Source organism: Promicromonospora umidemergens (genome assembly GCF_024171995.1).
Classification (GTDB): domain Bacteria; phylum Actinomycetota; class Actinomycetes; order Actinomycetales; family Cellulomonadaceae; genus Promicromonospora; species Promicromonospora umidemergens.
Map to the genome: position 1 here is coordinate 1 of NZ_JAMTCT010000032.1, position 51,138 is coordinate 51,138.

Consider the following 51,138-nt stretch of genomic DNA (forward strand, 5'->3'; position numbering starts at 1 on the left):
CCGGTCCGGAGGTGTTGGACGGGTGGGATGCGCCGTCCGTCGCCCGCTTGGTCGAGGCGCACACCCGGGCCCGTCGGTTGACGGGCCGGTTGGACGGGGTGCGGTACATCCTGTTGCCGCGGATCGAGGCTGAGGGTTCGTGGCGGTCGGGTGGTACGGCGCGCACGTTCACGTCGTGGTTGCGGGTGCGTGAGGGCATCTCGGCGGCGGCGGCGGGCAAGGACATGACGATGGCGCGTCGCCTGGCCACGGCGTTGCCGGTGACGCGGGAGCGCCTGGTCGCGGGGACCCTGGGTGCGGATCACGCGCGGGTGATGACCGAGGTCGCCCCGACGAGCGAGACGCGCACGGACGCGTTGGCCTGGCTCATCGATACCCGCACGGGGGAGACGACCACCCCGGAGCAGTTCGTGCAGACCGTGTCCGTGGACTTCCCGGATCCGGTGGACGACCCGGACGGGATTCGCACCCGTGAACAGGTCACCGCGGTGCTGGAGGGCGCGATCGCTGACGGGACGCTGGTGACCGGGGAGGGCCTGGTGTTGCGCGAGGCGGATGTGCTCAACGCGGACCAGTTCCGTGTGGTGGCGCGCCGGTTCGCGACGGTCACCGATCCGGACACTGATGATGTGGAGGACGACAAGGCCGCGCAGGGCGAGTTCCTGGACCTGTCCAAGACTTTTGGTGGGTATCACGTGGCGGGGTTCCTGACCGACGAGCACGGCCTGCTGGTCTCGACCGCGATCACCGCGGTGACGGGCGTGCCCGCGGCCGAGGACTCCCGGACGCCCGCGCAGCGTCGGGCGCAAGGCCTGGCGGACGTGGCCCGCGTGGTGCTGGACACCAACCAGGCCTCCCCGGGGGCCGCGATCGCGCCGCACCTGAACGTCACCGTGTCCTGGACGGAGCTGGTCACCCAGGTCACCCGCACCCGCGACGGCCTGTGCCTCACCTGCGGACAGGCCACGCCCGCACGCGGGAGCCGGGCACGCACAGCTGGTGGCCCGGCAGGTTCGGGTGTGGCGGGTGCGGCGTCGGTGTCCGGGTTGCTGTCAGCGGGTGGTCCCGTGTTCACCGAGACCGGCGGTCGTGCACCACGAGCACTGTTGCGTCGGTTGGCGTGTGACAGTGCGGTCACTCGGATCGTGTTCGGACCCGACGGTGCGGCACTGGACGTGGGTCGCGCGCAGCGGACCGTGACCGGGCAGATGCGTCGCGCGGTCATCGCCCGGGATGAGCATTGTGTCTATCCGGCGTGTGACCAGCCGCCCTCACGATGCGAGGTCCACCACGCGGTGACCCACTGGGCCGACGGCGGAGAGACGTCGGTCGCGAACAGTGCGTTGCTGTGCTGGTTCCACCATCAGCTCGTCGACGCGCGTGGCATCGTCATGCACTGGACCGGCAAGCCCGCACAGGGCACTGGCGCCGTCGGCGTGCTGGTCGAGACGGGGTGGGCGTTCACCGACGCCCGCGGGCATCGCATCCACCTGCCCCAAGCCCTCGAAGCCCTGCCCCCGCCGGGCACGGACCCGTCCGCGGAGCCGACCGCGGAGCCTCCGTCGGCCGCCGAAGCCGCCTGACCGGCAGGCCCGGCAGCCGGACCAGCACAATAGGTGCTCGACACCCGACTGCCGAGCCGGACCCCGCCGGAGGACCACGAGGAAACCCGGTCTGGCCTGGTGGACCGGCTGATGCAGCGCTGCACCACCGAGATCAGGACCAAGAGAGTCCGTCGGCTCGGGCTTGCCCGAGATCTCAGCGGTACTGCTTAGGCAGGGGCTGACCGAACTTCGCGCAGAGCGCGGTGACATCATGGACATCGTCCGCGTCGTGGTCGTAGCCGGTGTGAAAATCGATCAGGGTCAAGGCTTCGATGCAGCGCACCTCTCGACCGGCGATCGCGCCACGCCCGGTGAACGCCTTGGCGGGAAAGACCGGCCCGAGGCCGTCGTAGAGGCCGTTGCCGTCGGCGTCGAAGTCGACCAGGTGAAAGTCGATCCGACGGCCGTCCGGATGAGCCATCACGAAGTTGCAGGGTCGCTGGTCCGCCGTCCACACGTCCGCGAAACCGTCTGCCTCGACGGCCTGCCGGAGCGCTGGCTCGTCGACGGTCCGCAGGACGATGTCGATGTCGCCGTGTTCGCGAGTCTGGTGGCCCAGGTGAGCGTCGACGGCCCAGCCGCCGTCCAGCCAGACGTCGACACCCAGCGCGTCGGTCAGCTCGAGGAAACTCAGCACCTGCGCGGCGAAAAACCTGGTACTTGTCGAACCGTCACCTTCGGACAGCGTCACGAAAGCAGCCAGGACGCCGACCGGCGCAGCAGCTCCCGGTGCCCCTCAGCGGCGAACGAGCGGGCGTCGTGCCCGAGCGCCGAGTACACGCTCCGACCGCCGTGCGCTTCGTTGACCCACAGGACGGGCTGCTCGGCGCCGTCGTCGTCCAGGGTGGTGCCGAGGACCCGCGCACCCGGGGCGACCCGGAGGTGGCAGTAGCGCTCGTCGAAGGCTTCGACGGTGCCCAGCCCGTCCGTGACCGGGTGCCCGTCGACGAGCTCGAACCGCGCCTGGCCGATCGGGGGATGCATCGACTCACCGGGCACCCACCGCCCACCGAGCACGGCCGACCAGTCGGGCGCGTCGTAGAACGTGTTCGCCGCCTGGTGCAGGCCGAGCACGGCGCCCCCGGCCCGGGCCCAGCCCGCCAGCCGGGTGTGGAAGCCGAGCCAGTCGTCGTCGGCCCCGTCGAAGTCCGCGTCGCGGCGGCCCGATCCCCCGTTCACGACCAGCAGGTCCACGGAGTCGAGTTCGTCCAGCGCGTCCCGGAAGAGCCCGCGCACCTCGACCGCACCGAGGTCACCGAGCACCCCGGCGACCAGGTGCGACGTCGCCGCGTGGTCGTGCCAGGGGTCCTCGTAACGTCCGCGGCCGGCCAGGATGAGGATGCGCTTCGTCGTCACGATGCGATCCTGCCACGACAGCCCCGGGCTACGGCACGACCAGCACCTTGCCCCGCGCCTGACCGGACTCGAGCCGGCGGAACGCCTCGACCGCCTCGTCGAGGCCGTACCGCCGGTCGATCCGCGGCACGACGTCACCCGCGACCAGCAGCCCGGCCAGCTCGTCCAGGTCGGACGCCTGGTTCGGACGCCAGGGGAAGACGCCGATCCGGGTGCCGGTCAGCCGGCCGACCACCGGGCCGAGCAGCGCCTTCTCCGCGAACGAGCCGAGCCGCCGGGCGATCAGCGCATACCGCCCGCCCGGGGCCAGGGCACGGCGGAGCGCCGCGACGGACCGGGTGTCGGCGATGTCGAGGACGACGTCGAACTGCCGGTCGCCCCGCGTGAAGTCCTCGCGCGTGTAGTCGATCACCTCGTCCGCGCCGAGCTCCCGGAGAAGGTCGAGCTTGTCGCCGTGGTCGACGGCGGTGACCACGGCTCCCCGGGCCTTCGCGATCTGCACCGCGAACGGCCCCACGCAGCCGCCCGCCCCGTTGACCAGCACCCGCTCGCCCGGCCGGATCGGCCCGGCAGCGCGCAACCCCTGCAGCGCGAGCGACCCCGAGTGCGGCACGGTTGCGGCGACGTCGAACGGCACCGTGTCCGGCAGCGGCGTGAGGGCCGACGCCGGGGCGGTCACCAGGTCGGCCAGCGCACCGTGCCCGACCTCGAACAGGTCGGCCCAGACGCGGTCGCCCGGCCGGAGACCGGTCACGTCCGGCCCGGTCTCCTCGACGGTCCCCGCCACGTCGACCCCCACCCGGGAGTGGCTCGGCCGGAAGAGCCCGGTACCGATGCGCGCGAGGCGCGGGCGGCCGAGCACATGATCGAGGTCGCCCATGTTCAGCGAGGCGGCACCGACCTGGACCACCACCTCGCCCGGCCCGGGGACCGGCCGGGCGAGCGCGGCCACCCGCAGGACGTCGACCGGACCGTACTCGTCCCGCACCACGGCCCTCACGCGGTGCCGCCCGAGGCGACCGGAGCCCGCTCCAGCACGAGGAAGTCGGTGACGCCGAAGAGGCGTGCGACGCGACGGTCCGCCGCCGACAGATGGGGCAGCGCCTCAGCCGGCTCGACGACCCGCGGCGCCACCACGCGCGTGCGCCCCTCGGCCCGCAGCTCCGCGGAGCCCGCGGCGAGGACGTTCCGCAGCCAGTCCACCTCTGGCCCGTACGGGAGATAGACGATGAAGTCGTCGCCCATCGGGTACACACCGATGGGCGTCGCATACGGCGTGCCCGAGCGTCGTCCGACGTGCCGGATCACCGCGGCCGACGCCCCGGGCTCCCCCGCGGTTCGCATCTCGATGGGACGACCGAACCGCCGGCCGAACCTGCGGACGAGCAGGAGGCCGCGCCTGTTCTTGGTACGCATGGTCACCACGAGCGCGAAGAACGCGCAGAGCCCCACCGCCAGCAGCCCAACGACCACCCAGAGGATCCAGACCCACATGACGTCACCTTCCCGAGGAGGCTTACGGTGTAAGCCTTACGACGTAAGGTAGGCCAGGAGGTACGGCCCGTCAAGGGTTCGGCCGACGTAGGATCGCGACACCATGACTTCACCCCGGGCGGCAGGCACAGCACCACGGAGTGCCCTGACCCGCGCCCGGGTGCTCGAGTCAGCGGTCACCCTGGCCGACCGCGACGGCCTCGGGGCGCTGACGATGCGCAGCCTGGCCCGTGAGCTCGGGATCGAGGCGATGTCGCTCTACCATCACGTCGCCAACAAGGAAGACCTGCTCGACGGCGTGGTCGACGTCGTCGCGGCGGAGATCCAGGACGCCGTCGGCCGGCTGGAAGCCCTCCCCGACGACGCCCCGGAGTCCTCGTGGAAGCCCGCGCTGCGCCGGCAGATCCTCGCGGCGCGCACCGTGCTGCTCCGCCACCCCTGGGCGTCGACCGTCCTGGAGAGCCGCAAGTCGTTCAGCCTGCACGTCGTGCGGTACTACGACTCGCTCATCGGGCTGATGCGGCGCGGCGGCTTCTCCTACGACCTGGTCCACCACGCGATGCACGCTCTGGGCAGCCGTGCGCTCGGGTTCTCGCAAGAGCTCTTCGAGCCGGACGGCGCCACGGCGGGCTCTGCGGGCGACGGCAGCGCCGAGGAGGGCGCCGCCGACGCCGCCACCGCGCTGCTCCTGCAGATGGCCGACGAGCTGCCCCACATGGTCGAGATGCTGGCAGAGGTGGGGCACCAGGACACCGGCTCCACGCTCGGCTGGTGTGACGACCAGACCGAGTTCGAGTTCGGCCTGGACCTCATCCTCGACGGGCTCGAGCGGCTGGCCGAGCGCGAGAAGCCCTGACCTGCCGCTACCGCGGCGGACGACCGCGGAGGGCTACCTGAGCGGGTCGAACGGCCGGATCTCCTCCGGCGTCTGCCCGGTCGTGATCATCTCCGCCAGGGCCCGCCCCGTCGCCGGGCCGAGCACTATGCCCCACATGCCGTGGCCGCCGGCCACGTAGACGCCGGACGCCGCGGTCCGGCCCACGAGCGGCAGCCCGTCGGGCGTCACCGGCCGGGAGCCCACCCACTCGTCCTCCCGGGAGTCCAGGTCGACGCCCTCGAAGAGCCCACGGACCGAGTTCACCATCGCCCGGACCCGGCCCTCCTGGAAGGGCTCGTCGGGTCCCCGGAACTCCATGGTCCCGGCGACCCGCAGCCGCCCCTGGTACGGGGTGCAGGCCACTCGCCGGGCCGGGAAGTAGACCGGGTGGTCGATCGGCGGGCCCTCCACCGGCACGCTGAACGAGTAACCGCGCCCGGCCTGCACCTTGGTCCGCACGCCGAACTGCTGTGCCAGCCCGGGGAGCCATGCGCCCGTGGCGATCACCACCGAGTCGGACGTCGTCCGGCCGTGGCCGTGCACCGCGATCTCGACGCCACCGGGCACCGGACGGATGTCGTCGACGTGGGCGTCCGTCAGCACCTTCGCGCCGCGGGCGCTGACCGACGTCGCGAGCGCCTGCACGTACGGACCGGGCTCGATGTACCGCTGCCCCTCCAGCGTCCAGGTCGACTGGACGGCCCGGGAGAGGTGGGGCACCCGGACGCCGTCGGGCACCCTCGCGAGCCGGATCTCCTGGCCGGCCTTCGCCACGCCGCGCAGCTCGTGCACGAACGGGCGCGACTCCCGCTCCCGCTCGAACCCGACCACCCAGCGGCTCGGGTGCGACGTCGCGTGCACGCCGCCGGCCTCGAGCTCGTCGAACGCCTCGAGCGCGAGCCGGTCGATCGGGGTGAGGGCGGCCATCGCGCGCTGCCACTCGCCGGGAGTCGCGTGCGAGATGAACCGCGCGAGGAAGCTCCAGAGGGCACGGTCGAACCGGAAGGGGACACTGAGGGCGGCATCGGGGTCGAGCATCGCCTTCGGGCCGTAGGCCCAGAGCGCCGGGTCGGCCAGCGGCATCGCCATGCCCGGGGTGAGCCAGCCGGCGTTGCCCCAGGAGGCTCCGGACGCAACGCCGCGCCGGTCGAGGACTGTCACCTCCACGCCACGTTCTTGCAGGTGCCAGGCGGTCGCGAGGCCGACCATGCCGGCGCCCACGACTGTAGCGGTCTTCGTTTCGGGCACGCTCGTGCTCCTTCATTTCAGGGCAGTACCTTGCAGGGCCCCTCCCCGTCGAGCGGCGGATCCCTCCATGGTCCGCCCCGCGGATCGATTCAGCGCGACAACTCGGTGAAGTGCGGTGAAACGGGTGGTGTGGATCCGTCGCACGACGGCGGACCGGGGCATCTGCGTTCCGGTCGCGGGCTCAGCCGATCTGCTGCGCCAGGGGCTCGATCACCCCGATCTCGTCGTCGGTCAGGGGTCCGGCCTCGAGCGCGGCGACGTTGTCCTCGAGCTGTGCCACCGACGACGCGCCGATCAGCGCCGAGGTCACGCGCGTGTCCCGCAGCACCCAGGCGAGCGCGAGCTGGGCGAGCGTCTGCCCCCGGCCGACGGCTATGTCGTTGAGCGCCCTGGCGCGGCTCAGGTAGTCCTCGGTGAGGGCACCGGACGAGAGGAAGGGTGAGTCGGAGCGGGCCGCCCTGGATCCCTCGGGCGCGGCGCCGGCGAGGTACTTGCTGGTCAGCAGACCCTGCTGCAGCGGCGAGAAGACGATGGTCCCGACACCGAGCTCGCCGACGACGTCGAGCAGGGACTCGCTCTGCCTGCCGTCGTACGCGTCCTCGTGGGCGGGGTTCTCGATGTGCCGGTTGAGCATCGAGTACGACGGCTGGTGGATGAGCAGCGGGACACCCAGGTCGCCGAGGATCCGTGCTGCCTCGCGCGTGCGCTCCGGCGAATAGTTGGAGACGCCCACGTACAGCGCCTTGCCCTGCTGCACCGCTGAGGCGAGCGCGCCCATGGTCTCCTCGAGCGGCGTCGAGGGGTCCGGCCGGTGGTGGTAGAAGACGTCGACGTAGTCGACGCCCATCCGGGTGAGCGACTGGTTCAGCGAGGCGATGAGGTACTTGCGGGACCCGTGGTCCCCGTACGGGCCGGGCCACATGTCGTAGCCGGCCTTCGTGGAGAGGATCAGCTCGTCGCGGTACGGCTTGAGGTCGGCGGCGAAGTGCCGCCCGAAGTTCTCCTCCGCCGATCCGTACGGCGGCCCGTAGTTGTTCGCCAGGTCGAAGTGCGTGACGCCCAGGTCGAACGCCCGGCGCAAGATGGCGCGCTGGGTGTCGAACGGGCTGGTGTCGCCGAAGTTGTGCCAGAGGCCCAGCGACAGCGCGGGGAGGTCCAGGCCAGAACGGCCGGTGCGGCGGTAGGACATGGTGGCGTAGCGGTCGTCGGCGGCGAGATACCGGGGTGCGAGGGGCATGCGGCAATCGTGGCACGGGCCCCGCGCACTCAGGCCCGCTGACGCTCGACGGGCTAACATCAACCAAACTACTCGTTTCGTTGATGTAGGCGGCACCGCGATCAAGTTGTATTGATCCCAGCGCGCGCTCACATCGACCTAGTCACCTAGGCTTCTCTGCCATGGAACTCGCCCGATTCTCCGACAGCCCCCTCGGATACTTGGTGCCCATCACAGGCCACGACGCGCGACATAGCCGGGCGTTCAGCCATCACGCCTTCGTGGCCAATCCCCTGGGTCGTGCGCCCGACCTGGACACCGAGACATGGCGTGTCGCCGCGCGGGCCGGGCGGGCGCTCGCCCGGCTCGACCAGGCGTCGCGACAGATCCCGAACCCCGGATTGCTCCGGCAACCAACTCTGCGCCGTGAGGCTCAGAGCACGTCCGCTCTTGAGGGTACGTATGCCCCGATCGAGGATGTCCTTGCGGCGGAAAGCGCTTCTGCGAGCCCCATGGGCTCGGACCTGCAGGAGGTGATGAACTACGTCGCCGCGGCCGACGCCGCGTTCAGCTGGGTGCAGCGGTACGGGCGCGTTGCTGTGCCTCTCCTCGAAGACGCACAGCGGACCCTCGTCAGCGGCACAGCTGCAGACACATCTGATGCGGGGAAAGTCCGAACCACACAGGTGGTGATCGGAAGTCCGAGCGGCCGGGTCGAGGACGCGCGGTTCATACCGATGCCTCCTGAGCACGGCATACAGCCAGCCCTGCGCGACCTCACAGATTGGATCAACGCGACTGAAGACCATGACCCGGTCGTCGCAGCTGCAATGGCGCACTACCAGTTCGAGACCATCCACCCGTTCAATGACGGGAACGGCCGGGTCGGTCGCATGCTGATCGTGTTGCACCTTCTGGTCGCAGGTGTGTTGAGCGAGCCACTGCTCACTGTCTCACCATGGTTCGAGGCGCGGCGCTCCGAATACCAAGAGCATCTCGCCCGTGTTTCCGCGACAGGCGAATGGGGACCGTGGATCAGATTCTTCAGCACGGGGCTTGAGGCCTCCGCGATCGACACTGCCGACCGTGTCGACCGCATGCTGAAGATTCGCGATGGCTATATCGGCCGACTCCAGAATGCGAATGTTCGCAGCGCCCTCGCCCGTGACATCGTCGACGTCCTCGTCGAAACCCCTATTGTCACCGCTCCGGGACTTGCACGGCGTTTCGACAGATCACTCCAGGGCGTGCACAACGCTCTGGAGAAGCTGGTCGGTCTGGAGGTTCTACAGCGCCCTGCAGGGATGCAGAAGCTGCGGTTCGTCTCGAGTGACTTGCTGGCCACGATCACCGATGCGTGAACTCCACCCCGCACGGTCACCTGGCACCGACGACAGCGGTGGAGAGCCTGTCGCAAGTCTTACTCGCCCGTAGTGCGCGCGGAGTGAACGTGCCGGTGCCCACGCCACGCGCACTACGGGTAGTTGCATCAGCAGTAGAGGTTGCCGCCCGGGTCCACGCCAAGTGCGCTGGTGAAGCGCAGGTAGGTGTCGATGCGGCTCTGCACCTGTGCGGGGTTGCCACCGTTGCACTCGATGCTGCCGTTGATGCTGCGGATCGTCTCGCCGAAGCCGCGGTTGTTCACGATCGCCGCGTGCGGGGTCATGGTGCCCGGGCCGTTCTGGGTGTTCCAGTACCAGAGCCCGGTCTTCCAGGCGATCGCCGAGTCGGTCTGCACCAGGCGCGGGTTGTTCAGCAGGTCGATGCCTAGGGCGTCGCCCGCCGCCTTGTAGTTGTAGTTCCAGCTCAGCTGGATGGGGCCCTTGCCGTAGTACTGGTCGTGGCCCGCCGGGCAGCCGTAGGGCTGGGACAGGTCGCAGTAGTGCGGGTAGTTCGCCGTGTTCTGCTCGACGATGTGCACCAGGCCACCGGTCTCGTGGGAGACGTTGGCGAGGAACGCGGCAGCCTCGCGCTTCTGGACGGTCTCGCTGCCGGTGTTGGCGAACCCCGGGTAGGCGCTGAGCGCTTCGACGAGCCCGGAGTAGGTGTAGAAGGAGTTCCGGTTGGGGAAGAACTGGTTGAACTGCGCCTGGCTGACCGGGAAGTCCTCGGTGCCCGGCGGGTCGGTCGGATCCTCACCGCCGCCGCAGGCACCGACGCGCTCCCAGACGCCCCACTCGCCGGTCGTACCGGGCGTCTCGCCCTGGGTCCACCACTTGGCGCGCCACGCGACCCCGGCATGGGTGACCTGGTTGCCACCAACGTAGACCGCGCTGCTGCTCCAGGCCGCAGAGCTGCAGTCGGCTACGGCAGCCTGAGCCGCCGGGACGGTGACCGCTGCCGCCCCTGTCGTCAGGAGCGCAGCGACGAGAGCTGTGATCAGTAGCGGTGCGCGACGAGATCTCACGGGAACCACCTCGCTTCCGGTTCTGGGCCGTCGTCGTCGACGACCGATTTGTTCAGGAACCTAGCAAGATGGCTGGCGAGCAGTCGTGAGGGATTCCCACACGAGCGACCCGTACCTCACGCCGAGTCGCGGACCACCAGGACCGGCTCGAAGATCGCCGACCGCACGGCCGGCTCGTCGGCGTCGATCTGCTCCAGCAGCATCCGCGCCATCTCCTCCGCCATCTTCTCGACGGGCTGGCGCACCGTCGTGAGCCGGGGGCGGGTCTGCACGGCCACGGGGCTGTCGTCGAACCCGACGATCGCGACGTCGTCCGGCACGCGCCGCCCGTTCGTCTGCAGCACGTGGATGGCGCCCTGCGCCATGAGGTCGTTCGAGACGAAGACCCCGTCCAGGTCCGGGTTCGCCGCGAGGAGCTCCGCCATCGCGGTCTCTCCGCTCTCGAACGTGAAGGACCCCTCGGCGCTCGGGACGAACGCGTGCCCGCGCCGCGCCGCCGCGTCCCGGAAACCGTCGAGCCGGTCCCGGGCGGCCGGCACGTCGACCGGCCCGGAGATCACGCCGAGCTTGCGGCAGCCCCGGTCGAGCAGGTGGTTGGCCGCGAGGCGGGCGCCGTCGGCGTTGGCGAGGTCTACGTAGCTCGCCGGGATCGCATGGCCCGGCCGGGCGAAGAGCACTATCGGGCTCCCCGTACCCAGCAGGCCCGCGGGCAGCGGGTCGTCGGCGTAGGTGGACACGAGCAGCGCCCCGTCGGCATTACCGAACCGCAGGTAGGAGACCACCTGGTCCCGCGTCTGGCCGTTGTCGGCGAACATCAGGACCGGGTGCACGTCGTGCGGCCGAAGCGTCCGCACGAGGGACCCGACCACCCGGCCGAAGAACGGGTCGGAGAAGACGCCCGACAGGTCCAGCTCGATGTCGGGGTCGGCGTCAGCACCCGAGATGACGACGGCGACCGTGCCCGTACGGCGCGTTACCAGGGACCGTGCCGCCCGGTTGGGCACATAGCCGGTCTCCGCCACGGCCTCGAGCACCACCTCCTGCACCGCTGGCGCGACCTTGCGCTTGCCGTTGATCACGCGGGACACGGTCGCGCGGGAGACGCCGGCGACCTTCGCCACGTCCTCCAGGGTCGGCGCCGGACGCCGCAGATCCTTGGTCACAAGGCTGACGTTAACAGAGTAAGAGCGCTCTCCCATGGAGCCTGAGCGGGTGAGGTGGTGCATGAACGAGCACCACCGACGTCGCTCAGAACGCCGACCATCTGGCCTTAAGAGAGGTGTAGCAGCCCGAAAATACAGGACAGCCAGTACCGCAGAAGCCTTGACGCCTCCTCAAGAGCGGGTCAAAGATTGGCGGGGTAAGAGCGCTCTCCCAACTCGCGGCGCACCGGAGCGACGCGAAGGCAGGCTCAACGACGAACCGCGCCACCGGCCATCGCACCGGCCGGCGAGCGGACGGAGAGGAAGACCATGATCACCACCGGATCACCCGGCGCGCTGGCGGGGCGGTTCAAGCGCCGCCTCCGCGCACGAGCCGCTGTCCTGGCGACCGGCCTGCTGACCGCGACGGCTCTCGTCGTGCCGGCAGCCTCGGCACACGCCGAACCGGCCCTGCTGTCGCAGGACCGGCCCGCCACCGCCTCCTCCGAGGAGAACCCCGACTACACGCCCGCGAGCGCCGCCGTCGACGGCGATCTCGGCACCCGCTGGGCCAGCGAGTTCAGCGACCCGCAGTGGATCCAGGTCGATCTCGGCACGTCGGCCGGTCTCGACCGGGTCGAGCTGGTCTGGGAGTCGGCCTACTCGACCACCTATGAGTTCCAGGTCTCGGCTGACGCGTCCTCGTGGTCCACGGTGTACTCGACCGACTCGGGCGACGGCGGCACTGACGCCTTCGACGTCGAGGGCACCGCCCGCTACGTGCGGCTGCTGTCCACGGCGCGGTCGGGCGGCTACGGCAACTCCCTGTGGGAGCTGCGGGTCTTCGGCGAGGCGGGCGGCTCGAACCCGGGCGACCCCGGAGACCCCGGAGATCCCGGAGACCCCGACTACGTCGATCCCGGCCATCCCGGCGTCCCGGTACCGGACTCGGGGCCGAGCACCGTCGACGTCGTGGGCGGCGACGGATCCTGGGACCTGGAGGTCGACGGCCAGCCGTACACCGTGCGCGGCTTCACCTGGGGCCCGGCGTTCAGCGCGGCGGACCACTACATGCCGCCGCTCGTCGAGATGGGCGCCAACACCATCCGGACCTGGGGCACCGGCGCGGACACCCGGCAGCTGCTGGACTCCGCCGCGGCGCACGACATCCGCGTGGTGATGGGGTTCTGGCTCCTGCCCGGCGGCGGACCGGGTTCGGGCGGCTGCATCGACTACCGCACCGACACGAGCTACAAGTCGGAGACCAAGGCCGACATCCTCAGCTGGGTCGAGACCTACAAGAACCACCCCGGCGTGCTCATGTGGAACATCGGCAACGAGGCGATCCTCGGCCTGCAGAACTGCTACTCGGGCACCGAGCTGGAGGAGATCCGGCACGCGTACGCGGCCTTCGTCAACGAGGTGAGCGTCGCCGTGCACCAGGCCGACCCGAACCACCCGACCACGAGCACGGACGCCTGGGCAGGCGCCTGGCCCTACATCGAGGAGAACGCTCCTGACCTCGACCTGCTGTCGATCAACGCCTACGGCGACGTGTGCAACATCGAGGAGGCCTGGGAGACGGGCGGCTACGACCGCCCCTACCTCCTGACCGAGGGCGGCGCGGCCGGCGAGTGGGAGGTGCCCGACGACGCCAACGGCGTCCCCGAGGAGCCCACCGACCTCGAGAAGGGTGCCGCCTACGTCGACTCCTGGCGCTGCCTGCGGGAGCACGAGGGCGTCGCGCTGGGCGCCACGTTCTTCCACTACGGCATCGAGGGCGACTTCGGCGGCGTGTGGTTCAACATCCTGCCCGGCGACAACAAGCGCCTCGGCTACTACTCGATCGCACGGGCCTGGGGCGTCGACATCTCCGGGATGAACACCCCGCCGCGCATCTCCGCGATGGACGTCCCCGCTGCGACGGCGGTGGAGGCCGGCGCGGAGTTCACGGTCACCGTGGACGTCACCGACCCCGACGGCGACCCGATCACGTCAAACGTCATGCTGAACAGCAAGTACATCAACGACGCCGGCGGCATCGCCCAGGCCGAGTTCGACGAGACGGCCCCGGGCACGTTCCGGGTCACGGCGCCGGAGATGCTCGGCGTCTGGAAGGTGTACGTGTTCGCCGAGGACGGCAACGGCAACGTGGGCGTGGAGACCAGGTCGTTCCGTGTCGTCGCGCCCGAGGTCGAGGGGACCAACATCGCGCTCGACAAGACGGCTACGGCGTCGAGCTTCGACCCGTGGAACGGCGACTGGACCCCCGGCCAGGCCGTCGACGGCGATGCCTCGACCCGCTGGGCGAGCGAATGGGGGCCCACCGGCTGGTACCAGGTGGACCTGGGGTCGGAGCAGTCGTTCGACCACCTGCAGCTCGTCTGGGAGACGGCCTACGGCAAGTCCTACGAGGTGCAGACCTCGGACGACGGCAGCTCCTGGACCACCGTCGAGACGGTCACGGGCGGCAACGGCGGCGTCGACAGCATCGACGTCTCCGGCTCCGGCCGGTACGTGCGCCTCAACCTCACCGAGCGCGGCACCGAATGGGGCTACTCCCTGTACGAGGTCGGCATCTACCAGCGGTGACACGGCAGCGACGTCAGCAGCAGTGACGTCAGCAGCCCAGAGCAGCACTGAAACCACCAGCAGTGAAGGAGGAACCATGCGCACAGCACTCCGCACACCCAGCGGCCTCAGATCTCGCGTCCTGGCCGGCGCACTCGCCACGGTACTGCTCGCCTCGACCTTGAGCGCGGCCGCGACCCTCGGCGCCACCACCGCCGTCGCCGAACCGAACACGCTCCTCTCGCAGGGCGCGCTCACCGCGGCGTCCAGCTCCGAGTCGGGCGGTCTGGGGCCGCGCTTCGCGGTCGACGGCGACCGCGGCACCCGCTGGGCCAGCGCCCCGACGGACGACGAGTGGATCCGGGTCGATCTCGGCCGGTCCTACGCCCTCGACCACATCGCCCTGGAGTGGGAGGCCGCGTACGGCGCGGCGTTCACGCTCCAGGTCTCGGCCGACGGCGACGCCTGGACCACGGTCGTCACCGAGGCAGCCGGCACCGGCGGGACCGAGGTGTACGACGTCGTCGCCACTGGCCGCTACGTCCAGCTCGTCGGCACGGCCCGCGGTACCGGGTACGGCTACTCGCTCCTCGAGCTCCAGGTATTCGGCGACGGCGAGGTCGGCGGGCCGGAGGACCCGCCGCCGTTCCCGGACGACGAGGTCACGCACCACGAGTTCCAGGCGAACTGCACGTTCTCGCACTTCCTGCCGGACGACTCGATCGTGTACCCAGGGCAGCCAGGCCGGTCGCACCTGCACACGTTCATCGGCAACCGCTCGACGGACGCCTTCACCACGCCCGCCAGCCTGCTCGCGAGCCCGGAGAGCACGTGCACGGTGCCCCAGGACCAGTCGGCCTACTGGTTCCCCACCCTCACGGAGGGCGGGGTCCCTGTCGAGCCGAACATCCCGATGACGGTCTACTACAAGTCGGGGATCGACGACTACGCCGACGTCGTGCCGTTCCCGGAGGGACTCCAGTTCGTGGCCGGCGACATGATGGCCACCGTCGACGAGTTCCGCACGGCGCCCGGCGCCGTCGAGGGCTGGGAGTGCGGCGACATCTCCAAGAGCTGGGAGATCCCGGCGAGCTGCCCCGAGGGCACGCAGCTGAACATCCGCTACCAGGCCCCGAGCTGCTGGGACGGGATGCACCTGACGCCGGAGGAGTCCGCCCACATGGGCCACGGCACGCACATGGCGTACCCGGTAGCGGGCCAGTGCCCGCTCAGCCATCCCGTGGCGGTCCCGATGCTCGAGTTCAAGATCGCCTGGCCGGTCAGCGGCGACATGTCCGACGTCGCACTCGTCAGCGGGTCCGACCAGTCCTGGCACTACGACTTCGTCAACGCCTGGGACCCCGAGGTGCTCCGCCGCCTCGTGGAGCAGTGCATCAACGGCGGGCTGCAGTGCAACCCCCGCGGCTACGACCTGTACAAGCCCCACCGTGGCACCGTGCTCGACGAGAACTACGAGCTCGTGCCGGAGCCGGCCGCACGCCAGGAGGCAGCATCATGACGGTCCGCAGCACATTCGACGAAGCACTGCCCGCAGAGCGGCAACGGGCACCGCGGCTCGGACGGCGGGCTTGGCTGGCCGTCGCCGTCGCGGCGACCTGCGTGGCCGCACCGCTCACGGCGGGCGCGACGCCGTCGTCGGGCACCGCGGACGCTCCGGGGCCGGTGAACGCCGCTGCGCGGGCCGCCGCTCCGGCGGCCGCGTGCACCACGAACGCCGCGCTCGGGAGGCCTGCCACGGCGTCGTCCACGGAGGGCCCGTTCGGCCCCGCCATGGCGGTCGACGGCGACCCGGGCACCCGCTGGAGCAGCGAGCCCGCCGACCCGCAGTGGATCCGGGTCGACCTCGGCTCCGTCCAGGACCTGTGCCGCGTCGAGCTCTCCTGGGAGACGGCGTACGGCAAGGACTTCCGGATCGAGGCGTCCGACGACGGCACCACGTGGCGGACGCTCAAGACCGTCACGGACGGGACCGGAGGCTCACAGGGCTTCGACGTGGCGGGGGCCGGCCGGTACGTGCGGATCACCGGCACGGAGCGGGGCACCGGTTACGGCTACTCCCTGTGGGAGCTCAAGGTGCTCACGGACGACGGCGGCAGCACGCCCGGCGACCCGATCCCCGGCGGCGGTGACCTCGGGCCGAACGTGCACGTCTTCGGCCCGGACACGCCCGTCAACCAGGTCCAGGCGGCGGTGGACGAGGTCTACGACCAGCAGGAGTCCGACCAGTTCGGCGACGGGCGGCACCAGTTCCTGTTCGAGCCCGGCACCTATCCGGTGCACGTGAACGCCGGGTTCCACACCTCGATCGCCGGTCTGGGCGCCGACCCGGACGACGTGAACATCACGGGCGGTGTCTGGGCCGACGCCGAGTGGTTCGAGGGGAACGCCACGCAGAACTTCTGGCGCTCCGTCGAGAACCTCGCCGTCACGCCAACGGGTGGGGACATGCGGTGGGCCGTGTCGCAGGCGGCGCCCATGCGGCGGGTCCACGTCAAGGGCAACCTGATGCTGCACTCGTCGCGGTACGGCTGGGCGTCGGGCGGCTACATCGCCGACTCCGTGATCGACGGCGAGGTCCGCGCCTGGACGCAGCAGCAGTGGTACACCCGCGACTCGACGCTCACGGGCGGCTGGGCGGGCACGCTGTGGAACATGACGTTCTCCGGCGTCGAGAACGCACCGCCGACGTCGTTCCCCGAGCCTGCCGTGACCACCCTCGACACGACGGGGACGATCCGCGAGAAGCCGTACCTGTACCTCGACGGCGAGGACTACGCGGTGTTCGTACCGTCCGCCCGCGAGGGGACGAGGGGTGCGACCTGGGACGGCGGGACGACGTCGGGCACCTCCGTGCCGCTGGACGACTTCTACGTGGCCCGCCCGGGAGACTCCGCCGAGCGGATCAACCAGGCCCTGGACCAGGGCCTGCACCTGCTGCTCACGCCCGGGATCTACGAGACGGACCAGACGATCGAGGTGGACCGTGCCGGCACCGTCGTGCTCGGGCTCGGGTACGCCACGATCGTGCCGACGGCCGGGCAGACGGCGATGCGGGTGGGCGACGTGGACGGCGTCCGCGTCGCCGGGGTGCTCTTCGACGCGGGAGCTGCCGAGTCGCCGTCGATGCTCACCGTCGGTACGGAGGGGTCCACGGCGGACCACGCCGACGACCCGGTCTCGCTGCACGACGTGTTCGTCCGGGTCGGCGGGGCGCACGTCGGGCGGGTGGACCAGGCGATCGTCGTGAACGCCGACGACACGATCATCGACCACATCTGGTCCTGGCGGGGTGACCACGGCGAGGGCATCGGCTGGGACGTGAACACCGCGCGCAACGGCCTGGTGGTGAACGGTGACGACGTCTCCGGGTACGGGCTCTTCGTGGAGCACTACCAGGAGTACAACACCCTGTGGAACGGGGAGCGCGGCCGCACGATCTTCTACCAGAACGAGCTGCCGTACGACCCGCCGAACCAGGCGGCGTGGAACCACGACGGCGTGCGGGGCTGGGCGGCGTACAAGGTCGCTGACCACGTCACGCAGCACGAGGCCTGGGGGCTCGGGTCGTACTGCGTGTTCACCTCGGACGCCTCGATCACCTCGGACAACGGGTTCGAGGTGCCGCGGACGCCGGGTGTGCGGATGCACTCGCTGCTCACCGTGTCGCTCGGTGGGGTGGGCACGTACGAGCACGTCATCAACGGCGTCGGCCCCCGCGCGGAAGGAACGGAAACAATCCCGGCCAAGGTGGTGAGCTACCCCTAGCGGAAGCGCCCTCGGGACGACCATGCACCTGCTGCCAGGATCAGGACTCGCCTGGCAGCAGGTGCATGGTCATGTCAGGGACGCCGAGCCGTCAGGTGACGGCGCCCATGTGCCAGGGGATGAACTCCTCGGCACCTATCCCGAGCTCCTCGCTGACCGTCTGCTCCCCGGACGCGACGGCGAGGATCCGGTCGAAGATCTGCCGCCCCACCTCCGCCACGGTGGCGGTGCCGTCCACGACGACGCCCGCGTTGATGTCCATGTCCTCGGACATCACCGAGTACATCGGGGTGTTGGTCGCCACCTTGATGGACGGCGTCGGGCGGCAGCCGAAGACCGAACCGCGGCCCGTGGTGAACACGACCACGTTGGCGCCGCCCGCTACCAGGCCCGTGACCGAGACGGGGTCGTAGCCAGGGGTGTCCATGAAAGCGAACCCGCGCTCGGTGATCGGCTCGGCGTACTCGTAGACGGCGCCGAGGTCGGCCTGGCCGCCCTTGGCGACCGCGCCGAGCGACTTCTCCAGGATCGTCGTGAGGCCGCCCGCCTTGTTGCCCGGCGACGGGTTGTTGTCGAGCGTGCCACCACCCGCCGCGACGTAGTCCCGCCACCAGTCGATGCGGTGGAGCAGCTTTTTCGCGACACCGGGCGACGTCGCCCGGGCGGTCAGCAGGTGCTCGGCCCCGTACACCTCGGGGGTCTCGGCCAGCACGGACGTCGCCCCGTAGGCGACCAGCCGGTCCGAGGCCCAGCCCAGCGCCGGGTTGGCCGTTATGCCGGAGTAGCCGTCGGACCCGCCGCAGTTCAGCGCGAGCACCAGCTCCGACACGTCGCACTCGACGCGTTCGCGCGCGTTGACCAGCGGCAGCATCTCGCGGACCGCGGCGACTCCCGCGCGTACCGAGGCGCGCACACCGCCGGCCTCCTGGATGGTCAGCGAGCGAACCACCGTGTCGTCGGAGATCGAGGCCAGCAGCCCCTGCTTCGCGTCGTCGGGCGGACCGACCGTCGGCATCCCCAGGTCGGCGACCTGCCCCGACCGGGCCGACAGCGCGGCCCCCGGCACCATCTCGCAGCCCAGCCCCAGCACCAGCAGGCCTGCGACGTTCGGGTGAGCCGCGTACCCGCGCAGGGTGCGCAGCAGGATCTGCCCGCCCTCGGAGTCCGGGACCAGGCCGCAGCCCGACGTGTGGGTCAGCGCGATGACGCCGTCGACGTGTCCGAACTCGTCCAGGGCCGCGCCGCTGAACTGGTCCGCGATCATCTTGGCCGTCGAGGCCGAGCAGTTCACGCTGGTCAGGATCGCCACGAAGTTGCGGGTCCCGACCCGGCCGTCGGCCCGGCGGAAACCGCGGAAGGTGGGGCGGGCGCCGTCGGGCAGCGGGAGGTCGGTGTGCGTGCCGCCCAGCGGCGCCTCGCGCGAGCCCTCCTCGAACCCGAGGTTGTGCGAGTGCACGTGGTCGCCGGGGGCGATGTCGGCGGTCGCTACCCCGATGACCTGCCCGTACTTGTGCACCTCGGCGCCGGCCGGCACGGCGCGCAGCGCGATCTTGTGACCGCGCGGCACCGGCTGCCCGACGGCGACCGGACCGGTCCCGGGGGCGAGGGCTTCGTCGCCCGGCCCCAGATCTCGCGTCGTGACCGCGACGTCGTCGCCCTCGCGGAGAATCAGGAGATCGACCTCTGGCACCTGTGACACCCCTCTGTGTGAACCGTTTCATCCTACCGGCGTTGCCGTTCGCACCTCGCGAGCTCACCCGCTGGTCGAGCCCCCGGTCGGCAGAACGTCAGGTGATCGGCACCTCGGGTTACCGATCACCTGACGTTCTACCGACCGGGCTCTGTCAGCTGGCTCTGTCAGCCGGCTATCGCCGCCGTGACCTCTTCCATGAACTGGGTGGCCGCCTCTTCCGGGGTGATGCGCTCGAAGAGGACGTCGGTGTTGACGCGCTCCATGATGTCGGCGAGCTCGGCGGAGCCGTGCGGCGGCACCGGCGGGGTGTCGACGATCTCGTCCTCGATGTCCGCCATGAAGTCGGCCATCTTCTGGTCGGTGGGGGACAGGTCGCCGAGGATCCCCTCGCGCACCTCGGTGTTCGCCGGGAGGCCACGGTCGGTGAGCATGATGTCGGCCGCCTCCTGCGAGTTCAGCAGGAAGTCGACGAACTTCGCGGAGGACTCCGGGTACTCGGTGTCCGCGGAGACGGAGTAGAACATCGCCGGCTTGTAGTACATGCCGGTGCGCTCGCCCTGGGTCTCACCGGGCAGCCGGAGCAGCTCGAGCTCGTGACCCGACGAGTCCGTCAGCGCGCCCAGCTGGTTGGTCCACCACACGCCCATGGCGCCCTGGTTGGTACCGAGCAGGCTGCCCTCGGGGCCGGCCGCCTGGTACTCGACGGTGCGGGCGGCGTCAGGCTGCCCGCCACCCTCCATCAGGTCGAGCGAGACCTGGAAGAAATCCGCGACGGTCTGCTCGGAGACACCGAGCTCGCCCTCCGGCGTGAACAGCGTCTCGCCGCGCTGGCGCGCCATCACGTTGAGGCCCGCCTCGTTGAAGCCGTAGTCCTGCGTGCCCCACACACCCTCACCAGCACCCTTCGAGACGGCGTTCGCCGTGGTGACGTAGTCCTCCCACGTCCAGGTGGTGTCGTCGGGCAGCTCGACGCCCGCGTCGGCGAAGATCTCCGGGTCGGCGACGAACGCGTAGGCGTTGATGCCGGTAGGGATGCCGTACTGCGCACCATCGATCTGGCCGCCGGCCAGGACGCTGTCGTCCACCTTGGACGTGTCGATGTCGAGCTGGCTCAGGTCCGCGAGCACGTTCTTGGTGGAGTAGTCGGAGATGTAGCGCTCCTCCTGGGTGATGACGTCGGGGGTGTCGCCGGCCGCCACCGAGGTGGCGAGCTTGTCCCAGTAGCCGTCCCAGTCGGTGAAGTCGGGGACCACGGTGATGTCGGGGTTCTCCGCCTCGAAGGCCTCGATGATCTGCTCCGTGGACTCGTGGCGGGTGTCGGAGCCCCACCACGCGAACCGGATCTCGCAGGGGCACTCCTCGGCCGCGGCGGGCTCGTCGCCGCCGCTGCCGCCCATGCCCGAGTCCCCGCCGCCGCACCCCGCGAGGGTCAGGGCCACTGCCGCGATACCCGCGGCCGAGGCAGCGAGGCGCTTGCCGCGCCTCGTTCGTAGTCCGTTGCCGGTGTTGCTCATGTGTGTTTCTCCTTCGGTGACGTTGACGTCGTTGTCGCGGAGCGGTGGAGCTATTTGATCCCGGTGGTCGCGATGCCCTTGACCAGGTATTTCTGCCCGAACAGGAAGGCGATGAAGACGGGGATCAGGGACACGATCGACATGGCGAACAGCGAGCCCCACGAGCTCTCGCCCGTGGAGTCGACGAACGTGCGCAGGGCGATCGGCACGGTGTACATCTCCGGCCGGGTCAGGAAGATCAGCTGGCTGAAGAAGTCGTTCCACGTCCAGATGAACGTGAAGATCGCGGTGGTGGCCAGGGCAGGCATCGACAGCGGCAGCATGATCTGCAGGTAGATGCGCAGGTGGTTGGCACCGTCGAGGGTCGCAGCCTCGTCCAGCTCCCGCGGGATCCCGCGGAAGAACTGGACCATGAGGAAGATGAAGAACGCGTCGGTGGCAAGGAGCTTCGGCACGATCAACGGCAGGAACGTGTTGATCCACTCGAGCTGGGAGAACAGCACGTACTGGGGCACGATCACGACGTGGATCGGCAGCATGATCGACATGAGCATGATCGCGAACCACAGCTTCTTGCCCCGGAACTCCAGCCGCGCGAACGCGTAGGCCGCCAACGAGCACGAGAGCAGGTTCCCGAGCACCGAACCGATCACCACGATCGCCGAGTTGATCAGGTAGTGGCTGAACGGGTGCAGCAGCGCGTTCCACCCGTCCGTGTAGTTGGACAGGTCGATGTCGGTGGGGATGAGGCCCGGCTCGCGGAAGATCAGCGCGTTCGGCTTGAACGAGCTGGCCAGCATCCAGAGCAGCGGGTACAGCATCACGAACCCGAAGGCGATCAGGCTCACGTGCTTGATGACGCTGGCCACCCTGGCGCGCAGCTGCCGGCCGCGGGGGCGGATGGTCGGACGGCGGTCCTCGGTACCGGAGGACCTGCCGCCGTCGGACGGCGGCCGCACGGCCGTCGCCGTAGCGGTCTGTGTGGGCGTGGAGGCGTCAGTCATCGTAGAACACCCAGTACTTGGAGGCGAGGAAGTTGACTGCGGTCATGCCGCCGATGATCAGCAGCAGGAACCAGGCCATCGCGGACGCGTAGCCCATGTCGAGGGAACCGAACCCCTTGAGGTAGAGGTACAGCGTGTAGAGCAGCGTCGAGTCGGACGGGCCGCCGTTGCCGCCACTCACCACGAACGCCCTGGTGAAGGACTGGAACGCCTCGATGAGCTGCAGCACAAGGTTGAAGAAGATGATCGGCGTCAGCAGCGGCAGCGTGACCGAACGGAACTGGCGGAACTTGCTCGCTCCGTCGATCGAGGCCGCCTCGTAGTACATCTGGGGGATCTGCCGCAGGCCGGCCAGGAAGATCACCATGGGAGCGCCGAAGGTCCAGACGTTCAGCGCCATGAGGGTGCCGAGCGCGTAGTCCGGGTGCGACACCCAGCCCTGCCCCTGCACGCCGAACATCGCCAGCACCTGGTTGACCAGGCCGTCCGCGCCGAAGATCTGGCGCCACAGGATCGCGATGGCCACCGAACCGCCGAGCAGGGAGGGCAGGTAGTACACGGAGCGGTACAGGGCGAGCCCGCGCATGCCCCGGTCGAGCAGCAGCGCCAGGCCGAGGGCCGCGGCGAGCTGCAGCGGCACCGAAACGAACACGTACATGAACGTGACGCCGAGGGAGCCCCGGAACCGCGGGTCCGCGAACATCCGCGTGAAGTTCTCGACGCCCACCCACTGCGGCGGCGAGAGCAGGTCGTAGTCCGTGAAGGACAGGTACAGCGAGGCCCCCATGGGCCCGGCGGTGATGAGCACGAGCCCGACGAACCAGGGCGCGAGGAAGAGCAGCGCCCAGCGTCCGTCGCCCTTTTTCCGTGGGCTGACGCTCTGCTTGCTGCGGGAAAGCTCCTGGATCACTGACATGGGCTCACCCCTGCACGGGCTGGCGGGGGCTCGGACCGCCAAGGTCCGGGCTCGCGGTTCGGGTGGCGCATCGCGTTTTGTCCTCCGGATCGTCGTCGATCCCCGGTCGCATCGGTGAGAAACCGGTCTCTGGTGGAGGAACGTACCACACGAGCAACCGGTTTCCCATGGTGTACCGTCACATCGGGAAACCGGCAGCGAGGGGCCGCGCCAAAGATGGCTCGGAGCCCCCTGCGCGCCGGTCGGACGACGGTGGACGGACGGAGAGCACATGGTCAGCGGCAACGCTCGAGGCGCGGGTCAGCGCCGCGTCACGGCCACGATCGGGGACGTAGCGCTGGTGGCCGGCGTATCGCGGGCGACGGTCTCGCGCGTCATGAACGGACGCAGCACCGTCGACGCGACCATCGCGGAACGTGTGCGGGAGGCCGCGGCGGGGCTGAGCTACCGGCCCAGCAACGCGGCGCGCAGCCTGGCGCTCGGCCGTACCCAGACCGTCGCACTGGTGGTCCCGGACCTCGGCAACCCCGTGTTCCAGCAGATCCTGCGCGGTGTCATGGACGGTGCGGCCGAGGACGGCTACCGCGTGCTCGTCGCGGACACGGTGGAGGACGACCAGCAGGAAGGCGCGATCGCGCTCGAGGCGCGGATGCGCTGTGACGCCCTCGTGCTCGTCTCGCCCCGCATCGGGGACGCCGAGCTCAGCGCGCTCATCGCCGACGTCGAGCCGGTGGTCCTGGTCAACCGGGAGACCGGTGGCGCGGCACCGAGCCTGGTCGTGGACTACGAGGACGCCGCGCTCCAGGTGGTCGAGCACCTCGTGTCGCTCGGCCACCGCCGCATGGTCTACCTCGGTGGCCCCGTGCGGAGCGCATCCGACGAGCTGCGCCGCGCAGGCCTCGACCGCGCCCGGAAGCGGCACGCCGACCTCGAGATCCTCGACCTGCCCGCCGGGCCGGACATCCAGGCCGGTCACGCCGCCGCGCCCGCCGTGCTCGCCACCCGCGCCACCGCAGCCGTCGCCTTCAACGACCTGGTCGCGTTCGGCCTGCTCGCCGGTCTGAACGAGGCCGGGGTGGCCGTACCTGCCGACATCTCGGTGGCCGGCTTCGACGACATCGAGCTGTCCCGTTACGCAACACCCGCGCTGACGACGGTCGCGGTACCGCAGGCCGAGCTCGGCCGCCACGCCTGGAGGGAGCTGCACGCTGTGATCGACGACGACGCCCACCCCGCAAGCTCTGCTCGATTCACGCCGAGCCTGGAGGTGCGCGGCAGTACCGGGCCCGTACCCCAGGGCACGGAGCGCGTGCACGTCACGGACGACGACGGCGTCGGCGTCCGTGACGTGCAGCGCGAGGAGATCCCGACCGTGCCGCCCACGGCAGCCCCCACGTGGTCCGTACCTGCGGGTCCTGATGCCGACACCGTCGTACTGACCTGCGGTGACGGGCTGGAGCTGGTGCGCCGCGACGCGGGCGACCGGATGCCGAAGGTCCACGCACGGCGTCCGTACCTGCACCCGGTGCACACCCTGGCGGGCGTACCGCTCACCGACGTGAGCCCCGTCGACCACCGCCACCACTACGGCGTCGGCATAGCGGTTCCCGATGTGAACGGCACCAGCCACTGGGGTGGCCGCACCTTCATCGAGGACGTCGGGCCGACGCTGCTGAAGAACCACGGCCGCCAGACGTCGGAGGGCGTTCGCGTCGAGGCCGCGCCCACCTCGCGCCCGGCCGGTGCGGGGGCCGAGGCAGGCGAGGTCCTGGTCGAGGAGGTGCTGTGGTCCGACGAGCACGGCGACCCGCAGCTTCGCGAGGAGCGTCGGGTGACGGCGCGCCTGCTCCCCCAGACCCCCGGATCGGCCGCAGCACCCGGCTGGGTGCTCGACTGGCGCTCCACGCTGCACGCCGACCACGGACCGCTGGAGATCCGCTCGCCCGCCACCAACGGCCGGCCGGGCGCCGGCTACGGCGGCCTGTTCTGGCGCCTGCCGCTCGCCGAGAGCACCAGGGTCCTGTCGGCGTCGGGCACCGGCGAGAACCAGGCGCACGGCAGCACGTCGCCGTGGGTGGCGTTCGTGCAGCAGCAGGGGGGCCGGTCCACGACGCTCCTGCTCGTCCAGCCGAGCCAGGTCCGCCCGTGGTTCCTGCGTTCTGCCGAGTACCCCGGCGCCTGCCCGGCGCTCGCGTGGGACTCGCCGCTGCTCGTGCCGGAGGGCGGCTCCGTGCAGCTCGACCTCGTCGCCGTGCTGCTCGACTCCGCGCTCACGAGCTCGGCCGCCGCGGCACTGGCCGCCGACCTCACCGACGGCGGCCGGCGGTGAGCCTGCCGAAGGTCGCGGTCGTCGGCGTCCACGGCCACGGCGGCTCGCACCTGCGGACGGTCGCGGACCTCGAGGCCAGGGGGCTGGCGCGGCTGAGCGCCGTCGTCGACCCGCGGGAGCCCGACGACGCCCCCGCGCCGTGGTTCGCGAGCCTGGGTGACCTGCTGTCGGCGGACACCGGCACGCTGCCCGACGTCGTGGTGCTCTCCACGCCCATCCACACCCACCTGCCGCTCGCGCGCGCCGCGATGGAGGCGGGCATCGACGTGCTGCTCGAGAAGCCGACCACCGCCTCCCTCGCCGAGCACGCCGAGCTCGTCGCCGTCGCGGAACGGACCGGGCGCCTGTGCCAGGTCGGGTTCCAGACCTTCGGCTCCCACGCGCTGCCCGCCGTCGTCGACATGATCGCGCGCGGCGAGGTGGGGCAGGTGACCGGGATCGGCGCCGTCGGGACCTGGGTGCGGACCGCCGCGTACTGGGCGCGCTCGCCGTGGGCGGGGCGGCGGCGCATGGGCGACCGCGCCGTCGTGGACGGCGCGGTGACCAACCCCCTCGCGCACGCCGTGGCGACCGCACTGTGGGTCGGCGGCGCCAGGACCAGCACCGACCTCGCCTACGTGAACACCGACCTGTGGCGCGCCAACCCGATCGAGGCCGACGACACCTCGTCCCTGCGGACCGTCGGCACGGACGGGACGCGGTACGGGTTCGGGCTCACGCTGTGCGCGGCGATACGCACCCCGGCGCGGGTCATCGTGCAGGGCACCGCCGGCGAGATCGAGCTCGAGTACGAGCACGACCTGGTCCGGCTGCGCACCGGACGGGTCGTCGCGGAGAAGCAGTACGGGCGGACAGGCCTGCTGGAGAACCTGCTCCGGGCCCGCACCGGCGAACGGCTCCTGTGCGACGCGCGCGACACCGGCGCGTTCATGCAGGTGCTCGAGGCCGTGCGCACCGCCGCCGACCCGACACCGATCGGGGACGAGTTCGTGGACTGGGCGGACGGTGTCGACACGGGTCCCGGCGGTGGCCCGCGCGGGAAGATCGCCGGCACGCAGGGCAACCCGGAGGGCGACGCCCGGCATCCGGTGGTGCGCGACGTCGCCGAGTGGTGCGAGCGGGCTGCCCGCGAGCAGCGCACGTTCACGGAGCTGGGCGCCCCATGGACGGTCGAGAAGTAGCGCCACCGACCGTGGGAGGGTGCTCGGGTGCTGTCCGTACTCACTGCCATCGGGTCGATGGCCTGCATCGTCGCGCTCGGCTGGGTGATCCAGCGGCGCGGTCTGCTCGCCGGTAGCACCCTCCCGCGCGGGGCGGCACGGGGCGGTGCCGACGACCGGTCGGAGAGCGGCGCCTCCGAGAGCGGCGCCGGAGCCCGCCAGATCCTCGCCACGCTCTCCTTCACGATCTGCGCGCCGGCCCTGATGTTCAGCACCCTGGCGGCGACCGACCTCGCGCACGTGGTGTCTCGGGGCGCTGCGGTCACCTGGGTCACCACCGCGGCGCTCGCCCTGGTCAGCGCGGCGGTGGCACGGTGGGTGCTGCGGCTGTCCGCGGGTCCGGTCGCCGTGACGACGCTCGCCGCCGTCTACGTCAACGGCGGCAACATCGGGATCCCGCTCGCCGTCTACCTGTTCGACGACGCCCTCGCCGTGGTGCCGACCCTCCTCTTCCAGCTGCTCGTGCTGGCACCGCTGGCGCTCGCGGTGCTCGACCGGTCCGCTCCAGCGAACGGGGCTCCCCGGACGGCCACCCGGTCGAGCTGGACGTCGGTGGCCCGCGTCCCGCTCGCCGCCGTCCGCAACCCGATCACGGTCGGCACGCTCGCCGGCCTGCTGGTCGCCGTGATCGGTGAGCTGACCGGCCTGCGGCTGCCCGACGTCGCCCTGCTGCCCTTCGACCTGATCGGCGCCGCCGCCCCGCCGCTCGGCCTGCTGACCTTCGGGATGACCCTCGCGGTGCCGATGCCCGCGCTCAGCCCTCCTGCGGCGCAGGGCGGGGTGCGCCACGGCGCCGCGTCGGGTCCAGCCCCGGCGTCGGCCCCGTGGTGGACGGGCCGTGACCGCGTGCTCGTACGGGCGGTGGTCGCGCTCGCGGTGCTGGTGCGCAACGTGCTGCACCCGCTGGCCGCGTGGGCCGTCGGTACCGCGATGGGGCTCGACACGCCGGCGCTGGCCGTCGTCGTCACGATGGCCGCGCTGCCCACGGCGGTGAACGTCACCACGTACGCGACGCGGTACGGCGTGTTCGACGGCGTCACGGCGCGCGCGACCGTCTGGACGACGGCGCTCTGCGTGCCCGTCCTGGTGGTCGTCGGCGTCCTTCTGGGCTGAAGCCCGCCCGGGTGTGCCAGGGTCTTGTGGTGGAGCGGCCGGACTGGCATCGTTGCGAGAAACCGGTTTCCCGTCGTTGGGACGGCCGGTCTCATGGACAAGGGAGTCACATGCGAACACCACCGGTCCTCCGCCCGCGCCGAGTCGTCGGCCCGACGCCGGGGAACGCGCCAGCGCTGCCCGTCACCCGCCCGCTCGTCCGTTCCCTGGCGCTGCCCCTGGCGCTGGCCGTGGGGATGGCCGGCGTGCTGGTCGCCGTCGGGCCGCCGGCCGCGGCGCACCCGGCCGAAGGTGCGGGGGCCGCCGTCGGGTACGCGTCGGGCGGGCACGCGCAGGGCGGGCACTCGCAGGGCGGGCACTCGCAGGGCGGGCACTCTTCGGGCGGGCACTCGCAGGGCGGACACCGCGGCGACCTCGGCCGCGAGACCATCTCGACCGACGACGGCTGGGCCGCCTGGTCCGGCCCCACGTTCCCGGAGGGTGTGGAGCGACAGGCCCGGCCCACGACGGGTGGAGCCGCGGCCACGCGGGCCGAGGTCTACGAGGTCGACACCTGGCAGGAGCTGCGCGACGCGCTCGCCGGCCGCGAGGGCGGCAGCCAGAACGACGCCCGGTACAACGAGACCCCGCGGATCGTGTACGTCACGGGTGCGATCGATGCGTTCACCGCTCCGGACGCAACCCGGCTGACCTGCGAGGACCTCGCCTCTCAGGTGACGGTGGAGGGTACCGGCGAGCCGTTCTCGATGGACGACTACATCGCGCAGTACGACCCGTCCGGCCCGTGGGGTCGGGCCGATCCGGAGGGGCCGCTGGAGCAGGCGCGTGATGCGGCGGCGAGCCTGCAGGCGGCGCAGACCCAGCAGCACGTCGGCTCGAACGTGACGATCGTGGGGGTCGGCGACGACGCCCAGATCTCCGGCGCGAACCTCCGCGTGCGGGACGCGCACAACGTCATCCTCCGGAACCTGCGGTTCTCGGACGGCTATGACTGCTTCCCGCAGTGGGACCCCGGTGACGGCGAGGCCGGGAACTGGAACTCCGCCTACGACAACGTCTCGCTGTGGACGTCCACCAGTGTGTGGGTGGACCACTCCACGTTCGACGACGGAGCGCACCCCGCCGGCTCGCTCCCCGTCGTCTACGGGCGGCCGTTCGAGGTGCACGACGGTCTGCTCGACATAACGCACGGCTCGGACCTGGTCACCGTGTCGTACAACGAGTTCCTCAGCCACGACAAGACGATGCTGATCGGCTCGTCGGACTCCCGCACCCAGGACCGTGGGCAGCACCGCGTGACGCTGCACCACAACTACTGGGAGGACATCGGCCAGCGCGCACCGCGCGTCCGGTACGGCGACGTGCATGCCTACAACAACTACTACCGGCAGACCCGCCGACAGGCCGAGGCGGGCTCGTTCCAGTACTACTGGGGCTCCGGCAGGGAGTCGAGCCTCGTGGTGGAGAACAACGCGGTCCGGCTGGCCCGCGGGTCCGACCCCGCGAAGGTGGTCGGCGCGTACGGCGGCACGATGCTCAGCGAGTCGGGCACCACGCTGAACGGCCGGCGGACAGACCTCCTGGCGGCCTACAACGCGACGGCGTCGACGCCGCTGGCCGACGAGGCGCGCTGGGCGCCGTCGGACGCGTACCGGTACCGGCTGCTGCCGACGGTCGCGGTCCCGTGGGTGGTCCTGGCCCGTGCGGGAGCGGGCGAGCTGCGCTCGACCTCCCCGAGGTAGCCGGTCCTTGGTTGTGAGCGTGATCGTTGCGGCCATGTGCCCGCTCTAGGCGCGACGATCACGCTCACAACCAGCTCAGACGCCCAGGTTCAGGTCCTCGATGCGGACCGGGTCGCCCGTCTCCAGCGAGCGGTTGCCCGCGTAGCCGACCGACGAGGCGCGGACGCCGTCGACATAGCCGGCCGCTCGCCCGAGCGGGTCCTGCTCGCCCGTTGGCGCGAACACGCTGGCCAGCAGCAGCGCGTCGCCGCCGCCGTGCCCGCCACCGCCGCGCACGATGGGCCGCTCCTCGGCACGCTCCCAGTGCCGCTGCACCACCAGCCGCTCGCCGATGGGCCGCACGTCGTCGCCGGCGAACACCTCGGTGGCGCTCGGGTCGAGGACCGCCGCGCCGTCCTCGCCGAACTCGACGGAGCCGCGCTCGGTGACCTCCAGCTCCGCGCGGCCGCGTGTGCCGTTCACGACCACGCGGTAGCCCTCCCAGGGCGCGTGCGCGGTGAGCGAGTAGGTCAGCAGGGCGCCGCCCTCGTACTCGACGACGAGCCCAAGGGTGTCCTCCGTGGTGATTCCCTCGTCGAACACCGACCGGTTGCGCACGTAGCCGTCCACGGCCTGCGCCTCGGGCCCGTACAGCGCGGACAGCCACTTGTTCTTCTCGACGGAGAGCTGCCACGGGTCGACGCCGCGCTCGTTCAGCGCGCGCTCGGCCTCGGTGGGCTCGTAGCCGGTCTCGTGCGCGCCGTCGTCGCCGTAGAAGCGCCGGCCGCCCGTGGCGAAGACGCGCTGCGGCACGCCGTCGATCCACCAGTTGACGAGGTCGAAGTGGTGGCTCGACTTGTGCACCAGCAGACCGCCGTTGTTCACCTTCTCGCGGTGCCAGCGGCGGAAGTAGTCGCCCCCGTGCACGGTGTCGAGGGCCCAGTCGAAGTGGACCGACAGCACGCGGCCGATCTCGCCGCTCGCGACCACCTCGCGCAGCGCGCTGTTGCGGGGCGAGTAGCGGTAGTTGAACGTCGTGACCAGGTCCCGGCCGGTCTCCGCGACCGCGGCCACGATCTCCCGGGCCTGGTCGGCGTGCGCGGCGATGGGCTTCTCCACGACGACGTCGGCGCCGGCCCGCAGCGCACGAGCGACCAGGTCGCCGTGGGTGCGGTCGACCGAGGTGACGATCACGCGGTCCACGGACTGCTCCGCGATCGCCTTCTCCAGGTCGTCGGGCTCGTACACAGGGCGGATGCCGCCGAGCGCGGCCGCCACCCGCGCCTCGTACGCTGCCGCGCGGACCGGGTTGGGCTCGACCCACGCGACGATCTCGCCGTCCGGCGCGTGCGTGCCGATCAGAGCGTTGATGTACATGGACGCGCGGTGTCCCGTGCCGACCACCGCGTAGCGGCGGCGCCCCTCGGGCAGCGGGCCCGACGGCGGCGCGGGCTCTTGTGTCGGACCGGTGATCGGCTCTGTGGTCGGCTCGGTGGTCGGCTCGGTGGTCGGCTCTGGCATCGGTGGAGAGCTCCTTGCGTCATCGTCGACGTCGGGCGGGTGGGACTGAAACGATACGGCGCTTGGAAAGCGCTGTCCATGACGGGTGTGCAAGAGGGCGGTGTCTCAGCCCGGCGGCACCGGTCCGAGATCGCCGCCCTCTCAGCTCACCGCTCGGGTGTGATGACCACCTGTCCGGCCCAGGCGAACCCGCCACCGAACCCGAACAGGAGCGCCGGCACGCCCGCCGGGATCTTGCCGGCGTGCCACCACTTGGCCAGGCCCATGGGGATCGATGCCGCCGACGTGTTGCCCGACTCCGTGATGTCCGTGACCACCACCTTGCCCTCCAGCCCGAGGGCCTTGGCGAGCGGCTCGATGATCCGCAGGTTCGCCTGGTGCGCGACGAGCACCTCGATGTCGTCGATGCTCAGCCCGGCCCGCGCCACGACGTCGCGCGCCCTGTCGGCGGCCCGCGTGATCGCCCACTTGAACACCGCCCGGCCGTCCTGCTGGAACTTCACCTCGGGTACCTCGATCCGCACGGCGGGCGTGAGCTCCGGCTCCGTGCCCCACACGACCGGCCCGACGGCGGGGACGTCCGCGGCCTGCAGCACCGCCGCACCCGCACCGTCGGCCGTCAGGATGCAGGTCGAGCGGTCGCTCCAGTCGGTGTACGCGGTGAGCTTCTCCGCGCCGATCACCAGGGCCGTGCGCGCCGACCCCGCGCGGATCGCCTGGTCGGCCAGTCCTACCGCGTGCGCGAACCCCGAGCACGCCACGTTGAGGTCCATCGCCGCTGGACCCACCACGTTGCGCAGGTCCGGTACCTCTTCGCCCTCAGGCGTCGAGGCGCCGGGCTGGACGCCGGTGCGCAGCGCGTACGCGACCCGCCCGGCCGTGTTCGGCGAGCGGTCGTCGTTGGTGGCGGTCGCGACGATCACCAGGTCGACGGCGTCCGCGGCCACACGGGCGTCGGCGAGCGCGTGCTCGGCCGCCGCGGTCGCCATGTCGGCCACCGTGACGTCGTCAGCCGCTACGTGGCGGGTGACGATGCCCGTGCGGGACCGGATCCACTCGTCGTTGGTCTCGACGAGCTCTGCGACGTCCTCGTTGGTGAGAATCTTCGGTGGCTGGTGGTGTCCCAGGCCGATGATGCGGGAGCCGGGAGCGCCGGGCGGGAGTACGAGTGCGGGCGACGTAGCCATGGGTTCAACGTAGCGCGCTCAGGTCGAACGGCTCGACGCTCAGGCCGGGCACCCGTTCCCTGGCCGCCCGCACCACGCGCTCCTCGGCGCCCGGCCCGGTGTCCGGCACCTCGCCCACCTCACGGAGCGCTCCGCGCAGCTGGGCGTCGTACCGCTCCCCCATCGCCGCGTTGCGGCCCTTGTACGTCCACGCGACGAGGTTGGCCAGGGCGAACCGCGGTCCGCACGAACGGCAGGACATGATGCCCGGCGGCCGCCGGAACCGTGTGGTCCGGTGGCCCGCCGAGCAGGTCCCGACCCACGGCCCGTCGATCGACGGCGCCGACGGGTCCACGCACCGCCGGCCCGAGCACCCGATCCGCACCGCCACCTCGCGCCACGCCGGACCGTGCTTGGCCCTCGGTCCGGCGAGCGCGTGCGCCACCTCGTGCAGGATCGTGTCCCGCACCTCGCGCTCTTCATGGATCCGGGTGAGCGGCGCGGACAGGCTGATCCGGCTCTTGCCGTAGCTGCACATCCCGGCGCGCCGGACGGCGTCGTCGAACTCGAACGTCCAGGCCTTCAGGCCGTGCTGGTCCATCAGCTCGCGCGCCAGGCGCGAGGCGGCGACAAGGTTCATGCGTACCCCTGCGGTGATCGTGGTGATTGCGTCCGGCCGTTCCGGACGCTGTCGAACCTACGGGGCTCCACTGACACCCGGGCAAGGTTATCCACAGCCCGGCGCACCGGACCATGCTCCGATCGAGCGTGTATGGAACGTCCCGAATGGATCAACAACTCAACGAGGCACGGAAACAGGCTTGCCCATTCAGCCATAGCTTCACCCCGCCGAAGCGCCCCTCGGCGGGGGTTCGAGCCCACCTCCAGCCGAATCGGACTGCTGAGCCTCCAACGCCTCCCGGACCAATCCAATGCGCCGCAGGTGTTCCTCACGGGTTAGGAACGGTTCCCCTCCACGACGGATCACCCTGCCCGTCCGCGGATCGACTTGATCTAGGTCCGGCCTCTCATTCATCACCGTGACGTATCCCGCGCGAGCTTCCCGGCGTTTCCTGACCTGGACTGAGATTGCAACCCAGATCAGGAACCCCGCATCCAGCAAAATCGCCACCATCACACCGGTCAAGAGCGGCGACCCACTGTATCCGGATCCACGGGCAAGCATCCCTGTGGATAGTGCAGCCAGCAGGACGAGACCTATACCCGTCCCCCAGAGAGCATCAGCCGGCGCCCCCGGGAGCCGCACGATCTGGCCAGTCTTTGGATCGATCTAGTCCACCTGCGGAAACTCGTTATTCGCCACGTTTTCAGCGAGTGCACTGTGAACCTACTTCGAACGGAATCTCGTTGGCAATCTTTCTCTTGCCAAAAGGGCTTCGACGAAGTATGCCGGTAGAGCGATAAGGGCCGCCCACCATAAACCTAGATCTCGTACAGCAAGGATCTGCGCTGCAATTAACGCCAGGAACACGGCGTACAACACTAGTGTTCGCCAGCTGTCTCCAACACCTCGCCCACTGAATCGCTCCGCCCGCTTCATGCCGGACATAAGAAACTCGAAAGCTCGCGTCCCTACCGTTACGCTCACCGCGGTCATTATCACGATAAGTGGCGGGACGTCGAAGATTGCAGCGATTAAGACAGATATCACGCTTCCCAAGAATCCAAGATACGCTCCAACCCTTCGAGGAAGTTGGCTGTTCCCGCCGCTTCCGGTGATACGTTCTAGCTCACTCACGAACCCGGCCCTTCCAGAAGTTGTCCGACGAGCGTGGCAGTGGTTTCTCCGATCCACTGCTCTGCTGGATCGCTTACGTTCATCACCGTCCGAAGCGGGCCGGAGCCCAGTCCGCCGGTAGCGAAACCGACCCCAGCGGCAGCAAATGAGGACCCGGCCTCGACTCGCCTCCCGAGGCGGTAATTAGCGACGCCGTTTGCGAATGACAGCAAACTGGAGGCGTTGCCAGATACTCGCGCTCCAAGGCCGGCCATCGTGGCAACAGAGCCACCCACGAGACATCCCGTTCCTGCCGTTGGAACGCAGGTCGCAAAGCCCGCACCGATGGCAAATCCTTGGACCGCCGAAGCGGCCATACTTATGTATCCCGTCAGGTCAGCGCCTTGATCAGTCCAACCAGCAATACCCTCCGCCGTTGTGAAGTTGTGTGTGAGCCAAGAACTCGCTTGAGCGATCTTGGCCTGCCTCTCCAACTCATTGCGCGCCGCATCGCGCTCACGGATTTGCGCCATCTCCTTGGCACGCGCAGCAGCCTGCGCGATGGCCGCCGCACCTGACCGAGATACCGTCTGGCCACTAGATATGCTCGAAGCGTAATTGACCAACCCAACCGATCCACCGCCACTGGTTGTGTACGCGTCCGCATGGGTAGCGAAGAAGCGGCACGCGTACGCCGTATAGCACTCGCGTACCTTCACCGGCGCACTACCAGAGCCCTTTTTCGTCTTCACACAAGATATCGCGCCCGCGCACGGGTCACCGCCATCCGGTTGGGTTCGCGGGTTATATCCCGCATGCCCCGCACCTATCGGCAACAGCCCCGTCGGATCCGACCACGTCACCGGATTCTGATTCGCATACGCGTACGCATTCCACTGCTGCGGATCAGCCAGATCCATCACCGGATCCACTGACACGAACGCCCCCAGCGTCGCGTCGTACAACCTGGCTCCGACCGCCGTCAGCCCACTCGTGTCCTGCGGCTTGTCCAAGAACCCGTGATCCCCGACCCACCCCGACCCGGACCCGTCAGCATCAGCCGGCGCCCCCGCGCTGGAACCACGCACCGCACCGAACGGATCCGTATACCGGCGAACCACCCGATCCACCGTGTTCGCGACCTGAATCGTCCCCGTCCCATGTGCGTCAGCGAAGATACTCGTCACGTCCACCGCCATCGTGCCCGACCGCACCGCGACCGTCTGCCCCGCAAACGTGTAGTAGCGCTGTGCAGAAACAGCCCCGGTCTTACCGTCCAGCGTGATCTCCTGCCCCGGCAGATACACCGTCACATCACCGTCCTGCGTACGAACCAGCCGGTCCCCAGCAGCGGAATACACGAACTCGTCCGACTCCGACGCCGAGACAGATCCGTCACCATTCTCGTCCTGCTCTACCGAAGCGAGCTCACCCTCCGCGTCCCACGCCAGGGACTGCGCAGACTCCCTGGCCAGGTCGCGACCGACCATGTTCCCCGACGCGTCATAGGAGTACTCGCTCGTACCCAGCTGGGTACCACTGGCATCGGTCGCAGACACACTCGTGACCGCGTGCGGCCGCGTCGAGCCCGCACCCGAAGCCGGGCGGGCATATGTGCTCGTCACCGCACCCGATGCCTCAGCCACAGCCCCGCTCGACCCAACCTCGGACGAGCCCGCAGCAGCATCCGCACCAGCACTCCCGCTTCCCGCAGCGGCGGCCGCATCACCGGTCGAGGGCAGGTGCTGCGCCGTGTTCAGGCGGTTGCCCAGCACGTCATAGGTGTACGACGTCCAGTACGGCTCCGCACCACCCAGCGCAGCCACCGTCGGCACGGCGGCACAGTCCCCTGATCCCGGCGTCCACGCGCCAGTCAGCCTCCGCGCCCAGTCGTACTCATAGCACTGCTGATCAGCCTGCTGACCCGACTCCGCAGCCGGGACGTCCTTTACGCTCAGCACGTTGCCCGCATCGTCGTACTCGTAGGTGGCGTGCTGCAGCTCGCGCAGGTCACCCTGCGTTCCGATCTGCTGCGTCGTCGTCACACCTTCGAGTCGGCGAGTGCCCGTCCCGTATTGGCGCGACTGCTGATAGGCGTACGTGTTCCCCGTCGAGAGGTACGACACCTCACCGGTGGGCAGGAAGTCCGCCCTGGTCACGTAGTCGCCTACACCCCCGCCACCGGTCAGCCCGTCCGCCACATTGGTGTCGGTGTAGAACGTGGTCAGCCCTTCAGAGGCGAGCCCTCCCGCGGCCGGGACGCGCTCAAAATGCATCCGCCCGTCCTTGGTGTAGATGTACTCGCTGGTGTACTCACCAGCCAGGGCACCGAGTTCCTCGGTCTGAGGAATCTCGACCGTTCGCGCCGTGGGCAGGTACCGGTCGGTGTACCCGTTCACCCGGGTCGTGTACCCGGCCCCGTCGTGGAACCTCGTGGCCGAAGCCGGCTGCCCCTTGACGACCGTGCCATCCGCCAGTAGGTCGTATCTCCACCGGACACGCTCAGGGCCTGTGGCGGAGTTGTCACGCATCGCAGTCTTCCTCCCCAGCGCGTCATAGGTGTACGCCAGAGTCTCACCGCGTGCGTCGGTCGTGGCCGTCACCCGGCCGGTGTCGTCCTCGACGCGCGGTGGCGGGTCTGGTCGCATCGCTGATGGTCGTCGGCGGCGCGGACACCTCGAATGACCAACATGAGACGACTCCCCCAAGACACGACAAAGCAGCGGCACGTAACATTCGCCGCATCGCGGGCGTCACAGTCAAGGAGGTTTCCAAACACTGCTGATGTTGGCCAAGGCCGGGCAATGAGGCGTGGCGGGTAATTTCACCCATAATTCACCCCGGAGCGGGTGAAACGTGACCAAGGGCAGATGCTGGCCCAGCGCCGAATCCGCGAGGATTCAACGCGCGCACACTCTGGCGAAGTTTTAGCTACGCCATGTAGCCGTTACGAAACCGTGACCGTATGCGATGGCCGGGTGTCGGCAACGGCGCACGCGGCCGGCGGCTCACCTCGTCGTCGGGCCCGCGCTACGTCGTTGAAAATCGTGGCATCATCCTGGGCCATGGATCATCAGGGGCAGTTTCGTCGCGCCGCGCTCGCCTTGAGCCTCCCGGACGACGAGGTCGGCAGGTTCATCGAGCACCTCCGGTTGTCGATCCGGTTGAGCGGCGGCTCCCGCGGTGTTCCGGTCGGACAGTTCCGTGGGCTGCCCCGGCTGCCGGTGGACGAAGACTGGCCGTCAGACGAGTTCGGTCAGCTGCCGTTCATCTTCTCCGTCGACTGTGCGCTGCTGCCGAGGATCGACGGCTTCGACCTGCCGGTAGACGGCTCGCTGCTGTTCTTCCTGAACCACGAAAAAGACCACCTGGCCACCAACACCGGAGACCAGCAGTTCTCGCGAGTCGTGCATGTCCCGGCCGGCACCGAGACCGCGGTCGCGGAACCCTCCGACTTCCAGTCCGTCGGCAAGCAGTACGACGTCAGCGCCACGCTCAGCGTGGAGCTGCCCACCTGGCTCGCGCCGGACGAGGACGAGGAAGAGGAGGACGAGGACGAGGACGACCATTCGCCCTTCCAGCAGCAGCTGGCCCGTGACCTCGAGCGCGAGATGCCGCACCTGGACGAGCTCTGCGCTCTGGCCTACGACCTCTGGCCGCCTGACGAAGGGTTCGCCAGCGCATATATCGGCGGGTACGTCGACGATGAGGTGATCGAGAGCCTTGCGGGGCAGACGCTCGTGGTGCGCGAGATGGCCGGCGAGATCGTCATCCAGAGCGGGAAGTGGTATTCCCAGCTGGAGCAGGAGCAGCACAGGCTGACGAGTGAATGGATGTCGCTCGCCATCTTTTCCCTGGACGAAGAGTCCTATTACGGGAGTTTCGCCGTCCGCCATGACGACCTGGCAGCCGGCCGACTGGACAAGGCTTTCTCCGTGACCACGATCAGCGAGTACGAGTAGATGTGCCGGCGGCCCGGACCTCGCTGACGTGCGGGGAGCCCTACGCTCCGTCGGCCGGCGGGATCGGGAAGTTCGTCCGGAACACGTTCGACGGATCGTACGTGGCCTTGACCGTCCGCAGCCGGGAGAACGTCGGCTCGGGGAACGCCTCCAGCAGCCGCTCCGGGCGGCTGTCGGTGTCGAAGGAGAGGTAAGAACCGTCCATCACCGGCCCGATCTCCGCGTCCCACGCCTGGTTGATCCGGTCCTGATTGGTGGCGAGCGCCGTCAGCGCGAAGTTCTGGTGCCGGTGCGCGTAGGCGGTAGCGGAGGGTGCGACGTCGTTCCCGGCGCCGCCCGTCGCACGGATCTGCGTGAAGTAGGACTCCCCGGAGCCCAGCAGCCGTTCGATCGCCCGGCTCGTGCCCTGGTCGAGGTGAGTCAGCAGACCTCCCCGCGCAGACGGGTCTCCGCCGCCCGAGTGGTGGGCATCCTCCTTGCGCACCACACCGGAGTACGGCAGCAGCTGCGCCTGGTGGCCGAGCAGCGGTCCGGCATCGGCCAGCAGCTCCAGCTGGGCGATGGCCTCGTCCGGCTCGACGTCGGCGCCCTCCGCCGCGATCACCGTCATGAGCTGCGCCATCGGGCCCTGACCGCCACGCCCGCGGCCCAGGACCATGAACGACGTGAGCCCGCGCGGCGCCGCCTCGACTGCGGCGCCCCACTTCTCCAGGAGCCCCACCGTGTCGGTCGCGTCGAGCGTCATCTGGGAGTAGACCACGTCGCCGACCACGCCGGCCTCGATCTCCAGCCAGGTGACCACGCCCATGTTCCCGCCGGCGCCGCGCAGCGCCCAGAACAGGTCCGGGTGCTTGTCGCGGGAGGCGTGCAGCACGCGGCCGTCGGCGGTGACGACCTCGGCCGCGACCACGTGGTCGATCGTCAGACCCTGCAGCCGGCCCAGGTAGCCGATGCCTCCGGTGGTCCCGAGCCCGCCGACGCCCACGCCGCCGTAGTCGCCCGACGTGATGGCCCAGCCGCGCGGCGCGAGCGTCTCCGCCACCTCGCCCCAGGTGGCCCCGGCGCCGATCCGGACGCGCCGCGTGGCCTCGTCGACCACCTCGACCGACCGCATGCCGCTCATGCTGAGCACCACGCCGCCGTCGTTCGTGGACCGGCCGGAGATGCCGTGCCCGGCCGAGCGGACGGCGAGCTCCACATCCTGCTTCTGTACCCAGGCCAGCCCGGACGCGACCTCGTCGACGCCCTGCGGCCGTAGCACCAAACCCGGAGCCCCGGCCCGCAGGTAGTTGTGCCGCACCGACCCGTACTCACGGTCACCGGGTTCCACGGCCCGGGCGGCCAGCTCGGGCGGGAGCGAGTCGTAGTCGATCCCCTGTCGCCGCGCGGCGAGCGCCTTCGCACCACGGCGGGCCGACGCCGGCGCCGTCCCGGCGCTGCGCCGTTCGGCGGCGACCGCCTCCCGCACCGCCGGGACGACCTCCTGTGCGAACGCCCGGATCTGGTCCGGGTCGTCGCCCATGGCGATGAAGGTGCTGACGCCGTCCTCCAGCGCCATGTGCGTGAGCTCCTCGACCCACTGGTCGGCGGGCCCCTGCAGCGGGCCCGACGAGCGGCTCGTGATGGTCCCGCCCATGTTGAGCAGGCGGCGGATCTCGCTCGGCGAGCGCCCGGCGGCCAGTGCTGCCTCGTCGATCGTGGCGTTGCCGCGGGCCAGGTCGCCGTCCTTCAGGTAGGGGAGCGAAGGCAGCCAGCCGTCGGCCTTCGTGCCGATGAGGCGGAGCATGCGCGGCTTGAGCGCACCGATCCAGATCGGGATGTCGTGGGCGGGGGCCGGACCGCGCTTGGCGCCGTCGACCTGGTGGAACTTTCCGGCCACGCGCAGCGGTGTGCGGTTGCCCGCGTCCCAGATCCCACGCATGATCTCGAGGCCCTCCTCGAGGGCACTGACGGCCTCGCCGGGCGTGCGGCGCGGGCCGCCCATGCCCGCTATCGCGTCCCAGAAGCCGCCGGCGCCGAGACCCATCTCGAACCGCCCCCCGCTGAGCAGGTCGAGGCTCGCGGCCGAGCGCGCCACGATCGCGGGTTGGCGCATGCCCAGGTTGAGGACGTTCCCGGAGATGTGGATGCGCTCGGTCTGCGCGGCCACCCAGGACATCAGCGTCCACGTGTCCAGGAACGACGGCTGGTACGGATGGTCCTGGAAGGTGACGAGGTCCAGGCCCAGCTGCTCCGAGAGCTGGGCCAGCCGGACGGGGCCCTGCGGATCGGCGTTGGTCGGGGAGATGAATGTGCCGAAGAGCAGTTCGTGCCCGTAGTCAGTCATGTGCCTTCTGTCCTGTTCGGAGTGGTCGATAATCGTCTGTCCTGCAGATGATATTACCCACAACTCTTCTGGTTTTCTGCACATTCCCCTAGGATGGCAGCATGAGCACCGCTCCCGCCGAGACCCGCACGGGTCAGCACTCCCTGTTCGGCTGGTCGCTCGCCGCGCTCCTGCGCGAGTGGAGCGCCCGGGTCGACGCCGCTGCCGACGACCTGCCGCAGGGCACACGCGGCTACCAGCTGCTCACGGCGGTGGTGCACGGCAACCTGCCGAGCCAGGCGGCGCTCGCCTCGACCCTCGGCATCGACCGCACGGTCATGACCTACCTGCTCGACGCGTTCGAGGAGTGCGGGCTCGTCGCGCGCCAGCAGGACCCGGCCGACCGCCGCGCGCGCCGCATCGTGGCCACCGACAAGGGCCTGGGGGTGCTCGCCGCCATGGACGCACGCGTAGCCGCGGCGGAGGAGGAGCTGCTCGCGGGGCTCGAGCCCACGCAGCGCGCACTGCTCCGCGAGCTGCTGGAGCGCGCCGCCACCGGCGCCGGCCCGGACGACGACCCGTGCCGCACGGTGGTCGAGGCGACGACGCGGAGCTGAGGAATCTTCTGACCTCAGCCGATGAGCACCCTCCACCAGGTCTGGCGAACAGCGGCCTCCCGCGAGTCCGAGGCGCTCGGCGACCACCTGCCGCCCGACGACGCCTTTGGCGTGCGCCGAGGCCTCAAGTCCGTCAGGCGACGATGTACCGGATGTCCCCGATGGTCACCTCGACCGAGAGAGTGCCACCCAGCGCCTGGGCGTAGCGGCGCAACGTGTCCAGACGAGTCGACTCCGCGCCGCCGGACTCGATCTGGGAGACGCGGTTCTGCCCGACATGCATCCGCTCAGCCAGCTCGGCCTGCGTCAGCTCCTGTGCGGTGCGCAGCTCACGCAGCTGGTACGCCCGCTGCCGAGCCAGCAGCCCCTCCTCCGCTGCGGCGAGCTTGGCGGGATCGACCGGGCGCGCCCGGTCCAGGTCCTCAAGGTTCCTTGCCATCACCGGCCCCTTTCTCCTGCTTCGCCTTCAACTCATCGAGGTGGGCGTCGTAGCGGACATCAGCCAGCGGGACAGCTGCCCGATACCAGCCCGACCAGTTCCCCGCCTTGTCCCCGCCGACCAGCAGAATCGCCGCCCGTTCGGGATCAAAGCAGAACAGCACCCGCAGCTCGCTACGCCCGGACGACCCGGGTCGCAGCTCCTTCATGTTCTTGTGGCGCGACCCCACGACGGTATCGACCAGCGGACGGCCCAGTTGCGGCCCCCGGTCCCGCAGCACGTTGATCGCCGCCCTCACTTGAACGAACGAACCCTCGTCCAACGTCGTGAGCCACGCGAACACCTCCTCATCGAACCCCACATCCCAAGCCACATTATCACTGTATCCTTATTTCCTGATAGAGGCCGGCCGGCAGTCGGATGCTGACGGGCCCCGTGGCACAGGCGTCGCTCAGCGCCCGCCAAGACCCGCCTCGCGGTAGAACCCCTCGATGTGCTCGCGCATGAGCCGCTCTGCCGTCGCGGCGTCCTGCCCCGCGACGGCATCGACGATCGCGCGGTGCTCCGCGCACAGGCGCGCAGCGGTCGTCGGCCACTCGTCGAGCGCGGCGGCGCCCGCCACGACGTAGGACGCGACGGCCGACCGCAGGCCGATCAGGACCGCCTCCACGAGCTGGTTGCCACCCAGCCGGACCAGCTCGATGTGAAAGTCCTGGTCGTGCTCCACGAACGTGGCGACGTCGAGGTCGGGATCAGCCATCGCCTCGACGTGTCCGCGCACCCTCGCCAGCGCGGCGTCGTCGGGCGCCCGGGCCGCGGCGTCACGCACCACCCCGGTCTCGAGCAGCACGCGCGTCCGGACGACGTCGGACACGGGCAGCGTGCCGGAGGCCACGTGCAGCCGCACCGCCGCACCCAGGCCGGCCGCCGGCCGGTCGATCACGGTGGCGCCGGCGCTCGGGCCGGAGCCGACGGCGGTGCGCACGATGCCCATCGCCTCGAGGACGCGGATCGCCTCGCGCACCGACGGGCGGGACACCCCCAGCTCCTCCGCGAGCGCCCGCTCGGCCGGGAGCCGCTCGCCGATGGACCACTTGCCCGCGGCGAGGCCGGACTCGATCTTGGCCAGGACGCGCTCATGGGTTCTCACCGGGCCATCGTACTTCTGTGGTCTGTCCACAGTGGGCTATGGTGAGGACAGACCTCGAAGGAGAGTGCCCATGCGCATCGCCCTGGCCGCGACCTGCATCGCCGACGCCATGTTTCCGCAGGCCCCGAGGGCCGTCGTGACCCTGCTGGAACGGCTGGGCCACGAGGTCGTCTTCCCCGCCGGGCAGGCGTGCTGCGGTCAGATGCACGTCAACACCGGCTACCTCGCCGACGCCGTTCCGGTGGTCCAGAACCATGTGCGCACGTTCGCCCCGGTGACCGACGGCGAGTGGGATGCCGTCGTCGTGCCGTCCGGTTCGTGCACGGGGTCGATCCGGCACCAGCAGGCCATGGTCCTGGAACGTGCCGGCCTGCACTCCGAGGCGCGCGCGGCAGCCGCCGTCGCCGAACGCACCTACGAGTTCTCCGAGCTGCTGGTCGACGTGCTCGGCGTGACCGACGTCGGCGCCTGGTTCCCGCACCGGGTGACCTACCACCCCACGTGCCACTCGCTGCGGATGCTCGGCGTCGGCGACAAGCCCGAGCGGCTGCTGCGAGCGGTCGAGGGGCTGGAGCTCGTCCCGCTCGCCGAGGCGGAGGGCTGCTGCGGGTTCGGCGGGACGTTCGCCCTCAAGAACGCGGACACGTCGGAGGCGATGCTGCAGGACAAGGTCGCCACCGTCGTCGACACGGGGGCCGAGGTGCTCACCGCCGGCGACTGGTCGTGCCTGATGCACATCAACGGCGGACTCTCGCGCGGTGGCACGGGCGTACGGCCCATGCACCTCGCGGAGATCCTCGCCTCGACGCGGGAGTCGCCGACCGTGCCGAGCGGGCCCGGCTCCGACAGCGTGCGGACCGGGACGGAGGTTGCCCGATGAGCACGTTCCTCGGCATGCCCTCCGCCCGCACCGGGCGCGGGCCGAGCCCCTCCGCCGCACCCGACACCCTGGCCGGCGTCGGCCGCCCCGAGGACCCGCTGCACTGGGGCGCCTCGTTCCCCGACGCCGCGAAGGCAGCGCTCGACAACGACCAGCTGCGCCGCAACCTTGGCAAGGCGACGTCGACCATCCGGACCAAGCGCGCCCGCGTGGTCGACGAGGTGCCCGACTGGGAGGCGCTGCGCGACACCGGGTCCGCGGTGAAGACCGACGTCATGGCGCGCCTGCCGGAGCTGCTCGAGGAGCTCGAGCGCAACGTCACGGCCCGCGGCGGGGTGGTGCACTGGGCACGGGACGCCGCAGAGGCCAACCGGATCGTCGCCTCGCTGGTCCGGGAGAAGGAGACCGACGAGGTCGTCAAGGTCAAGTCCATGGCGACCCAGGAGATCGGGCTCAACGAGGCGCTCGCCGAGGAGGGCATCGCCGCGGTCGAGACGGACCTGGCGGAGCTCATCGTGCAGCTCGCCGACGACATGCCCTCGCACATCCTGGTGCCCGCGATCCACCGCAACCGCACCGAGATCCGTGACATCTTCCTCGAGCGCATGGCCGACGCCCCGCCCGACCTGACGGACGTGCCGCGCGAGCTCGCGATGGCGGCCCGCGCGCACCTGCGGCGCAAGTTCCTCTCGGCGAAGGTCGCGATCAGCGGCGCCAACTTCGCCGTCGCAGACACCGGGACGCTCGCCGTCGTGGAGTCCGAGGGCAACGGCCGCATGTGCCTCACGCTGCCCGAGACCCTGATCACCGTGATGGGCATCGAGAAGCTGGTCCCGACCTTCGACGACCTCGAGGTGTTCCTCCAGCTCCTGCCGCGGTCCTCGACCGGTGAGCGGATGAACCCGTACACCTCCATGTGGACGGGCGTGACGCCCGGCGACGGGCCGCAGGAGTTCCACCTGGTGCTGCTCGACAACGGCCGCACCAAGGTGCTCGCCGACGAGGCGGGCCGCTCGGCGCTGAACTGCATCCGCTGCTCCGCGTGCCTCAACGTCTGCCCCGTGTACGAGCGGGTGGGCGGCCACGCGTACGGCTCGGTCTACCCCGGCCCGATCGGCGCGATCCTCACGCCGCAGCTCACCGGTGAGCAGTCGGACCTGCCGTACGCCTCCACGCTGTGCGGCGCCTGCTACGAGGTGTGCCCCGTCAAGATCGACATCCCGTCGATCCTCGTAGAGCTGCGCGCCCGCGAGGTGTCCCTGACCGCGGGCTCGTCGGGAGACACCGCCGACCGGGTCTGGAGCGCGGCCATGAAGGCGGCGTCCTTCGCGATGGCCGACGGCGCACGCTTCCGCCGCGCCGCCCGGGTACCGCGGCTGCTGCGCGCGATCTCGCGCAACGGGGTCATCAAGAGGCTGCCGTTCCCCGGCTCTCTGTGGACCCGTTCCCGGGACCTGATGGAGCCCCCGAAGCAGACGTTCCGCGACTGGTGGGCCGGGCGAGAGGAGCAACGATGACCGACGCAAAGGCGGAGATCCTGTCCCGCATCCGCGCCGCGCTGGGCTCGGAGGAGGATTCCGCGGGGACGGCTGGCGCCGTACCCCGGGAGTACCGGTCGGCCGGTGAGCACGCGCCAGGGTCCGCGGCCGTGCTGGCCCTCCTGATCGACCGCCTTGAGGACTACAAGGCGCACGTCCACCGAACGGCTCCCGCGGAGATCCCGGCGCTGCTCGCGCGGCTCATCGCAGAGAGGTCGGCAGAACGTCAGGAGGTCGGCAGCTCGAACTACCGATCACCTGACGTTCTACCGACCACCCCGGAGGCGGGCGGGCGCCGCTCCGTCGTCGTGCCCAGCGGGCTGGAGCCCGGGTGGCTCTCCGGGCTGGCGGGCGTGGATGTGCGCACCGACTCGCGTGACGCTCCCCTGTCGGCGGCCGAGCTGGACGAGACGGACGCCGTCGTGACCGCCGCGCGGGTGGCCGTCGCCGAGACCGGCACCATCGTGCTGGACGGCGAGCCCGACCAGGGCCGGCGCGCGATCTCCCTGGTGCCCGACGTGCACGTGTGCGTGGTCCGGACCGACCAGGTGGTGCAGACCGTCCCTGAGGCGGTGCGCCTGCTCGGTACCGATCCTGGCCGGCCCCTGACCTGGATCAGCGGGCCGAGCGCGACGAGCGACATCGAGCTCGAACGCGTGGAGGGCGTGCACGGGCCCCGGACGCTGCACGTGGTGCTCGTCTCCTGACCGGTCAGGTGTGCAGCGTGGCGCCCTTGACCACCTTGTCCACCACCCGCCGCTCGCCCGCCACCGCGACCCCGACCAGGTCGAGCTTCTCCGTGGCGACGCTCGCGACGGCGGCCCGGTTGTCGACGTCGTTCCCCGTCGCGAACAGGTCTGCCGTGTAGACGCCGATGCGCAGGCCGCGCGTGCCGGCGCGCTCGCGGATCGTGGCGAGCCGGTCGCCGTCGGCGACCATGACCATCACCGGCGTGCCGAGCATCGGAAGGTACTCGCGGCCGTCGGCGTCCCGGTAGGGCTCCCCGACGAGCTCGGGGTAGGCGGCGGTCACCGCGCTGGCCAGGAAGGCGGTCACGTTGCCCTCCTGCCAGCCCAGCAGGTCGTCCCGCAGCACGATCACGATCTTGGCCTGTTCAAAAGTCATACCGCTCACAGTGCGGCCGCGAGCGGGCCGGAATCTTGTACGTTCTTGACATGGGTCTGCTCGGTTCGGCCGCGGAGGCGGCGCCTGACGTGGTGCGCGCCTGGCGGCCGGGGATCGCCGGCGTCGCCGAGGTGCTGCACGCCGCCTGGCACGAGCACGCCTACCCCGCCCACACGCACGACACCTGGACCGTGCTGGTCGTCGACAGCGGGCTGATCGGCTACGGCCTGGACGGTCACGAGCACGCGGCCCAGCACACCGGCGTGACCGTGCTGCCGCCGGGCGTCGTGCACGACGGCCGCTCCGTGACCGCCGCCGGCTTTCGCAAGCGCGTCGTCTACCTGGAACCCGCGGTGCTCGACGACGGTCTGGTCGGCCGGGCCGTCGACGCGCCGCTCGTACTTGACGACGCGCTCCGCGCCCGCTTCGTCGGCCTCGACCGGGCCCTCACCGTGCGCGAGGACCTCGCGGCAGAGAGCCTGCTCGCCCTGGTCACGGAAGGTCTGGCCTGGCATCTCTCCGGCCGCCCGACGCCGCCGCGCGAACCCGCTACCGCCTCGACCGCCCGCCGCGCCCGCGACCTGCTCGACACCGACCCCGCCCAGCCCGTCCGGCTGGCGGAGGTCGCCGCCGAGCTCGACGTCACCGTGCCGCACCTGGTCCGGGCGTTCACCCGCGAGGTCGGCCTCCCGCCGCACCAGTACCTCGTAGGCCGGCGCCTGGACCTGGCCCGCCGTCGGCTGCTCGCTGGTGAGCCGGCAGCCGACGTCGCGACCGCCACCGGGTTCCACGACCAGTCGCACCTCACCCGCCACTTCCGCCGCCTGCTCCGCACCACCCCGACCCGCTACCAGCGCGGGTCCCTCCTCTTCGAGGCCTAAGTTTCTTCGCTTTGAGCCGCCTCAAAGCGAAGGAACTTAGGTTTCGAAGGGAACATCTCACGCCCGCACGGACCAGCTAGCAGCGTGCGGCACGCCCGCCGTCCGGAAGAATGGCCTCTCGTGACCGACCCTGCGCCCGAGCCCACCCTCTTCGACCCGCCGCCGGGTGCCCGGCGCCCCCGGGCACGGGTAGTGCTGCTCACCGGGCCGTCGGGATCCGGGAAGACGTCGCTCACGCAGCGGCTCGGCCTGCCGGTGGTGCAGCTCGACGACTTCTACCTCGACATCGACCACCCTGGTCTGCCGCAGCGGTACGGCAGCGTGGACTGGGACAGCCCGGCGACCTGGGACGGCAAGGGTGCGCTCGCCGCGCTGCACGACCTGGCCACCGAGGGCCGGGCCGACGTCCCCGTGTACGACATCCCGACGTCGCGCCGGACCGGGATGCGCCGGCTCGACATCGGCGACTCGCCCCTCATCCTGGCCGAGGGCATCTTCGCGGCGCACCTCGTCGACGAGTGCCGTGCCGAGGGCCTGCTCGCCGACGCGATCTGCCTGTCCCGTCCCCGGCTGATCACCTTCTGGTTCCGGTTCCTGCGGGACGTCGCGGAGGCACGCAAACCGATCGGCACGCTGCTGCGCCGCGGTACCTCGCTCCTCCGCGCGGAGCCGGCGATGATCGAGCGGTGGGTCGCGCTGGGTTGCCGCCAGACGTCACGCGCTCAGGCGGAGAAGGACATCCGCAACCTGCTTGTGCAGAAGTCCTCGAACGCGTAATCCACGCGTAACCGGACTGCCATGTAGCCCACACGCGCGGGGCTCACTCTGGGCACAGGAGGTGGTGTCTGTGATCCAGCGCAACAGCTTGCGTGTGCTCTCGCTGTACGAAGGCTTCTTCAGCGGTGGGGCTCGTGTCCTGCACTCGACAGTGGTCGCCGGTCTGCATCAGGGCGGCCGTCAGCAGCATTCCGTGCTGAGCCTGCACCACGAGGTCCGGCGTGAGGCCACCCTCCAGCGGATGGAGGACGACCCCCGCTACCACGCCCTGCGCGCCGCCGGCGTCCGCATCGGTTCCCTGGGCCGGAGCACCGACGCGGGCCACGACCCGCGCGTCTTCTCCGAGGCGGAGCTCCGGGCCGCGGTGCGCCAGGCAGCCGGCTCGCACGTGGTGCTCTCGCTCAAGGAGCAGCCGCTCCGGCTCGTGAACCAGGACGCGTTCCCGGACCGCCCGGTGATCGCGTGCCTGCACCGGTCCGACCCGGAACACCAGGGCGACGCGCTCGGTGACCTCCTGACCGCTGCGGAGCGCGGCCGGCTCGCCGCCGTCGTCTGCTGTGCGGAGTCCACGCGGGACGCCTACCGCGAGGCCGGCGTGCCCGCCGGCCTGCTCCGGGTGGTGCCGAACGGCATCAACCTCGCCCGGTTCCGCCCGGTCCAGGGCGCGCGCCGGCTGGCCCTGCGGGGGGCGGCCGGGGTGCCGAGCGACGCGTCGGTCGTCGTCTACGCCGCGCGGTACGACGAGATGAAGAACCCCGAGCTCTTCCTCCGGTCGGCCCGCACGTTCCTGGAGCTCGAGCCCCGCGGCCACGTCCTGATGTGCGGCGCCGGGATGAGCGCGGCCAACCTCGAGCTGCGGAACGACCTCGCCCGCATCTTCGGCGACCGGCCCGACCTGCTCGAACGCCTGAACCTGCTGGGTGTGCGCCACGACATGGAGCTGGTCTACGCGACGGCCGACGTCGTGGCCCTCACCTCGACGTTCGGCGAGGCAGCGCCGCTGTGCCTCATCGAGGGCTCGATGTGCGGGGCGGTGCCGGTCACCACCCCCGTTGGCGACGCGCCGTCGATAGTCGAGCGCATCGGGTTCGTGACGTCGTTCGAGCCGGCCGAGATCGCCGCGACCTGGATCGAGGCAGCGGCCCGGCGCGCCGAGCTGGAGTCCGCGCGGACCGCCGTCCGGCCCCGGTTCAGCCACGTCCGGATGATCGCCGGCTACTCGAGCATCATCGAGCGCACCCACCGCGAGGCGGCGCTGCGGCCGGCCCGGGTCTGACGGCCCGTCCGCTCCGGATGGTCGGCAGGACGTCAGATGATCGGCAGTCCGAGCTGCCGATCACCTGACGTCCTGCCGACCATCGGAGCGGCCCGCCCCCTTCCCGAACCCAAGGACCCGCGGGACACGGCAAGATGACCTCATGTCCGACGCCCCCGTCACCCTGAGCCAGGTCGCCCGCGAGGCCGGTGTCTCGCTCGCCACGGCGTCGCGCGCCATCAACGGGAGCGCCACGCGCAGCGTCCGCCAGGACCTGCGCGAGCGCGTCCTGGAGACGGCACGCCGCCTCGACTACTCACCGGACCCGAGCGCCCAGGCCATGGCCCGCGGCCGGACGTCGGCCCTCGGGCTCGTCGTGCACGACATCGCCGACGCGTACTTCTCGACCATCGCGGCGGGCGTGACGCGCGCCGCCGAGCGCGAGGGCCTCATCGTGACCCTGGCGTCCACCGAGCAGAGGCGGGACCGCGAGGTCGCCTTCGTCGAGCTCGCGCGGCGCCAGCGGTCGCGCGCGATCATCCTGGCCGGCAGCCGGTCCGTGCCGCCGGAGACCCTGCCGGGGACGCTCTCGGCGGAGGCCGGCACCCGGATGGAGAGCGACGCCAAGGCCCTGGAGGCCGCGCTGACCTCGTTCCGGGAGGCCGGCGGCGGCGTGGCGACGATCGGCCAGGGCGTCGGCGACCTGCCCGTCGTGGAGATCGACAACGCGGGCGGCGCCGGAGCCCTCGCGCGGGCGCTCCACGAGCTCGGGTACCGACGCTTCGGGGTGCTCACCGGTCCGCCCGACCTGCGCACCGCGGCCGACCGCACCAAGGGCTTCCTCGACACGCTCGCCGCGCTGGGCTGCCCGGCGCTCGACCGGGACGTGGTGGACGGGGCCTTCACGCGCGACGGCGGCCACGACGCCATGACGAGGCTGCTCTCGCGCACCGGCGCCGCGACGGCCGACTCTCAGCCGGACCGGCCCGAGCTGGTGTTCGCCGTCAACGACGTCATGGCGGTGGGCGCGATGGCGGCCGTCCGCGACGCGGGCCTCAGCGTGCCCGACGACGTCGCGGTGGCCGGGTTCGACGACATCCACACCCTGCGCGACGTGTCCCCAGGGCTCACGACCGTGCGGATCCCGCTGGACGAGGTCAGCGAGGCGGCGACCATGCTGGCCCTGGGAGCCGAGGCGTCCGGCACGGTGGTGCGGGGCGACGTCGTCCTGCGGGACTCCACCCCGCGGCGCTAGAGCATGTCGCGACGAGCGGCCGGTGCGCTATGGTGGGCCGGAAAGCGCATTCCCAGTTACGACGATGGAGTCTTGCCCGTGACCACACTTCGCATCGCCATGAACGGCGTCACCGGCCGCATGGGTTACCGCCAGCACCTCGTGCGCTCGATCCTGCCGATCCGCGACCAGGGCGGCGTCACGCTCCCCGACGGTTCCCGGATCCAGGTCGAGCCCGTGCTGGTGGGCCGCAACGCGGACAAGCTCAAAGAGCTCGCCGCGCTGCACGACGTCAAGCACTGGACCACCGACGTCGACGCCGCCATCGCGGACGCCGACATCGTGTTCGACGCCGCCATGACCAACCTGCGCCCCGCGACGCTCGCCAAGGCGATGCGCCAGGGCAAGCACGTCTACACCGAGAAGCCGACGGCGGAGACGCTCACCGAGGCCATCGAGCTCGCGCGGCTCCAGGCCGAGACGGGCGTGACCGTCGGCGTCGTGCACGACAAGCTGTACCTCCCGGGCCTGGTGAAGCTGCGCCGCCTCGTGGACGAGGGGTTCTTCGGCCGCATCCTGTCGCTGCGCGGCGAGTTCGGCTACTGGGTGTTCGAGGGCGACTCGCAGCCCGCCCAGCGCCCCTCCTGGAACTACCGCACCGAGGACGGCGGCGGCATCACCACCGACATGTTCTGCCACTGGAACTACGTGCTGGAGGGCATCCTCGGGCAGGTCAAGACGGTGACGGCCAAGACGGTCACGCACATCCCGGCCCGCTGGGACGAGTCCGGCAAGGAGTATGCGGCGACGGCCGACGACGCCGCGTACGGCATCTTCGACCTCACCACCCCGGGCGGGGACGACGTCGTCGCGCAGATCAACTCGTCCTGGGCCGTGCGCGTGTTCCGCGACGAGCTGGTCGAGTTCCAGGTGGACGGCACCCACGGCTCCGCCGTCGCGGGCCTGCGCGAGTGCCGCGCCCAGCACCGCTCGCACACGCCCAAGCCCGTCTGGAACCCGGACCTGCCGGTCACCGAGCCGTTCCGCGACCAGTGGCTCGACGTCCCCGCGAACGCCGACCTCGACAACGGCTTCAAGCTGCAGTGGGAGGAGTTCCTGACCGACGTCGTCGCCGGGCGCCCGCACCGCTACGACCTGCTGTCGGCCGCGCGCGGAGTGCAGCTGGCCGAGCTGGGGATGCGGTCGTCGGCGGAGGGCCGCCGTCTCGACGTCCCGGAGATCGTGCTGTGACGAAGGGTGCAGCGCAGGGTGCGGGGCGAGGAACGAGCCACGCGCCCGAAGCGGAACACAAGGAACAGCACGGGAGGGCACAGCTGTG

41 protein-coding genes are annotated in these 51,138 nt (G+C 70.6%); 20 read left to right on the forward strand and 21 right to left on the reverse strand.

Annotation, left to right across the window (positions count from 1 at the left end):
• The coding region (locus APR04_RS28040; protein WP_253877393.1) for an HNH endonuclease signature motif containing protein at positions 1-1,583 on the forward strand (1,583 nt) is incomplete at its 5' end.
• A 175-nt stretch (positions 1,584-1,758) separates the two neighbouring features.
• Here APR04_RS28040 and APR04_RS28045 read toward each other — a convergent pair.
• From APR04_RS28045 to APR04_RS28060, 4 genes are read right to left on the reverse strand one after another with little or no spacing between them, the layout of a single operon-like run.
• A complete protein-coding gene (locus APR04_RS28045; protein ID WP_253877395.1) occupies positions 1,759-2,295 on the reverse strand; it encodes a nucleotidyltransferase domain-containing protein in 537 nt (178 codons plus the stop codon).
• Positions 2,292-2,960 carry a ThuA domain-containing protein gene (locus APR04_RS28050; RefSeq protein ID WP_253877397.1) on the reverse strand — a complete coding sequence of 223 codons (669 nt, stop codon included), beginning with the start codon at positions 2,958-2,960 and terminating at the stop codon, positions 2,292-2,294. The genes APR04_RS28045 and APR04_RS28050 overlap by 4 nt, the downstream gene beginning before the upstream one ends.
• Positions 2,961-2,988: 28 nt before the next feature.
• Positions 2,989-3,960: an NAD(P)-dependent alcohol dehydrogenase gene (locus tag APR04_RS28055; protein ID WP_253877399.1), complete on the reverse strand. Its 972-nt coding sequence runs from the start codon at positions 3,958-3,960 to the stop codon at positions 2,989-2,991.
• On the reverse strand, positions 3,957-4,454 hold the full coding sequence (locus APR04_RS28060; RefSeq protein ID WP_253877401.1) for a nitroreductase family deazaflavin-dependent oxidoreductase: 498 nt from the start codon (positions 4,452-4,454) through the stop codon (positions 3,957-3,959). The genes APR04_RS28055 and APR04_RS28060 overlap by 4 nt, the downstream gene beginning before the upstream one ends.
• Positions 4,455-4,557: 103 nt before the next feature.
• Here APR04_RS28060 and APR04_RS28065 point away from each other — a divergent pair, with 103 nt between their 5' ends.
• Positions 4,558-5,310, forward strand: coding sequence for a TetR/AcrR family transcriptional regulator (locus APR04_RS28065; RefSeq protein WP_253877409.1), 753 nt, complete (start codon positions 4,558-4,560; stop codon positions 5,308-5,310).
• Between the two features lie 33 nt (positions 5,311-5,343).
• On the opposite strand, the gene APR04_RS28070 is transcribed toward APR04_RS28065, so the two are convergent.
• Positions 5,344-6,579, reverse strand: coding sequence for an NAD(P)/FAD-dependent oxidoreductase (locus APR04_RS28070; protein WP_308292402.1), 1,236 nt, complete (start codon positions 6,577-6,579; stop codon positions 5,344-5,346).
• A 181-nt stretch (positions 6,580-6,760) separates the two neighbouring features.
• On the reverse strand, positions 6,761-7,816 hold the full coding sequence (locus tag APR04_RS28075; protein ID WP_253877411.1) for an aldo/keto reductase: 1,056 nt from the start codon (positions 7,814-7,816) through the stop codon (positions 6,761-6,763).
• Positions 7,817-7,977: 161 nt separating this feature from the next.
• On the opposite strand from APR04_RS28075, the gene APR04_RS28080 reads away from it, so the two are divergent.
• Complete coding sequence (locus tag APR04_RS28080; protein WP_253877413.1) at positions 7,978-9,156, forward strand: Fic family protein; 1,179 nt, start codon at positions 7,978-7,980, stop codon at positions 9,154-9,156.
• 128 nt (positions 9,157-9,284) lie between these two features.
• On the opposite strand, the gene APR04_RS28085 is transcribed toward APR04_RS28080, so the two are convergent.
• A complete protein-coding gene (locus tag APR04_RS28085) occupies positions 9,285-10,202 on the reverse strand; it encodes a glycoside hydrolase family 19 protein (RefSeq protein ID WP_253877420.1) in 918 nt (305 codons plus the stop codon).
• 116 nt (positions 10,203-10,318) lie between these two features.
• Positions 10,319-11,365, reverse strand: coding sequence for a LacI family DNA-binding transcriptional regulator (locus APR04_RS28090; protein ID WP_253877422.1), 1,047 nt, complete (start codon positions 11,363-11,365; stop codon positions 10,319-10,321).
• A 309-nt stretch (positions 11,366-11,674) separates the two neighbouring features.
• Here APR04_RS28090 and APR04_RS28095 point away from each other — a divergent pair, with 309 nt between their 5' ends.
• The 3 genes from APR04_RS28095 (at position 11,675) to APR04_RS28105 (ending at position 17,701) form a co-directional block, all read left to right on the forward strand.
• Positions 11,675-13,936, forward strand: coding sequence for a discoidin domain-containing protein (locus APR04_RS28095; protein ID WP_253877424.1), 2,262 nt, complete (start codon positions 11,675-11,677; stop codon positions 13,934-13,936).
• A gap of 76 nt (positions 13,937-14,012) precedes the next feature.
• Positions 14,013-15,434 carry a DUF1996 domain-containing protein gene (locus tag APR04_RS28100; RefSeq protein ID WP_253877426.1) on the forward strand — a complete coding sequence of 474 codons (1,422 nt, stop codon included), beginning with the start codon at positions 14,013-14,015 and terminating at the stop codon, positions 15,432-15,434.
• On the forward strand, positions 15,431-17,701 hold the full coding sequence (locus APR04_RS28105) for a discoidin domain-containing protein (protein ID WP_253877428.1): 2,271 nt from the start codon (positions 15,431-15,433) through the stop codon (positions 17,699-17,701). The genes APR04_RS28100 and APR04_RS28105 overlap by 4 nt, the downstream gene beginning before the upstream one ends.
• Before the next feature lie 91 nt (positions 17,702-17,792).
• On the opposite strand, the gene APR04_RS28110 is transcribed toward APR04_RS28105, so the two are convergent.
• The 4 genes from APR04_RS28110 to APR04_RS28125 form a co-directional block, all read right to left on the reverse strand.
• Positions 17,793-19,391: a UxaA family hydrolase gene (locus tag APR04_RS28110; protein ID WP_253877430.1), complete on the reverse strand. Its 1,599-nt coding sequence runs from the start codon at positions 19,389-19,391 to the stop codon at positions 17,793-17,795.
• Positions 19,392-19,558: 167 nt separating this feature from the next.
• Positions 19,559-20,908 (reverse strand): ABC transporter substrate-binding protein, encoded by a 1,350-nt coding sequence (locus APR04_RS28115; protein ID WP_253877432.1) that lies wholly within the window; start codon positions 20,906-20,908, stop codon positions 19,559-19,561.
• A 50-nt stretch (positions 20,909-20,958) separates the two neighbouring features.
• Complete coding sequence (locus APR04_RS28120) at positions 20,959-21,912, reverse strand: carbohydrate ABC transporter permease (protein ID WP_253877434.1); 954 nt, start codon at positions 21,910-21,912, stop codon at positions 20,959-20,961.
• A complete protein-coding gene (locus APR04_RS28125) occupies positions 21,905-22,828 on the reverse strand; it encodes a carbohydrate ABC transporter permease (protein ID WP_253877436.1) in 924 nt (307 codons plus the stop codon). The genes APR04_RS28120 and APR04_RS28125 overlap by 8 nt, the downstream gene beginning before the upstream one ends.
• A 271-nt stretch (positions 22,829-23,099) precedes the next feature.
• Between APR04_RS28125 and APR04_RS28130 the strand changes: the two genes are divergently transcribed.
• The 4 genes from APR04_RS28130 (at position 23,100) to APR04_RS28145 (ending at position 29,232) form a co-directional block, all read left to right on the forward strand.
• On the forward strand, positions 23,100-25,157 hold the full coding sequence (locus tag APR04_RS28130; protein WP_253877438.1) for a DUF6807 family protein: 2,058 nt from the start codon (positions 23,100-23,102) through the stop codon (positions 25,155-25,157).
• The gene (locus APR04_RS28135) at positions 25,154-26,338 is read left to right on the forward strand and encodes a Gfo/Idh/MocA family protein (RefSeq protein WP_253877440.1); all 1,185 of its coding nucleotides are present in this window, start codon (positions 25,154-25,156) and stop codon (positions 26,336-26,338) included. The genes APR04_RS28130 and APR04_RS28135 overlap by 4 nt, the downstream gene beginning before the upstream one ends.
• Positions 26,339-26,395: 57 nt before the next feature.
• Positions 26,396-27,490, forward strand: coding sequence for an AEC family transporter (locus APR04_RS28140; RefSeq protein WP_253877443.1), 1,095 nt, complete (start codon positions 26,396-26,398; stop codon positions 27,488-27,490).
• Between the two features lie 110 nt (positions 27,491-27,600).
• On the forward strand, positions 27,601-29,232 hold the full coding sequence (locus APR04_RS28145) for a pectate lyase family protein (protein ID WP_253877445.1): 1,632 nt from the start codon (positions 27,601-27,603) through the stop codon (positions 29,230-29,232).
• 75 nt (positions 29,233-29,307) lie between these two features.
• Here the strand turns inward: APR04_RS28145 and APR04_RS28150 are convergent, their stop codons facing one another.
• The 4 genes from APR04_RS28150 to APR04_RS31215 all read right to left on the reverse strand — a co-directional run bounded on the left by APR04_RS28150 (position 29,308) and on the right by APR04_RS31215 (position 36,035).
• Positions 29,308-30,732, reverse strand: a complete 1,425-nt coding sequence (locus tag APR04_RS28150; RefSeq protein WP_253877447.1) for a Gfo/Idh/MocA family protein — start codon at positions 30,730-30,732, stop codon at positions 29,308-29,310.
• 146 nt (positions 30,733-30,878) lie between these two features.
• A complete protein-coding gene (locus APR04_RS28155) occupies positions 30,879-31,919 on the reverse strand; it encodes a 3-oxoacyl-[acyl-carrier-protein] synthase III C-terminal domain-containing protein (RefSeq protein WP_253877449.1) in 1,041 nt (346 codons plus the stop codon).
• 4 nt (positions 31,920-31,923) lie between these two features.
• A complete protein-coding gene (locus tag APR04_RS28160; protein WP_253877451.1) occupies positions 31,924-32,538 on the reverse strand; it encodes a SprT-like domain-containing protein in 615 nt (204 codons plus the stop codon).
• Between the two features lie 1,115 nt (positions 32,539-33,653).
• Entirely contained in the window at positions 33,654-36,035 is a 2,382-nt protein-coding gene (locus APR04_RS31215; RefSeq protein WP_253877453.1) for an RHS repeat-associated core domain-containing protein, read from the reverse strand.
• 471 nt (positions 36,036-36,506) lie between these two features.
• On the opposite strand from APR04_RS31215, the gene APR04_RS28170 reads away from it, so the two are divergent.
• Entirely contained in the window at positions 36,507-37,598 is a 1,092-nt protein-coding gene (locus APR04_RS28170) for a DUF1963 domain-containing protein (protein ID WP_253877455.1), read from the forward strand.
• A 40-nt stretch (positions 37,599-37,638) separates the two neighbouring features.
• Here APR04_RS28170 and APR04_RS28175 read toward each other — a convergent pair whose 3' ends face one another.
• Positions 37,639-39,924, reverse strand: a complete 2,286-nt coding sequence (locus tag APR04_RS28175) for an LLM class flavin-dependent oxidoreductase (protein WP_253877457.1) — start codon at positions 39,922-39,924, stop codon at positions 37,639-37,641.
• Positions 39,925-40,025: 101 nt separating this feature from the next.
• Between APR04_RS28175 and APR04_RS28180 the strand changes: the two genes are divergently transcribed.
• Positions 40,026-40,520, forward strand: coding sequence for a MarR family winged helix-turn-helix transcriptional regulator (locus APR04_RS28180; protein ID WP_253877459.1), 495 nt, complete (start codon positions 40,026-40,028; stop codon positions 40,518-40,520).
• A gap of 133 nt (positions 40,521-40,653) precedes the next feature.
• Here APR04_RS28180 and APR04_RS28185 read toward each other — a convergent pair whose 3' ends face one another.
• From APR04_RS28185 to APR04_RS28195, 3 genes are all read right to left on the reverse strand, one after another.
• Positions 40,654-40,959: a helix-turn-helix domain-containing protein gene (locus APR04_RS28185; RefSeq protein WP_253877461.1), complete on the reverse strand. Its 306-nt coding sequence runs from the start codon at positions 40,957-40,959 to the stop codon at positions 40,654-40,656.
• Positions 40,943-41,332, reverse strand: coding sequence for a type II toxin-antitoxin system RelE/ParE family toxin (locus APR04_RS28190; protein ID WP_253877463.1), 390 nt, complete (start codon positions 41,330-41,332; stop codon positions 40,943-40,945). The genes APR04_RS28185 and APR04_RS28190 overlap by 17 nt, the downstream gene beginning before the upstream one ends.
• Positions 41,333-41,410: 78 nt before the next feature.
• Positions 41,411-42,109, reverse strand: coding sequence for a FadR/GntR family transcriptional regulator (locus tag APR04_RS28195; protein ID WP_253877465.1), 699 nt, complete (start codon positions 42,107-42,109; stop codon positions 41,411-41,413).
• 70 nt (positions 42,110-42,179) lie between these two features.
• Here APR04_RS28195 and APR04_RS28200 point away from each other — a divergent pair, with 70 nt between their 5' ends.
• The 3 genes from APR04_RS28200 to APR04_RS28210 are packed head-to-tail and all read left to right on the forward strand — an operon-like array spanning position 42,180 to position 45,234.
• A complete protein-coding gene (locus tag APR04_RS28200) occupies positions 42,180-42,989 on the forward strand; it encodes a (Fe-S)-binding protein (RefSeq protein WP_253877467.1) in 810 nt (269 codons plus the stop codon).
• Positions 42,986-44,506, forward strand: a complete 1,521-nt coding sequence (locus APR04_RS28205) for a LutB/LldF family L-lactate oxidation iron-sulfur protein (RefSeq protein ID WP_253877469.1) — start codon at positions 42,986-42,988, stop codon at positions 44,504-44,506. The genes APR04_RS28200 and APR04_RS28205 overlap by 4 nt, the downstream gene beginning before the upstream one ends.
• A complete protein-coding gene (locus tag APR04_RS28210; RefSeq protein WP_253877471.1) occupies positions 44,503-45,234 on the forward strand; it encodes a LutC/YkgG family protein in 732 nt (243 codons plus the stop codon). The genes APR04_RS28205 and APR04_RS28210 overlap by 4 nt, the downstream gene beginning before the upstream one ends.
• Positions 45,235-45,238: 4 nt before the next feature.
• On the opposite strand, the gene APR04_RS28215 is transcribed toward APR04_RS28210, so the two are convergent.
• Positions 45,239-45,652, reverse strand: a complete 414-nt coding sequence (locus tag APR04_RS28215; protein WP_253877473.1) for a DUF2000 domain-containing protein — start codon at positions 45,650-45,652, stop codon at positions 45,239-45,241.
• A gap of 50 nt (positions 45,653-45,702) precedes the next feature.
• Here APR04_RS28215 and APR04_RS28220 point away from each other — a divergent pair, with 50 nt between their 5' ends.
• From APR04_RS28220 to APR04_RS28240, 5 genes are all read left to right on the forward strand, one after another.
• A complete protein-coding gene (locus APR04_RS28220) occupies positions 45,703-46,533 on the forward strand; it encodes an AraC family transcriptional regulator (protein WP_253877475.1) in 831 nt (276 codons plus the stop codon).
• Between the two features lie 120 nt (positions 46,534-46,653).
• The gene (locus tag APR04_RS28225; protein WP_253877477.1) at positions 46,654-47,310 is read left to right on the forward strand and encodes a uridine kinase family protein; all 657 of its coding nucleotides are present in this window, start codon (positions 46,654-46,656) and stop codon (positions 47,308-47,310) included.
• A gap of 70 nt (positions 47,311-47,380) precedes the next feature.
• Entirely contained in the window at positions 47,381-48,586 is a 1,206-nt protein-coding gene (locus APR04_RS28230; RefSeq protein ID WP_253877479.1) for a glycosyltransferase, read from the forward strand.
• A 142-nt stretch (positions 48,587-48,728) separates the two neighbouring features.
• On the forward strand, positions 48,729-49,820 hold the full coding sequence (locus APR04_RS28235; RefSeq protein WP_253877481.1) for a LacI family DNA-binding transcriptional regulator: 1,092 nt from the start codon (positions 48,729-48,731) through the stop codon (positions 49,818-49,820).
• A 99-nt stretch (positions 49,821-49,919) separates the two neighbouring features.
• Complete coding sequence (locus tag APR04_RS28240; protein ID WP_253877485.1) at positions 49,920-51,050, forward strand: Gfo/Idh/MocA family protein; 1,131 nt, start codon at positions 49,920-49,922, stop codon at positions 51,048-51,050.
• Positions 51,051-51,138: the final 88 nt, after the last annotated feature.

What these genes read in the sequence shown, in the direction of transcription:
- APR04_RS28220 (WP_253877475.1), top strand. Translation starts at nt 45,703, where the DNA reads ATGGGTCTGCTCGGTTCGGCCGCGGAGGCGGCGCCTGACGTGGTGCGC.
- APR04_RS28170 (WP_253877455.1), top strand. Translation starts at nt 36,507, where the DNA reads ATGCTGGCCCAGCGCCGAATCCGCGAGGATTCAACGCGCGCACACTCT.
- APR04_RS28180 (WP_253877459.1), top strand. Translation starts at nt 40,026, where the DNA reads ATGAGCACCGCTCCCGCCGAGACCCGCACGGGTCAGCACTCCCTGTTC.
- APR04_RS28115 (WP_253877432.1), bottom strand. Translation starts at nt 20,908, where the DNA reads ATGAGCAACACCGGCAACGGACTACGAACGAGGCGCGGCAAGCGCCTC.
- APR04_RS28105 (WP_253877428.1), top strand. Translation starts at nt 15,431, where the DNA reads ATGACGGTCCGCAGCACATTCGACGAAGCACTGCCCGCAGAGCGGCAA.
- APR04_RS28060 (WP_253877401.1), bottom strand. Translation starts at nt 4,454, where the DNA reads ATGTGGGTCTGGATCCTCTGGGTGGTCGTTGGGCTGCTGGCGGTGGGG.
- APR04_RS28145 (WP_253877445.1), top strand. Translation starts at nt 27,601, where the DNA reads ATGCGAACACCACCGGTCCTCCGCCCGCGCCGAGTCGTCGGCCCGACG.
- APR04_RS28140 (WP_253877443.1), top strand. Translation starts at nt 26,396, where the DNA reads ATGGCCTGCATCGTCGCGCTCGGCTGGGTGATCCAGCGGCGCGGTCTG.
- APR04_RS28150 (WP_253877447.1), bottom strand. Translation starts at nt 30,732, where the DNA reads ATGCCAGAGCCGACCACCGAGCCGACCACCGAGCCGACCACAGAGCCG.
- APR04_RS28160 (WP_253877451.1), bottom strand. Translation starts at nt 32,538, where the DNA reads ATGAACCTTGTCGCCGCCTCGCGCCTGGCGCGCGAGCTGATGGACCAG.
- APR04_RS28100 (WP_253877426.1), top strand. Translation starts at nt 14,013, where the DNA reads ATGCGCACAGCACTCCGCACACCCAGCGGCCTCAGATCTCGCGTCCTG.
- APR04_RS28130 (WP_253877438.1), top strand. Translation starts at nt 23,100, where the DNA reads ATGGTCAGCGGCAACGCTCGAGGCGCGGGTCAGCGCCGCGTCACGGCC.
- APR04_RS28205 (WP_253877469.1), top strand. Translation starts at nt 42,986, where the DNA reads ATGAGCACGTTCCTCGGCATGCCCTCCGCCCGCACCGGGCGCGGGCCG.
- APR04_RS28175 (WP_253877457.1), bottom strand. Translation starts at nt 39,924, where the DNA reads ATGACTGACTACGGGCACGAACTGCTCTTCGGCACATTCATCTCCCCG.
- APR04_RS28240 (WP_253877485.1), top strand. Translation starts at nt 49,920, where the DNA reads ATGAACGGCGTCACCGGCCGCATGGGTTACCGCCAGCACCTCGTGCGC.
- APR04_RS28200 (WP_253877467.1), top strand. Translation starts at nt 42,180, where the DNA reads ATGCGCATCGCCCTGGCCGCGACCTGCATCGCCGACGCCATGTTTCCG.
- APR04_RS28155 (WP_253877449.1), bottom strand. Translation starts at nt 31,919, where the DNA reads ATGGCTACGTCGCCCGCACTCGTACTCCCGCCCGGCGCTCCCGGCTCC.
- APR04_RS28185 (WP_253877461.1), bottom strand. Translation starts at nt 40,959, where the DNA reads ATGGCAAGGAACCTTGAGGACCTGGACCGGGCGCGCCCGGTCGATCCC.
- APR04_RS28080 (WP_253877413.1), top strand. Translation starts at nt 7,978, where the DNA reads ATGGAACTCGCCCGATTCTCCGACAGCCCCCTCGGATACTTGGTGCCC.
- APR04_RS28095 (WP_253877424.1), top strand. Translation starts at nt 11,675, where the DNA reads ATGATCACCACCGGATCACCCGGCGCGCTGGCGGGGCGGTTCAAGCGC.
- APR04_RS28075 (WP_253877411.1), bottom strand. Translation starts at nt 7,816, where the DNA reads ATGCCCCTCGCACCCCGGTATCTCGCCGCCGACGACCGCTACGCCACC.
- APR04_RS28125 (WP_253877436.1), bottom strand. Translation starts at nt 22,828, where the DNA reads ATGTCAGTGATCCAGGAGCTTTCCCGCAGCAAGCAGAGCGTCAGCCCA.
- APR04_RS28210 (WP_253877471.1), top strand. Translation starts at nt 44,503, where the DNA reads ATGACCGACGCAAAGGCGGAGATCCTGTCCCGCATCCGCGCCGCGCTG.
- APR04_RS28065 (WP_253877409.1), top strand. Translation starts at nt 4,558, where the DNA reads ATGACTTCACCCCGGGCGGCAGGCACAGCACCACGGAGTGCCCTGACC.
- APR04_RS28235 (WP_253877481.1), top strand. Translation starts at nt 48,729, where the DNA reads ATGTCCGACGCCCCCGTCACCCTGAGCCAGGTCGCCCGCGAGGCCGGT.
- APR04_RS28120 (WP_253877434.1), bottom strand. Translation starts at nt 21,912, where the DNA reads ATGACTGACGCCTCCACGCCCACACAGACCGCTACGGCGACGGCCGTG.
- APR04_RS28215 (WP_253877473.1), bottom strand. Translation starts at nt 45,652, where the DNA reads ATGACTTTTGAACAGGCCAAGATCGTGATCGTGCTGCGGGACGACCTG.